The organism is Clostridium sp. HBUAS56010 (assembly GCF_007115105.1).
In the GTDB taxonomy this organism is placed as follows: Bacteria; Bacillota; Clostridia; order Lachnospirales; family Lachnospiraceae; genus Lacrimispora.
On sequence record NZ_SULJ01000001.1, the window covers coordinates 57,672 to 115,342 of the forward strand.

The 57,671-nt window shown below is 41.0% G+C and carries 53 protein-coding genes, 1 other RNA gene, 1 pseudogene and 2 other annotated features (2 of these 57 cut by a window edge); of the genes and pseudogenes, 36 read left to right on the plus strand and 19 right to left on the minus strand.

Annotation, left to right across the window (positions count from 1 at the left end; genetic code table 11):
• Positions 1–218: the 3' end of a ribonucleotide-diphosphate reductase subunit beta gene (locus tag FAY33_RS00275; RefSeq protein ID WP_143318771.1), read on the plus strand. Its footprint begins 826 nt before the window's first position; 218 of the gene's 1,044 nt are visible here — the last part of the coding sequence; the start codon falls outside the window, past its left edge; it ends in the stop codon at positions 216–218.
• A 75-nt stretch (positions 219–293) separates the two neighbouring features.
• Positions 294–635, plus strand: a transfer-messenger RNA (tmRNA) gene (gene ssrA / locus FAY33_RS00280).
• Between the two features lie 157 nt (positions 636–792).
• Here ssrA and FAY33_RS00285 read toward each other — a convergent pair.
• The 3 genes from FAY33_RS00285 to FAY33_RS00295 all read right to left on the minus strand — a co-directional run bounded on the left by FAY33_RS00285 (position 793) and on the right by FAY33_RS00295 (position 3,382).
• Positions 793–2,406, minus strand: a complete 1,614-nt coding sequence (locus FAY33_RS00285) for an IS66 family transposase (RefSeq protein WP_143318772.1) — start codon at positions 2,404–2,406, stop codon at positions 793–795.
• 270 nt (positions 2,407–2,676) lie between these two features.
• Positions 2,677–3,036, minus strand: a complete 360-nt coding sequence (tnpB, locus tag FAY33_RS00290) for an IS66 family insertion sequence element accessory protein TnpB (RefSeq protein WP_143318773.1) — start codon at positions 3,034–3,036, stop codon at positions 2,677–2,679.
• Positions 3,026–3,382, minus strand: a complete 357-nt coding sequence (locus FAY33_RS00295) for an IS66 family insertion sequence element accessory protein TnpB (protein ID WP_143318774.1) — start codon at positions 3,380–3,382, stop codon at positions 3,026–3,028. The genes tnpB and FAY33_RS00295 overlap by 11 nt, the downstream gene beginning before the upstream one ends.
• Before the next feature lie 1,513 nt (positions 3,383–4,895).
• Between FAY33_RS00295 and FAY33_RS00305 the strand changes: the two genes are divergently transcribed.
• Positions 4,896–5,480, plus strand: a complete 585-nt coding sequence (locus FAY33_RS00305; RefSeq protein WP_143318775.1) for an HD domain-containing protein — start codon at positions 4,896–4,898, stop codon at positions 5,478–5,480.
• Between the two features lie 88 nt (positions 5,481–5,568).
• On the opposite strand, the pseudogene FAY33_RS20110 reads toward FAY33_RS00305, so the two are convergent.
• Positions 5,569–5,760 (minus strand): annotated as a pseudogene (locus FAY33_RS20110) (DUF6783 domain-containing protein).
• Between the two features lie 130 nt (positions 5,761–5,890).
• Positions 5,891–6,391, minus strand: a complete 501-nt coding sequence (locus FAY33_RS00315) for a CarD family transcriptional regulator (RefSeq protein WP_243126506.1) — start codon at positions 6,389–6,391, stop codon at positions 5,891–5,893.
• A 468-nt stretch (positions 6,392–6,859) separates the two neighbouring features.
• Between FAY33_RS00315 and FAY33_RS00320 the strand changes: the two genes are divergently transcribed.
• The 13 genes from FAY33_RS00320 (at position 6,860) to FAY33_RS00380 (ending at position 18,350) form a co-directional block, all read left to right on the plus strand.
• Positions 6,860–7,063: a holin gene (locus FAY33_RS00320; protein ID WP_143318776.1), complete on the plus strand. Its 204-nt coding sequence runs from the start codon at positions 6,860–6,862 to the stop codon at positions 7,061–7,063.
• A gap of 200 nt (positions 7,064–7,263) precedes the next feature.
• Positions 7,264–7,860 (plus strand): thymidine kinase, encoded by a 597-nt coding sequence (locus tag FAY33_RS00325; protein ID WP_347562633.1) that lies wholly within the window; start codon positions 7,264–7,266, stop codon positions 7,858–7,860.
• Between the two features lie 101 nt (positions 7,861–7,961).
• Entirely contained in the window at positions 7,962–8,603 is a 642-nt protein-coding gene (locus tag FAY33_RS00330; RefSeq protein WP_185967442.1) for a hypothetical protein, read from the plus strand.
• A complete protein-coding gene (locus tag FAY33_RS00335; protein ID WP_143318778.1) occupies positions 8,596–8,805 on the plus strand; it encodes a hypothetical protein in 210 nt (69 codons plus the stop codon). The genes FAY33_RS00330 and FAY33_RS00335 overlap by 8 nt, the downstream gene beginning before the upstream one ends.
• Before the next feature lie 809 nt (positions 8,806–9,614).
• A complete protein-coding gene (locus tag FAY33_RS00340) occupies positions 9,615–10,118 on the plus strand; it encodes a MarR family transcriptional regulator (protein ID WP_347562634.1) in 504 nt (167 codons plus the stop codon).
• Positions 10,119–10,122: 4 nt separating this feature from the next.
• Positions 10,123–11,862 (plus strand): ABC transporter ATP-binding protein, encoded by a 1,740-nt coding sequence (locus FAY33_RS00345; RefSeq protein WP_143318779.1) that lies wholly within the window; start codon positions 10,123–10,125, stop codon positions 11,860–11,862.
• Entirely contained in the window at positions 11,862–13,721 is a 1,860-nt protein-coding gene (locus tag FAY33_RS00350) for an ABC transporter ATP-binding protein (RefSeq protein ID WP_143318780.1), read from the plus strand. Before FAY33_RS00345 ends, FAY33_RS00350 begins: the two co-directional genes overlap by 1 nt.
• Before the next feature lie 215 nt (positions 13,722–13,936).
• The gene (gene rsxC / locus FAY33_RS00355) at positions 13,937–15,262 is read left to right on the plus strand and encodes an electron transport complex subunit RsxC (RefSeq protein ID WP_143318781.1); all 1,326 of its coding nucleotides are present in this window, start codon (positions 13,937–13,939) and stop codon (positions 15,260–15,262) included.
• On the plus strand, positions 15,259–16,179 hold the full coding sequence (locus tag FAY33_RS00360) for an RnfABCDGE type electron transport complex subunit D (RefSeq protein WP_143318782.1): 921 nt from the start codon (positions 15,259–15,261) through the stop codon (positions 16,177–16,179). The genes rsxC and FAY33_RS00360 overlap by 4 nt, the downstream gene beginning before the upstream one ends.
• Before the next feature lies 1 nt (position 16,180).
• A complete protein-coding gene (locus tag FAY33_RS00365) occupies positions 16,181–16,810 on the plus strand; it encodes an RnfABCDGE type electron transport complex subunit G (protein ID WP_143318783.1) in 630 nt (209 codons plus the stop codon).
• Positions 16,807–17,454 carry an electron transport complex subunit E gene (locus tag FAY33_RS00370; protein ID WP_143318784.1) on the plus strand — a complete coding sequence of 216 codons (648 nt, stop codon included), beginning with the start codon at positions 16,807–16,809 and terminating at the stop codon, positions 17,452–17,454. Before FAY33_RS00365 ends, FAY33_RS00370 begins: the two co-directional genes overlap by 4 nt.
• A 13-nt stretch (positions 17,455–17,467) precedes the next feature.
• Positions 17,468–18,043, plus strand: a complete 576-nt coding sequence (locus FAY33_RS00375) for an RnfABCDGE type electron transport complex subunit A (RefSeq protein ID WP_143318785.1) — start codon at positions 17,468–17,470, stop codon at positions 18,041–18,043.
• A gap of 19 nt (positions 18,044–18,062) precedes the next feature.
• Positions 18,063–18,350, plus strand: coding sequence for a (Fe-S)-binding protein (locus FAY33_RS00380; RefSeq protein WP_143318786.1), 288 nt, complete (start codon positions 18,063–18,065; stop codon positions 18,348–18,350).
• A 62-nt stretch (positions 18,351–18,412) separates the two neighbouring features.
• On the opposite strand, the gene uxaC is transcribed toward FAY33_RS00380, so the two are convergent.
• A complete protein-coding gene (gene uxaC, locus FAY33_RS00385) occupies positions 18,413–19,810 on the minus strand; it encodes a glucuronate isomerase (RefSeq protein WP_143318787.1) in 1,398 nt (465 codons plus the stop codon).
• Between the two features lie 31 nt (positions 19,811–19,841).
• Entirely contained in the window at positions 19,842–20,843 is a 1,002-nt protein-coding gene (locus tag FAY33_RS00390) for a LacI family DNA-binding transcriptional regulator (RefSeq protein ID WP_143318788.1), read from the minus strand.
• A gap of 215 nt (positions 20,844–21,058) precedes the next feature.
• Between FAY33_RS00390 and FAY33_RS00395 the strand changes: the two genes are divergently transcribed.
• The 4 genes from FAY33_RS00395 (at position 21,059) to FAY33_RS00410 (ending at position 24,782) form a co-directional block, all read left to right on the plus strand.
• Positions 21,059–21,820 (plus strand): IclR family transcriptional regulator, encoded by a 762-nt coding sequence (locus tag FAY33_RS00395; RefSeq protein WP_143318789.1) that lies wholly within the window; start codon positions 21,059–21,061, stop codon positions 21,818–21,820.
• A 109-nt stretch (positions 21,821–21,929) separates the two neighbouring features.
• Positions 21,930–22,580 (plus strand): bifunctional 2-keto-4-hydroxyglutarate aldolase/2-keto-3-deoxy-6-phosphogluconate aldolase, encoded by a 651-nt coding sequence (locus tag FAY33_RS00400; protein WP_143318790.1) that lies wholly within the window; start codon positions 21,930–21,932, stop codon positions 22,578–22,580.
• Between the two features lie 32 nt (positions 22,581–22,612).
• Positions 22,613–23,644 (plus strand): sugar kinase, encoded by a 1,032-nt coding sequence (locus FAY33_RS00405; RefSeq protein WP_143318791.1) that lies wholly within the window; start codon positions 22,613–22,615, stop codon positions 23,642–23,644.
• 112 nt (positions 23,645–23,756) lie between these two features.
• Positions 23,757–24,782, plus strand: a complete 1,026-nt coding sequence (locus FAY33_RS00410; RefSeq protein WP_143318792.1) for a sugar kinase — start codon at positions 23,757–23,759, stop codon at positions 24,780–24,782.
• 78 nt (positions 24,783–24,860) lie between these two features.
• On the opposite strand, the gene FAY33_RS00415 is transcribed toward FAY33_RS00410, so the two are convergent.
• From FAY33_RS00415 to FAY33_RS00425, 3 genes are read right to left on the minus strand one after another with little or no spacing between them, the layout of a single operon-like run.
• Positions 24,861–25,634, minus strand: coding sequence for an ATP-binding cassette domain-containing protein (locus FAY33_RS00415; RefSeq protein ID WP_143318793.1), 774 nt, complete (start codon positions 25,632–25,634; stop codon positions 24,861–24,863).
• Positions 25,627–26,511, minus strand: a complete 885-nt coding sequence (locus tag FAY33_RS00420; protein ID WP_143318794.1) for an ABC transporter permease — start codon at positions 26,509–26,511, stop codon at positions 25,627–25,629. Before FAY33_RS00420 ends, FAY33_RS00415 begins: the two co-directional genes overlap by 8 nt.
• Positions 26,512–26,552: 41 nt before the next feature.
• Complete coding sequence (locus FAY33_RS00425; RefSeq protein WP_143318795.1) at positions 26,553–27,569, minus strand: ABC transporter substrate-binding protein; 1,017 nt, start codon at positions 27,567–27,569, stop codon at positions 26,553–26,555.
• 93 nt (positions 27,570–27,662) lie between these two features.
• Positions 27,663–27,907, minus strand: a binding site (T-box leader).
• Between the two features lie 175 nt (positions 27,908–28,082).
• On the opposite strand from FAY33_RS00425, the gene FAY33_RS00430 reads away from it, so the two are divergent.
• Entirely contained in the window at positions 28,083–28,595 is a 513-nt protein-coding gene (locus FAY33_RS00430; RefSeq protein ID WP_143318796.1) for a cysteine hydrolase, read from the plus strand.
• A 54-nt stretch (positions 28,596–28,649) separates the two neighbouring features.
• On the opposite strand, the gene aroA is transcribed toward FAY33_RS00430, so the two are convergent.
• The 3 genes from aroA to aroF are packed head-to-tail and all read right to left on the minus strand — an operon-like array spanning position 28,650 to position 32,051.
• The gene (gene aroA / locus FAY33_RS00435; RefSeq protein WP_143318797.1) at positions 28,650–29,927 is read right to left on the minus strand and encodes a 3-phosphoshikimate 1-carboxyvinyltransferase; all 1,278 of its coding nucleotides are present in this window, start codon (positions 29,925–29,927) and stop codon (positions 28,650–28,652) included.
• A gap of 13 nt (positions 29,928–29,940) precedes the next feature.
• Positions 29,941–31,038, minus strand: coding sequence for a prephenate dehydrogenase (locus tag FAY33_RS00440; RefSeq protein WP_143318798.1), 1,098 nt, complete (start codon positions 31,036–31,038; stop codon positions 29,941–29,943).
• Positions 31,035–32,051, minus strand: a complete 1,017-nt coding sequence (gene aroF / locus FAY33_RS00445) for a 3-deoxy-7-phosphoheptulonate synthase (RefSeq protein ID WP_143318799.1) — start codon at positions 32,049–32,051, stop codon at positions 31,035–31,037. The genes FAY33_RS00440 and aroF overlap by 4 nt, the downstream gene beginning before the upstream one ends.
• Before the next feature lie 297 nt (positions 32,052–32,348).
• Between aroF and FAY33_RS00450 the strand changes: the two genes are divergently transcribed.
• The 3 genes from FAY33_RS00450 (at position 32,349) to leuS (ending at position 38,210) form a co-directional block, all read left to right on the plus strand.
• On the plus strand, positions 32,349–34,451 hold the full coding sequence (locus tag FAY33_RS00450) for an elongation factor G (protein WP_143318800.1): 2,103 nt from the start codon (positions 32,349–32,351) through the stop codon (positions 34,449–34,451).
• 62 nt (positions 34,452–34,513) lie between these two features.
• Positions 34,514–35,431 carry a type II CAAX endopeptidase family protein gene (locus tag FAY33_RS00455; protein ID WP_143318801.1) on the plus strand — a complete coding sequence of 306 codons (918 nt, stop codon included), beginning with the start codon at positions 34,514–34,516 and terminating at the stop codon, positions 35,429–35,431.
• 46 nt (positions 35,432–35,477) lie between these two features.
• Positions 35,478–35,725 (plus strand) — a binding site (T-box leader).
• Between the two features lie 70 nt (positions 35,726–35,795).
• Complete coding sequence (leuS, locus tag FAY33_RS00460) at positions 35,796–38,210, plus strand: leucine--tRNA ligase (RefSeq protein WP_143318802.1); 2,415 nt, start codon at positions 35,796–35,798, stop codon at positions 38,208–38,210.
• Between the two features lie 72 nt (positions 38,211–38,282).
• Here leuS and FAY33_RS00465 read toward each other — a convergent pair whose 3' ends face one another.
• Both FAY33_RS00465 and FAY33_RS00470 read right to left on the minus strand, forming a co-directional pair.
• The gene (locus FAY33_RS00465; RefSeq protein ID WP_143318803.1) at positions 38,283–38,570 is read right to left on the minus strand and encodes a hypothetical protein; all 288 of its coding nucleotides are present in this window, start codon (positions 38,568–38,570) and stop codon (positions 38,283–38,285) included.
• A 51-nt stretch (positions 38,571–38,621) separates the two neighbouring features.
• Positions 38,622–39,164 (minus strand): hypothetical protein, encoded by a 543-nt coding sequence (locus tag FAY33_RS00470; RefSeq protein WP_143318804.1) that lies wholly within the window; start codon positions 39,162–39,164, stop codon positions 38,622–38,624.
• Positions 39,165–39,240: 76 nt separating this feature from the next.
• Here FAY33_RS00470 and FAY33_RS19205 point away from each other — a divergent pair, with 76 nt between their 5' ends.
• Positions 39,241–39,390, plus strand: a complete 150-nt coding sequence (locus tag FAY33_RS19205) for a hypothetical protein (RefSeq protein ID WP_185967443.1) — start codon at positions 39,241–39,243, stop codon at positions 39,388–39,390.
• A 54-nt stretch (positions 39,391–39,444) separates the two neighbouring features.
• Here FAY33_RS19205 and FAY33_RS00475 read toward each other — a convergent pair whose 3' ends face one another.
• Positions 39,445–39,675, minus strand: coding sequence for a chorion class high-cysteine HCB protein 13 (locus FAY33_RS00475; protein ID WP_143318805.1), 231 nt, complete (start codon positions 39,673–39,675; stop codon positions 39,445–39,447).
• 154 nt (positions 39,676–39,829) lie between these two features.
• Here FAY33_RS00475 and FAY33_RS00480 point away from each other — a divergent pair, with 154 nt between their 5' ends.
• The gene (locus FAY33_RS00480; protein WP_143318806.1) at positions 39,830–41,008 is read left to right on the plus strand and encodes an alanyl-tRNA editing protein; all 1,179 of its coding nucleotides are present in this window, start codon (positions 39,830–39,832) and stop codon (positions 41,006–41,008) included.
• The gene (locus FAY33_RS00485; RefSeq protein ID WP_143318807.1) at positions 40,995–42,143 is read left to right on the plus strand and encodes an AI-2E family transporter; all 1,149 of its coding nucleotides are present in this window, start codon (positions 40,995–40,997) and stop codon (positions 42,141–42,143) included. Before FAY33_RS00480 ends, FAY33_RS00485 begins: the two co-directional genes overlap by 14 nt.
• A 131-nt stretch (positions 42,144–42,274) precedes the next feature.
• Here FAY33_RS00485 and FAY33_RS00490 read toward each other — a convergent pair whose 3' ends face one another.
• Complete coding sequence (locus FAY33_RS00490; RefSeq protein ID WP_143318808.1) at positions 42,275–42,529, minus strand: hypothetical protein; 255 nt, start codon at positions 42,527–42,529, stop codon at positions 42,275–42,277.
• A 133-nt stretch (positions 42,530–42,662) separates the two neighbouring features.
• Here FAY33_RS00490 and hemB point away from each other — a divergent pair, with 133 nt between their 5' ends.
• Positions 42,663–43,646 (plus strand): porphobilinogen synthase, encoded by a 984-nt coding sequence (gene hemB, locus FAY33_RS00495; RefSeq protein WP_143318809.1) that lies wholly within the window; start codon positions 42,663–42,665, stop codon positions 43,644–43,646.
• 5 nt (positions 43,647–43,651) lie between these two features.
• On the opposite strand, the gene FAY33_RS00500 is transcribed toward hemB, so the two are convergent.
• Positions 43,652–44,503: a PHP domain-containing protein gene (locus FAY33_RS00500; protein WP_143318810.1), complete on the minus strand. Its 852-nt coding sequence runs from the start codon at positions 44,501–44,503 to the stop codon at positions 43,652–43,654.
• 182 nt (positions 44,504–44,685) lie between these two features.
• On the opposite strand from FAY33_RS00500, the gene FAY33_RS00505 reads away from it, so the two are divergent.
• Both FAY33_RS00505 and nifJ read left to right on the plus strand, forming a co-directional pair.
• Complete coding sequence (locus tag FAY33_RS00505; protein ID WP_143318811.1) at positions 44,686–46,389, plus strand: VanW family protein; 1,704 nt, start codon at positions 44,686–44,688, stop codon at positions 46,387–46,389.
• A 193-nt stretch (positions 46,390–46,582) separates the two neighbouring features.
• Complete coding sequence (gene nifJ / locus FAY33_RS00510; RefSeq protein WP_143318812.1) at positions 46,583–50,122, plus strand: pyruvate:ferredoxin (flavodoxin) oxidoreductase; 3,540 nt, start codon at positions 46,583–46,585, stop codon at positions 50,120–50,122.
• A 113-nt stretch (positions 50,123–50,235) separates the two neighbouring features.
• Here the strand turns inward: nifJ and FAY33_RS00515 are convergent, their stop codons facing one another.
• Positions 50,236–50,577: a DUF805 domain-containing protein gene (locus FAY33_RS00515; RefSeq protein WP_143318813.1), complete on the minus strand. Its 342-nt coding sequence runs from the start codon at positions 50,575–50,577 to the stop codon at positions 50,236–50,238.
• 333 nt (positions 50,578–50,910) lie between these two features.
• Here FAY33_RS00515 and FAY33_RS00520 point away from each other — a divergent pair, with 333 nt between their 5' ends.
• The 6 genes from FAY33_RS00520 to FAY33_RS00545 form a co-directional block, all read left to right on the plus strand.
• On the plus strand, positions 50,911–51,708 hold the full coding sequence (locus tag FAY33_RS00520) for a DUF4397 domain-containing protein (RefSeq protein WP_143318814.1): 798 nt from the start codon (positions 50,911–50,913) through the stop codon (positions 51,706–51,708).
• A gap of 90 nt (positions 51,709–51,798) precedes the next feature.
• Positions 51,799–52,200 carry a GntR family transcriptional regulator gene (locus FAY33_RS00525; protein WP_143318815.1) on the plus strand — a complete coding sequence of 134 codons (402 nt, stop codon included), beginning with the start codon at positions 51,799–51,801 and terminating at the stop codon, positions 52,198–52,200.
• On the plus strand, positions 52,193–53,092 hold the full coding sequence (locus FAY33_RS00530; RefSeq protein WP_143318816.1) for an ABC transporter ATP-binding protein: 900 nt from the start codon (positions 52,193–52,195) through the stop codon (positions 53,090–53,092). The genes FAY33_RS00525 and FAY33_RS00530 overlap by 8 nt, the downstream gene beginning before the upstream one ends.
• Entirely contained in the window at positions 53,067–55,247 is a 2,181-nt protein-coding gene (locus tag FAY33_RS00535) for a DUF6449 domain-containing protein (protein WP_143318817.1), read from the plus strand. Before FAY33_RS00530 ends, FAY33_RS00535 begins: the two co-directional genes overlap by 26 nt.
• Before the next feature lie 72 nt (positions 55,248–55,319).
• Positions 55,320–55,802, plus strand: a complete 483-nt coding sequence (locus FAY33_RS00540; RefSeq protein WP_143318818.1) for a zinc ribbon domain-containing protein — start codon at positions 55,320–55,322, stop codon at positions 55,800–55,802.
• A 139-nt stretch (positions 55,803–55,941) separates the two neighbouring features.
• A protein-coding gene (locus FAY33_RS00545) for an LTA synthase family protein (RefSeq protein WP_143318819.1) crosses the window boundary here: on the plus strand, positions 55,942–57,671 show its 5' portion. The gene runs 187 nt beyond the window's last position; the window shows 1,730 of its 1,917 coding nt (coding positions 1–1,730); its start codon is at positions 55,942–55,944; the stop codon falls past the right edge of the window.

The following is a 57,671-nucleotide window of genomic DNA, read 5'->3' on the forward strand; positions in this document are numbered from 1 at the left end:
GTCTGACAACACAAATGATCACGGACTATATTAAATACTTAGGAAATCTGCGTTGTACCAGCCTTGGCTGGGAACCCCTTTATGAAGGCCATGATAAAGAACCGGAAAGCATGTCCTGGGTCAGCCAGTACAGCAATGCCAATTCGATTAAAACAGATTTTTTTGAAGCGAAAAGTACTGCTTATGCAAAGAGCAGCGCTCTGGTTGATGACCTGTAATTGGAAACTCACTGACCTTGACAAATTTTTTTTTGTGTGTTAGTATAAAAACACTCTAAAAAAGAGCACCAGTCGGGGGCAGTACTGGTTTCGACAGGGATCATGAAGCTGGTGAAGCTATCCGCATGCGATGCGTTAAATGGCAAACTTAAATTTAAACGCTAACAATAATAAATTAGCTTTAGCAGCGTAAGCTGCTTGTCGGCCTTAGAGCACTCACACTTTAAGATCCCGGCATCGACTATGTGAGAAACGACGTATACAAAGCTTTGAGTATGCGGACGTATGATGAAGCTACTAAAGCTGTCAGGGTGTCAGTTCCCGGGCAGTGGAGGGAATGTTAATTAACTGACTATGATAGTAGAAGAACAGGGAATTGGTTTTTGGACACGGGTTCAACTCCCGTCTGCTCCACTCTAAAAGTCTAGTAAATACTAGGCTTTTTCTTTTTGTGTTGCATATCGTGTTGCATAGCTTCGAAACGATCGTTAATTTTAAGGTTGATTTTCTTAGATTCGTATACGGTAAACCATGAGTACGGCCTTAAATAATGACCGCCGATTGGCGGTCTGGTTTACACTTCTGTTTTTATTTTACAGATTTCAGGGATCTGATTCGACCAGGGAAGTAGATCCTTTAGAAAATCCTGACTGGTATCTTCTTGATGTTCCATTAACTCGGTCAGTAGAAACTCAAGATAACGGAACGGGTTTAGATTGTTTGCCTTTGCTGTTTCAGTAAGGCTATATACGATGGCACTGGCTTTAGCTCCATCAATCGTATCGATCAGGCGCCATGTATGTTTGTGAACGCAGAATGTGCGAAGTGCTGCTTCTGTTGCATTGTTATCCAGTGGTAAGTCGCCATCATTTAAGAACTCTTTTAGGTTTTTCTCATGATTGATGCAATAGTTGATGCCTTCGAGAGTTTTACCCTTTGAAAGACTGTTTTTTTGCTGGACGTCTTTCGCCCACACAAAGAAGGCCTCTACCAGCGGCTTTACGGTGAGTTGCCTTCCCTGTTTTCTCTGGTCAGGCGATAACTTTGATAATTCATGATCCAGATGATATATAGCTGCGATCTGCTTTAATGCCTGATATGCAATCGTATCTTTTAAACTTTCCCGCTTATCCTTGGGAATTGCTTTGACCGCTTCGGTAAACCGACGCCTGCCATGGGCCCAGCATCCAGCGAATGTGATATCCGGATTTTCCCGGTCCAGGGAATCATACACTGCGTATGCATCCGTCACCAGGGTTCCATGAAAGTTCTTTAAGAACTCTCTTGGATGTTCCGTCTTTCGAGTCTTTTGGTACTCGTAAAGAATGATTGGTGTCTCTTTATAGCATTTGCCGGTGCGATACACCCACATGAAACTCTTGCTGTTTGCAGGACGCCCATCCTTTGTCACAAACACGGGAGTCTCATCGGCCTGAAGGATACGAAATGTAAGTAGTTCCTTGTGCAGATAATCAAATATGATTCCCAGGTACCGCTCCGCACACTGGATGACCCAGTTTGCAAGAACCTGTTTGGATATATGAATATCGTTGCGTAAATACTCTTTATTGATACGGTCTAATGGCATTCCGTTGACGTATTTTGCATTATAAATGCTTGCAACAAGGGATGGGGTTGCAATGCTGTTGCGCAGAAGACTCTTTGGACGGTCAGCTTTTACAATGGTCTGATTGTCCTTGCCTGCATAAACTGCCACATGATGTTCCTCAACCGTATAAACAGCTGGCTCAACCCTGACTCTTTTGTATACTTCGTCAGGTAATCGTTTCCAGCCATTGGCACCAAAGATTTCTGTCAGTTTTTCTTCCGATAGTACATGTGGGATTTCTACAACAGGAAGACCTTCTAAATCTTTTTCCCGTTTGCCAACCTGTTTTTTCTTCTTTGGAGGAAGTACATCTTCCCCCGCCGGCTCAACAACATAAAGTGTTTCAGTAACGGCCTCAGCTTCATTGAAAATAAAATCCAGATTCAGCTGTCCGTCAATGACCTCTAGTTTTTCAGAGGAGCGGCCAAAACGCTGGTTGTTTGCAGCTGCGATCTGCTCAATGAGGCGCTCCATGTTCTGGTTCAATTGTTCCAATTGATCCTGCATGGATAAAATGATGATCTTCATAGAGTCTGCACTTAAGTGATTTAATTCATCAACCGTATATTTTTTCGCCATTTTGCTGCTCCTTTTCTGTCATCTATTATACAATAAATGCAGATAAAAAGCGAACACAAACACCGGTTGCAATGGGCATTTTGACGGTGCATAACTCCTTTTAAAATGGCTGGTTTTCTTAGTTTTTCAAACCTTTATCCACTTGAATTAGTTTTTCTGGTTTTTTGGATACGACGAATTCACTTTACTATCCGGCACTGGTGGATAACTGGTTTCCTCATAGGATTCATGCAGAATTTCATTTTTTTATTTTCTGCGAAATGCACAAAACTAAAGCAGTTCTGTGCGATGTACTTCTTTGATGGGCTTCTTTGCAATGACTTCGATCCCTTCCATTAACCGCTGGTATTGCTCCTGAGAAATTAAAAGTGCTTCTTCTGAAGTTCTGGGCCAATGGAAACCACCAATTTCAAGCCGCTTATAAAGTAAGAGGAAACCATCACCTTCCCATAGAAGTCCCTTTACCCGGTCTGTTCTTTTTCCACAAAAGAGAAATAAGATATTCTTCTGAAACGGATCAAGATTAAAATTATATTTCACAATGGATGCTAACCCATCAATTCCACGGCGTAAGTCCGTATAGCCTGTGGCAAGATATATTTTTTGAAATCCGGATGCATCATTGAGCATAGGATAATGCTCCAAGCAACCGACGAAGAAATTCAGGCGATGCAGAGTCTGCAATTTCAATCATACATCCGTTTACATGGATTTGAGCAGAAACATTTGTAGACTTGGGTTGTTTCACTTTTGACAATGAAGGTACTTCGACGAAACTCGTTGAAAGTTCCACCGGCGCAGCACTGACTTGTTCTGCATATATTTCTTCACGCACCCTGCGTTGCCAATAATAAAACTGCTTTTCATCAATCTGGTTTTGTGAGCACCATTGTTTCTTGGATAAACCGCTTGATAAGCATTCCTTTATGAGCTTGGTCCAATTGGTCAGCCTGATCTCGTGTGTGATCTTGTCCATTCGGTAAACCTCCTTTGACTTTTAGAGGTATTATCGCATGGATGCAGCTAATTTGCACGGTACTAGCTATTTACCGTATACTTAGATTCTTCGCTTATGGTGTTTCAGTATATGGTTTTCATGACATTTTCGGTTGACCAGTCTCCACGCTCAATTATGTACTGATCTGGTATACCTATGGTGTGGAGTATTGAGACTCCATAGTGTCTTAAATCGTGAAATCTAAAGCGGGGAATATTAGTAATATCCAGAATTAGATAAACATGGAAATTCCCCGAATTCCTGATTTCCTTCGTTTTTGAAAACGTCTGCTGATTTTATGTTGATGGGTGTTTTCTTTTGACAGTACATGTTGTGATAATTGCCTTAATATGTTAAAATATGTAACCAGTAAGAAATGGGGAATTGTGATGAATGCCTTAGTAAGAAATAGCATAACTTTTATTTGTTTTGGGGCGATTTTCATAAGTATATTGATTGTGTTTTTAATTTTAACAGCGTATTTAATACAACACAGTGCTACAGGAGATGTTTATCGTTGGGTTTTAATGATACTCTTTTCTGTAGCATTGCTTATCATAGGGATATGTCTCTTGATATATTGCAGCAAGATCAAAAAAAGTAAAATACTGATGAGAGGCGCCCACCCGGTGTCTCTTTTCTTTTACGTTTTGAATATCATGAATGGGGCAGAACCTGACCTTACATATTCAGAATAAGGCATATCAGACATAGATAATTTAAATATGTCGAGGTACCAGGTCAGAAAATGCAGGATCGGCTTATATATACGCTATATTACAGATAAGGCGAGGGAAGATCTGATAGCATGAGCCTTATTCTTCATCGGAGCAGTCATTGATTATTTTTTAGGTATTTGATGCAGCACAAAAATACCATGATATACACAACATATTTAAATAATGCAAGTAACTGAAAAAGTAATGGAAGAAAAGCAATCATATGAACCTCCAGGTTTTTTCTCTAGTATACAACAGGTTATTTGAAAATGATAGCAGGTTAGACTTTAAGTTTATTTTACAAAAATTAGTAAATGCGCAAAAGAATCATTTGTTGTCATTGGAAAAGAGGGCACTACGATTGAGGGAAAAGGATTTATACAAAAGTTTTGGGATACTGCCAATTCACATTTTGATGAAGTAGTAGATTTGGCGAAAAAAGATTATACTTTTTAAGATATTATAAGGTATTTAGAAGAAAACAATATTTCTCTTGCAGGTGCGGCACATGATTTTAGCTGTTCTGAGACGGGGAGAAATTATATGTTTTTTCCTAATTCGTAGATTGTAGATAATAGACCTAATAATTCATTATAAAAAGCATATAAACTACGAACTATCAGTTTAGGCTATTGTTTTTTTGTACAGTAATTGTGATCCTGTAAATTAGAATTTAACGTATTACCGCACATTGAAAATTAATATTGATAGTTAGTGGAATATCCTGTATTATTATAATACAAGAATTTGTGAATGAATTAAGTGAGGTTAATATGCGAGAAGATATTTTAAATTACTTAATTGAAGAAGTCGAACATAGGTGTAAATTATCAACTAATCATTTTGGAATGGGATGTTTTTATCATATTCAGGCAGTAGTTAAAAATGCTGAAATATTAGCAGATAGCTATAATGCGGATAAGGAAGTTATATTAATTGCAGCATGGTTACATGACATTGCTTCTATAACAGATTATAGTTTATATCAGGATCATCATATTCATGGTGCTGTAATGGCTGAGAATATTCTACAAAAATTTAACTATTCTCCTGATAAAATCAAGCTTATTCAGAAATGTATTAGAAATCATAGGGGTAGTATATTAAATTCAAGAGTGACACCGGAGGAATTATGTGTTACTGATGCAGATGCTATTTCTCATTTTGATAATGTCCCAAGTTTATTATATTTAGCCTATGTAAATAAAAAACTGGATATTAATGAAGGAAGAGAATTTGTAAGAAATAAATTGATAAGGAGTTATGAAAAACTCTCTGATAAGAGCAAAATGCTATACAGAACCAAATTTGACCAAGTTATGAATGTTTTGAATTGGTCCTATAACCAAAATTACTAAACTATCAGTATTGAACTGGTAGTTTTTTATTTAGAAATTTAATCAGGAAAACTGATATTCGATGTAGTACAAAACAAAATGTGAGGGCTTATTTATTAAATTCGCCCATAAAGATAATATAGTGGTTAGGGCGTGTCTGAAAACTCATTGATCCAATCTTCACGTCCCACTTCGCAGTATACTTGCTCCAAATTCAGTTGGCGTAGCCCACTACGCCGCCTTCATCTGGAACAAATCTCCCACGAAGTGTAACGCACATCTTGAAACAGGCAGTTTTCATACACGCCCTAGGAAGGTTTTGCTTGTCTGTAGAAAAAAGCAATTATAATAATGGGTTAATTTTTATGGGGGTTTGAAGTGACATTGACATGTTTATAGGAATGAAAACGAATTGAATAAATGTAAAATTATTAGAAGCTTTGTTCGTAGATAAATGGTATAACCTCTTCACGATTAATTTTTAACACGTAAGCAAATTCTTCGCAAAGTGTTTTTTCGGCGTCTTTAAGAAAATCTTCATCAGAAATCTGTAGTTTATTATTTTTGTTAATATTTTTTAACTCTTGTTTGTGACTGTGTAAAGTTTTTATCATTTTTATAAGTTCGGAATGGTTACCATCAGCAAGAATCTGACTGTATAATTCTTTGCGCTTACGATTGTCCTTATTCCAAATGAAATTTTTACCAGACATTTTCTTAACTAGAGAAAAAATTTCATCGGTAGATAGAAGGCTGCGTATTTCAGTTTTTCTACTGTCTTTTAACGCTGAAACGTATACGGTAGCACCCGTATGATAAACAGGTTTGAGTACATAATATGGACGCATTACTTCATCCATGCACATATCCTGTAATCCGGTAACCTTACAAATACCATGTTTCCCGTATATAATGACATCACCAATGTTCATAATATTCACCTCTTTCTAATAAAAAAAGCAGTTCACTAAAACTGGACCTACGTCACTGTAAAGCAAACCACATGGTTGACATTTATATTATACCATAAAAAAGCCGATGCGCCTACGGCAATTTTCTCCAAACTTGCAACCATATCACAGAATAATCTGTTTATTTTTTATCTAAATGTTAATAGAAAGAAAAAATAAATTATGTTGCAAATAAAATTAAGAGCATAAGTAATTAACTCTTTTGTGTAGCAACAAAAAATCTGGTGGATTAGAGACAGAAAAGAAAGTGTATCGTTCTGCTATATAAAGCTGCGATCTAATGGATAAACATTAAAACTTGCTCCTGTAGAAACATATAGTAATATAGAGAGGACTTTTATAAATGCTTTTATTGCAGCAATTGCTGGAACATTTGCTACTGAGGTAAGTATTATGTCATCTCAAACTGTTAAATAGGAGGACAAAATTGTGGATAAAGAATATTTGGTAAAATGGGGGAAAGCAGCAGGTGTAAGGGCAATTAAGACCATGGCACAGACAGCGATTGCGACCATAGGAACAACGGCAGTAATGTCTGGGGTAGAATGGATTATGGTTGGATCAGCGACAGCACTTGCCGGAATCCTTTCCCTGCTTACCTCCATTGCTGGACTTCCTGAATTGAAGGAATAACTGGAAACGGATTTTTTCATTTCGTTACAGCATCATAATTTAGGCCTGGGATTATCCTGGGCCTTCCTTCATTGACGAAAGAGATCATGGTACAGTATAATATAGCTACAGATTATGTGTTTCCGCACTATAACAATATGTTGCTTCCCGGCTTGCTGCAGGTTCTTGTATAGGATACAGTGTGGAGGCTGACAACAATAATGATTGAAGCAGAGGAGAAAACATTGGCGAGATTATATTTTAAATACGGAGCAATGGGAAGTTCAAAGACTGCAAATGCGCTGATGACCAGATATAATTTTATAGAAAGAGGCAAAAAAGTCCTTCTTATAAAACCGGATATTGAAACCCGGGATGACAAAAGAAAAATTAAATCAAGAGTTGGACTAGAAGCGGAGTGTGTGCTTTGGTCTGAATTGCAGACATATAGCCATGAGAAACTAAAAGAATTTGATGTGTTGATTGTGGATGAAGCCCAGTTCCTTTTGGAACAGGACATTGATTTTCTTGCCAGACTGGTGGATTGTGATGACATCCCTGTTTTATGCTATGGATTACGAACAGATTTTACTTCTCATTTATTCCCTGGATCAAAACGTCTGTTAGAACTGGCAGATGAGATAGAAGAATTAAAAACAGTTTGCTGGTGCGGAGCAAAAGCAACGATGAATGCCAGAATTGATGAAAAAGGCAACGTTTTAAGAGATGGAAAACAGATTATGCTGGGAGCAAACGATCAATACGTTTCCCTGTGCCGAAAACATTATAATCAGGGAAAGATTAAAGGTGGTTTTTAAATAAATCAAGTTTCTATCACATTTTAAGCTTATTGCGCATATCATATATGATATGATGAAAATGTCGAAGGAATTACAAGACGATGCGTAGGGAGAAAAAGTTGCAGAAATGTTCAGTGGATGGAACGAAATATGATTATTACAAAGAAAAATTAAAAGAAAAAGAGTTTGTAATCCGGCGGATCAGGGGGATTCTTTATTATAACCAGGCATTGAAAAAAGAACCTGAAATTACGCAGCATGTAATAAAAACGGCGAGGCAGGCAGGGATGGCAATGGCAGGGGAAGAATGCCGTATTAAAACAAAGAAGTCCTATTTTAAGAAAATACGCAGGAAATCAGGGATAAGAGAAAATAGTTATGTGGTAAAGGACATACTGAGATATACTTATACAGCTTCCAGTGAAGAACTTGTCGAAAAATTTTTAAAAGTGATTGAGCTGAATTCGAATTCGGGGTATAATACGGTTGAGATTAAGAATTACTGGCTGGATGGGCAGAATCCTTATAACGGGATTAACACCATCGTGCGTTCTCCTGATGGTCTTGTGTTTGAACTTCAATATCATACACCAGAAAGTTTTGAGATTAAAAATGGAAAAATGCACGAGCTATACGAAAAACAAAGGCCTGTCAAAGATGTAAGCAGTAATGAGTACATAGAACTGGGTGATCAGATGTTTGAATTGTCTGATTCTATGGAGATTCCGAAGGGCATAGAAAAGGTGAGAACTCATGAATGAAACCAGATTTCTGAAACTGACCGATTATGAAAATCAGGGTACTGTGATTAAACAGGAAGGAAGACAGTTCTTTGGATATGAACAGGGAAACTGGGTGAGACGAGGATTGTCGTTGGGGTACTTTTATCCCGAAGCTCCCGAATTTGATTGTTATGAAGTGATTACAGAAAAAGAAGCAAAGAAACTGTTGAATACAGAATAACACCAAAAGTCCATAGACAATGGTGTTATCCTGTATTTATTTTATTTCAACAATTTTTTTGCAAATCGTCGGGTATTTTCCAGATTTCTTGGGGGGATGATTTGGAAACAATCCCCCCAATTACTTTAAAAACACTGGATTGTGTCGGAAATAATAGATGCCGGAACCAAAACCAATGAAGTCATAATTGTCTATAACTTCATTTTGTAGTTCTTTGGCATTGACTACTTTCGCATTGAGAACTTCGCCAAATCAATCTGCAAGTTTTTGTGTGCTTTTATTGCTTTTTCATTTTCCCCTTTCCTTTCTCTGAAATTATTAAAATTAGTCATTGATTAGTCCTCCTTTTTTATTCATTACCGGTATAACAATAATAAAACTGGCTCAATTAAAATCAGCCATGCACCTGACTTGGGTGCAAAAATTGATGCAAAACTGCCTAAAATCACAAAACCAATGCAAAAAGTGACAGGTAACTGTAATTGCATGATTCTGACAAACCAGTCGACTAAAATTCCCCACAAGTAATAATGCAATACGCGATATTTCAAACCAAAGAAAGAATTTGGTTTCTCCATAGATTTGTTTTATTTTCTAACATCAAGTGCTCTTAACCCTATAATTGCTTTACTTCCCATAGCGGTATAAATGAGTTATAAGAAAATGGGTATAATTGAATAGAGAACTGGAATTTTTTAAAAAAATTTTGAGAAAAATTATTGATTGCAAAAGAAAATAAATTATGCTATACTTCCATAAAGTTAATTAGCTAACTGTTAGCTGGTTAACGAAAAAAGGAGAGATTATAAATGGAACCAATAGAAGGAATGAGCTCTTGCAGACCTGATGATCCTGTGTCCCTGCGAAGAAGCGTGATGATGAAATATATGAGAATAATAAAACTGCATCGTAATGTTTTGGAAACCGGTGTGAAGCAGACCGGTGTATACAGAAGCCAGCATCAGATTCTAATGCTTTTATCCGAACATAAAGATGTATCCCAGAAGGAACTGGCACAGCGGATGTTTGTTTCCACTGCCACCATTGCCGTTTCTGTGAAGAAGCTGGAGAAAGCAGGTTATATAACCCGAATTGCAGATCAGGAAGATAACCGGATGAATAAATTATGCCTTACGGAAAAAGGAAGGCATATGGTAAAAAACGGGAAGGAATATTTTTATCGTGTAGAAAAACAGATGTTTAAAAATTTTTCAAAAGAAGAATTATCCGTTATGGAACAGCAGTTAAATCGGATTTTTCAAAATTTATCTGAGATTACCATGAGCGGGGATACAACAGAAAGCGAGGATTAATTACTTGAAACGATATTGGAATTATATAAAACCTTATCTTGGTTCGTTTATTCTGGCACCGCTGCTAATGCTGACAGAAGTGCTTGGAGAAGTCACACTTCCGAAATTAACGTCCATGATCATCAATCATGGAGTTGCTGAACGCAATACAGCATACATTATGAGCATTGGCGGCATTATGCTGTTGCTTGCAGTTATTATGATTATCGGTGGAATTGGAGGAGCATATTTCTCCTCAAAGGCTTCTATTTGCTTTAGTACAGATTTAAGAAGAGATGTTTTCCATAAAATTCAGCAGTTTTCCTTTAAGAATATTGATGAGTTCAGTACAGGATCACTGGTCACAAGGCTTACTAATGATATCCAACAGATTCAGAATGTAATCATGCTGAGTCTGCGCATGCTTTTTCGGGCACCTGGAATGTTGATCGGCGGACTTGTTATGGCTTATTTGATGAATCCCCAGTTGATGCTTATTCTGGTGGTAGTAATCCCGTTGCTGCTTATTACTGTCTTCGTAATTTTGAGAATAGCCTTTCCCCGTTTTGAAGTAATGCAAAAAAAGATTGACCGCTTAAATTCGGGAGTGCAGGAAGCGCTTACCAATGTGCGTGTCATTAAATCATTTGTAAGAGAGAATCATGAAGCAGATAAATTCAAAGCGACGAACAGCGATTTAAAAGAAGGAAGCCTTGCTGCCATGCGGATTGTAATTGCAACCATGCCTGTTATGATGCTGACCATGAACATTACCACCATTGCTGTGGTTTGGTATGGCGGGAATTTAATTATTGCCGGAAAGATGCCAGTAGGAGATTTAACCGCATTTACGATTTACATTGTACAGATTCTGATATCTCTTATGATGCTTTCCATGGTATTTTTGCAGGCTTCCAGAGCTATGGCATCCTTAAAGCGTGTCAATGAAGTTTTAGATGCAGAGATTGATCTGACGGATGACAATGCCGTTTATAAAGCCGCAACCGTGAAAACCGGAAAAGTGGAATTTCGCAATGTCAGCTTCCAATACAATAAGGGGAGCCAGGATATGGTATTAAAGGGAATCAGTTTCACCGCAGAGCCTGGGGAAACGGTTGGAATCATCGGCTCTACGGGAAGCGGGAAGACGTCATTGGTACAGTTGATTCCACGTCTTTATGACGCGGACCAGGGGCGTGTGCTTGTAGATGGATTGGATGTAAGAGATTACTCCATCAGAAATCTGCGGGAAAGTGTTGCAATGGTTTTACAGCAGAATGTGTTGTTTTCAGGAACCATTTTAGAGAATCTGCGTTGGGGAGATGAACAAGCTTCTATGGAAGATGTGGCTGCAATGGCAGAAGCTGCCCAGGCGGCTGGTTTTATCTCCGGTTTTACAGAAGGATATCAGACAGATTTAGGGCAGGGCGGTTCCAATGTATCTGGCGGTCAGAAACAGAGACTTTGTATTGCCAGGGCATTGTTAAAGAAACCTAAGATTCTGATTTTGGATGACAGCACCTCAGCCGTTGATACCGCAACAGAGGCTAAGATCAGGGAGTGTTTTCAGACCGCCTTAAAAGATACAACCAAATTCATTATTGCACAGAGAATCGGATCGGTGGAACAGGCTGATAAGATTATCGTTCTTGATGAAGGTGAGATTGTGGGAATCGGATCTCATGAAGAATTAATGAATTCCTGCGAACCTTACCAGGAAATCTATTACTCCCAAAAAGATCGGAAAAAGGAGGTGGGTGCATAATGGAAAAGCAAAAGCAAATCGAAAGTTTGAAAAAGCGTTATGCAAGATCAGCCCCTCCCTTAAAGTCAGGCAGGTCCATGAGACGCAAAGAAATCAAAACTGGAAAACCAAAGAATACCAGAGCCACCATCAGACGCCTTTTTTCGTATTTGAATGAATACAGGTTTTCCATGGCGATCGCTCTTGTATGTGTGGTTGGAGGAACTCTGGCACAGTTGGCAGGTTCTTATATGCTCAGACCTTTAATCAATCAATACATTGCCCCGTTGGATGGAAGCAGAGGAAGTACTGCTGGTCTTTTAAGAGGTATTGCAGTAATGGGATTTGTCCTGGCACTTGGTGTGATAGCAAACTATGTGCAGACCAGAATAATGCTAAGTGTAGCCCAGAATGCGCTTCAAAGAATCAGGGATGACTTATTTAGCAAAATGCAGAAGCTTCCTGTACGATTTTATGATACCAATAATAATGGAGATCTGATGAGCCGTTTCAGTAATGATGTGGATTCCATTGGTCAGATGTTAAGCAGTACCTTAATCCAGCTTTTTTCCGGAGCATTGAGCATTGTGGGAACATTGGGATTGATGATTTATACCAATGTCTGGCTCACCCTTGTGACCGTGATTATGGTTCCTGTTATGATTCTGGCAGGTAAGGCAATTGCATCAAGAAGTCAGAAATACTTTGCGGCTCAACAAAGTTCTCTGGGAGCAGTCAATGGCTATATTGAAGAAACCATCAGCGGTCAGAAGGTTGTAAAAGTATTCTGTCATGAGGATATTGCGGAAGAAGAGTTCGGGATTCTGAATGAAGATTTAAAGAGCAACATGGTTCACGCCCAGTTTTTCAGTGGGGTTATTATGCCGGTAATGGGCAATTTAAGTCAGTTAAACTATATTTTAACCGCATGTGCAGGAGGATTTTTGTGCGTGCTCCGGGGATTTGACGTAGGAGGTCTGACTGTATTTTTATCTTTCTCCAGACAGTTTAACCGCCCCATTAACGAGATATCCATGCAGATCGGCAATGTGTTTTCTGCTCTTGCAGGTGCAGAACGGGTATTTTCCATTATGGACGAGGAACCGGAACAGGCGGATGAAGAAGATGCTGTTGTGCTGGAACCGATGAAGGGATATGTGGAATTAAAAAATGTGACCTTTGGATATAATCCAGATAAAATAATTTTAAAAGATATTAGTCTTTACGCAAAACCAGGTCAGAAAATTGCATTTGTAGGATCTACAGGTGCAGGAAAAACCACAATAACCAACCTTCTTAACCGTTTCTATGATATTCAGGGTGGAGAAATCATCATCGACGGCTATAACATCCGCCGTTTAAAGAAAGAGAATCTCCGCAGGAATATTGCAATGGTACTCCAGGATACTCATTTATTTACTGGAACTGTCATGGAGAATATCCGGTACGGAAGGCTTGATGCCACCGATGAAGAAGTGGTGGAAGCGGCAAAGACCGCATCTGCGTATTCCTTTATCATGCGGCTTCCGGAAGGGTTTGATACGGTTTTAGAAGGAGATGGAGCCAATTTAAGCCAGGGGCAGAGGCAGTTGTTAAATATCGCCAGAGCCGCAGTTTCAAAGGCGCCCATTCTGATTCTTGACGAGGCAACCAGTTCTGTTGATACCAGAACAGAAAAACATATTGAACAGGGTATGGACCGCCTGATGGCAAACCGTACTACTTTTATGATTGCACACCGTTTATCCACCGTGCGCAATGCCAACGCCATTATGGTACTGGAGAATGGAGAAATCATTGAACGGGGAGATCATGAGGATCTTTTGAAACAAAATGGGCGGTATTATCAGCTTTACACAGGAGTTGCGGAGCTGGATTAATAATAAAGAAGAAGCCAGGAGCATGGAAGAACCATATCATGCTTCTGCTTTTTTTAGCAATTCTTTAAACAGGAATACAGACCTCAAAAGAAAATAGATTCTGAAATAAAAAAATCTGGGATAGTCTTGTATACGGAATAGATTCTGCATTGTCTCAGTTGGCAGATTATGGTATACTGTAAACCATAAATCGTTTAAGTGAAAGGAGTAATTAGATGGGTTTGCCTACATTTAAAGGCGGCATACACCCCTATGAGGGGAAAGAATTATCAGAAGATAAGCCGGTAACAGTGCTGGAATCAAAGGGGGAGATGGTTTTTCCCATGTCCCAGCATATTGGGACCCCCGCAATACCTTTGGTGGCACCGGGAGACAGGGTTTTGACAGGACAGAAGATCGGTGAGATGGATGGAATTATTTCTTCTTGTGTGATCAGTTCAGTATCAGGAACTGTAAAAAGTGTGGAACCAAGAGTTATAGCAGGCGGTTCTCCCATAATGTCTGTTGTCATTGAAAACGACCAGAAGTATGAGACAACGGAGAATTTTGGGACGGAACGTGATCCTGGCACGTTATCAAAGGAAGAGATACGCAATCTCATAAAAGAAGCGGGAGTTGTAGGATTAGGGGGAGCAGGCTTTCCTACTTATGTAAAATTATCTCCAAAAGATGATGCAGCAATTGATACTGTTATTGTAAATGGCGCTGAATGCGAACCTTATCTGACCTCTGATTACCGAATGATGATAGAAAACACACAAGAGATTGTGAAGGGACTTCATATTGTGTTGCAGCTTTTTGAAAATGCCAGAGGAATTATTGGTATTGAGCAGAACAAACCAGAGGCAATCCGGAGATTGCAGGAGCTGGTAGTGGATGAACCAAGAATTACAATTGTTCCTGTAAAAACAAAATATCCACAGGGATGGGAAAAGACTTTAATATACAGTGTGACCGGGCGAAAAGTAAAAGCGGATATGATTCCTGCTGAAGCAGGCTGTGTTGTGGATAATGTGGGTACCATGGTTTCCATTTATCAGGCTGTTGCAAAAGGTATTCCTCTGATCTGGCGTACCATAACTGTTTCCGGCGATGCTATTTTAAATCCTGGGAATTATTATGTAAGAACCGGAACGAATTATCAGGAATTAGCAGACGCTGCAGGCGGGTTTAAGGAAAAGCCTCAGAAGCTGATTAGCGGAGGTCCTATGATGGGACAGGCGTTATCAGACCTCAATATCCCGGTAACTAAGGTTTCTTCGGCTTTACTTGGATTTGTAGAGGATGAAAAGGCCATTCAGGAGACAACCGCCTGTATCCGCTGTGGGAGATGTGTACATGTGTGTCCCGGTAAACTGGTTCCCCAGCAGATGGTTATTGCAGGAAGAAATGGGGATAAGGATCGATTTTTTAAGCTAAATGGCATGGATTGCTGTGAATGCGGCTGCTGCTCTTATGTATGTCCGGCAAAGATTCCGCTTACAGAGACATTCATTCAAGTCCATCGGAATGTTTCAATGGCTGGAAAGGAGAAAGTATGACAGATACACAAACAATCTCATCCCCCCATATCAGAGACCGCATTACCACGAGGAATATTATGTTTGATGTAGCGATCGCCATGATTCCCGCTTCTGTGTATGGAGTGTACCAATTTGGAATAAAAGCCGCTCTCATTCTGCTGGTCAGTATCATTTCCTGCTTGCTCAGTGAGTATGTGTTTGAGGCTCTTATGGGAAAACCCATAACTATAAGCGATGGAAGTGCAGTGGTAACCGGGATGATTTTAGGGCTTAATATGCCGCCGGCAATTCCTCTTTGGATTGTATTTTTAGGAGGAGTGTTTGCAATTATTGTGGTTAAACAGCTATATGGCGGAATTGGGCAGAATTTTATGAATCCTGCGCTGGCGGCCAGATGTTTTCTTCTTATTTCTTTTGCAGGTGAGATGACTTCATTTTCTTATCATGATGCAGTTGTAAGTGCAACTCCCCTTGCTTCTTTAAAATCAGGTCAGGCAGTAGATCTTGCAGCCATGTTCATTGGAAAAATTCCAGGGTCAATGGGAGAAGTATCTGTCATTGCCCTTTTAATTGGAGCCGTTTATCTACTGGTACGAAGAGTGATATCCATACGGATTCCAGGCGTTTATATCATAACCTTTGCCTTCTTTGTCTTTATATTTGGACGACAGGATGTCTGGTACGTGCTGGCACAGTTATGCGGAGGCGGAATTATCTTCGGAGCATTTTTTATGGCTACGGATTATTCAACCAGCCCTATTACAAAAAAAGGTCAGATTCTCTTTGCCATTCTTCTTGGAATCCTTACGGGACTGTTCCGGCTGTTTGGTGGCTCGGCAGAAGGTGTTTCCTATGCCATTATTATTGGCAACATACTGGTGCCGTTAATTGAAGGGATTTCTCTCCCGAAACCATTTGGAAAGGAGAGGGAGTAAGATGGATAAAAGAAAGATTGTAAAAGATGCCCTGACTTTGTTTGTGATTACCGTCATATCTGGTTTGATTCTTGGCGGAGTCCATGAGTTTACGAAAGGAGTCGTCAAGCGGTCTGAGGAGTCCGCTCAATTGGAAGCATACCGGCTGGTTTTCCCAGAAGCGGCTGATTTTCTGGAAGAAGACACTCTTTTGAAGGCGATAGCAGTCAGCAATGAAGAACTTCCGAAAGCGGATTATGGAAATGCAGGTGTGGAGCAGGCATTATGTGCAGTTGATGGAGACAATCAGGTATCTGGCTATGTGATCACCGCTTTTTCTAATGACAGTTACAATGGTCTTGTAAAAGTTCTGGTAGGAATTGATACGGAAAACCGTTTAAAAGGAATTGAAGTTATAGAGATTAATGACACGCCCGGACTTGGACAATTAGCAAGAGAGCCGGAATTTAAAGACCAGTTTACAGGGAAAAAGGCGAAAAAACTTACCCTAAGTGCACCTGGAGGGGATGAGGAAGAACAGATTCAGGCTATCAGCGGAGCTACAATCACTTCAAGCGCTGTGACAAATGCGGTGAATGCCGCCTTATATCTGGTATCCAATCATGTACAACCCCAGGAGGTGAAACAATGAAACATCAGAACATGGAGCGTTTAAGGAATGGTATTATAAAAGAGAACCCCACATTTGTATTAATGCTTGGAATGTGTCCCACACTTGCGGTGACAACCTCCCTGCTTAATGGATTGGGAATGGGAATTTCTACGGCTGTAGTTTTGGTTTGTTCCAATGTTATAATTTCAGCCTTGCGAAGGATCATTTCGGATACCATACGGATTCCCGCATATATTGTCATTATTACAACCATGGTAACTGCGGTTCAACTGCTGTTGCAGGCTTATTTTCCATTGATTAATGAAGCCCTGGGAATCTATATTCCTCTGATTGCGGTCAATTGTATTATTCTTGGACGGGCAGAAGCTTTTGCTTCAAAGAATGGTGTTGTGGCATCCGCTTTTGACGGATTGGGAATGGGGATAGGGTTTGCTCTTGCCTTAACCTGCATCGGTGCAGTCAGAGAACTTCTGGGAGCTGGCTCCATATTGGGGTATACGCTGATTCCCGATGGTTATCACATTTCTATCTTTGTTCTTGCACCGGGAGCATTTTTTGTTCTGGCTGTTCTGACTGCATTACAGAATAAATTAAAAGCTCCGTCTGCAACCAACGGGGAATCCGGCAGGTGTGACGGCTGCAGCTCTTGCAAAGAAGTATAGAAGGGAGGAAGAGATGAAAGAATTGTTCTTAATTGCTGTGGGAGCAGCATTTGTTAATAATGTTATACTCAGCCAGTTCCTTGGCCTTTGTCCTTTTCTTGGGGTTTCAAAAACAGTAAAGACCTCGGCGGGAATGGGAGGATCAGTAATTTTTGTAATTACCATTTCCTCTTTTATCACCAGTTTGATTTATAAAGGAATTCTGGTGACTTTTCATGTGGAATATCTGCAGACACTGGTTTTTATTCTGGTGATTGCTGCCCTGGTCCAGTTTGTGGAACTGGTTTTAAAGAAGACCATGAAACATCTTTACAAAGCACTGGGAGTTTATCTTCCTTTGATTACCACCAACTGTGCGGTACTGGGAGCGGCACTGACCAATGTGTCAAAAGAGTATGGTGTGGTGAAAAGTGTTGTAAATGGAATTGGAATCTCCATAGGTTTTACCATTGCCATTGTCATGCTGGCAGGAATAAGGGAGAAGATCAAATATAACGATATACCGCCTTCCTTTCAGGGATCTCCGATTGTTTTGATCACAGCCGGGCTGATGGCAATGGCATTTTTCGGATTTTCCGGGCTGATTTAAAAGAAAGGAAAAATAAGACATGATAACAGAAATAATATATGCAGCCGCAGTATTAGGCGGAATTGGTCTGTTGACAGGTCTGTTCCTGGGGATTGCCAGTGAAACGTTAAAACCTGAGACGGATCATCTGGAAGGGCTGGTTTTGGAAGCACTTCCTGGAATTAACTGCGGGCGCTGCGGTTATGCAGGCTGTAATGCGCTGGCACAGGCCATTGTATCAGGGAATGCCGGTATGAATGGCTGTCCGGTAGGAGGAAAGAAGTCAGCAGAAAAAATCCGTGAGATTATGGGAGCAGCAGAATCATAACCGCTCTTCAAGATAAAATAAGGCCCCCCGAAACATATTGATTTCGGAGGACCTTGTTTTTATTAGAAGTTGAAATATTTTACTGCGTTATTATAAGAAATACCTTCAATGATTTCTTTTAATGCTTTCTGGTCATCTGGATATTCTCCATTCTCTACCCAGCCGCCAATTAATTCACAAAGAATTCTGCGGAAATATTCATGTCTTGTGTAAGACAAGAAGCTTCTGGAGTCAGTAAGCATTCCGATGAAGTTACCAAGACAGCCTAAGTTTGCCAGAGAAGTCATCTGCTCTGTCATTCCAACCTTGTGATCGTTAAACCACCATGCAGAACCCTGCTGGATCTTTCCTGGGTAATCACTCTGGAAACAGCCAAGGATTGTTCCGATGGAAGCGTTGTCATTAGGATTTAAGGAATAGATAATGGTCTTTGGAATCTCATTCGTCTTGCTTAAATCATTTAAGAAGTCAGCCATCTGTGCAGAAGGTGCGTAGTTATTGATGCAGTCATAACCAGTATCAGGACCCAGTTTTTCAAACATCATTGCGTTGTTGTCACGCTTACAGCCATAATGTAGCTGCATAACCCAACCCATGCGGTTGTATTCTTTTGCAACGAATAGCATAAATGCAGTCTTATATTTAAGTTCTTCTTCTTTGGAAATAGCTTTTCCAGAAAGACCTTTCGCAAAGATTCCTTCCAGTTCTGCTTCGTCAGCAGGAACATACATAACGTATTCCAGTGCGTGGTCAGATACAGAACCGCCAAGGCTTTTGAAGAATTCCATACGATTTTTTAAAGCAGCTTTTAAAGAAGCAAAATCTTTGATCTCAATTCCGCTGGCAGCAGACAATTTAGCCATGTATGCAGCGAAATCAGGTTTTTCCACATTCATAGCCTTGTCCGGTCTCCATGCAGGAAGTACCTTTACGTCAAATGAAGAATCAGCAGCAAGTTTCTGATGCCATTCAAGAGAATCTGCAGGATCATCTGTGGTACAGATAACAGTAACGTTGGACTGTTTGATAATATTGCGGACGCTCATGGAAGCATCATGAAGTTTTGCGTTGCATAAATTCCAGACTTCTTCTGCAGTATCTCCGTTTAAATAGCCTGTATAACCAAAATATCTCTGAAGTTCTAAGTGGCTCCAGTGATAAAGTGGATTGCCAATCAGTTTAGACAGAGTTTCTGCCCACTTCTGGAATTTCTCGCGGTCACTTGCATCACCGGTAATGTATTTTTCATCAACGCCATTGGAACGCATCTGGCGCCATTTGTAATGGTCACCGCCCAGCCATACCTGAGTAATATTATCAAATTTACGATCCTCATAGATTTCCTGGGGATTGATGTGGCAGTGGTAGTCTACAACTGGCATTTTTGCCGCATAGGCGTGGTAAAGATTCTTTGCTGCTTCAGTGGATAATAAAAAATCCTGATCCATAAACTGTTTCATGTTAAAGAGTCCTCCTTATATATGAAAATAATTAAAAATTAGTAGTACCTCGTTTGATTAATTCCGGTGTAATCATGGTTTTCGCCGGCACATTCCCGCTGCTCAGCACTTTCATTAAAGTATTCACCGTGGTGGTACACAGTGCTTCGACTTTGTTGTCCACGGAAGTGATCTCAGGAGTTGTGCACCTTGAAAGAATGGAATTGTTATATCCAATAATATTTAATTCCTCTGGTATGTGAATTCCAGCCTGATCTGCATATTTTACCGCACCAACTGCTAAAATATCCTCTGCAGCCAAAACCGCGTCAAAATGAATTCCTTCAGAAGAAAGAAGAGTAAGACGCTCCATTGCCGCATCAAGATCCTTACGGCACAGCACCATGAGTTCCTCTCTTATAGGAAAACCGGCATCACTGATTGCCTTACGGTAACCGGAAAGCTTACAGAGATTGCTGTAGGAATTTCCTGAGTACATATAAAGAATAGATGTACGGCCGGATTCAATTAATTTTGTCACTGCCTGATAAACAGCCGTGTGATCGTCGCAGACCGTGCTGTAAATCTGTTTCCCTTCCAGGCTTCCATTGACCAGCATTAGAGGAATCTCGCTGGCTGCCTCCAGCAGATAAGCATTGTCCTTTGGTTTCGCTTCTATATAATGGGAACCAGTGAGAATAATTGCATCCACCCGTTTGGAGCAAAGCAGTTCCAGATACTTTTTCTTTGTTTCGGGAAGGTAACCGCTGCAGCAAAGAATGGAATCATAACCGTTACTTCTGAGTTCCTTTTCCAGGTAAGAGATGGCTTCTGCCAGCCAGGGATCAGAAGAGTCGGAACACATGATCCCGATGGTCTTCATGGTATTGAGTCCAAGACTTCTGGCAAATACATTAGGGGTGTATCCTAATTCCTCCATGACAGCAAGAACCCGCTTTCTGGTTTGTTCACTGACATTGGGATTCCCGTTGATCACTCTGGAAACGGTAGCAATTGAAACATGGGCATGTTGGGAAACATCGTAGATATTCAAAAGCAGCACCTCCGTAATTGTAAGCATTTACATACCTTACTTATTATAACTAATTATGATGGATAATACAATCCCTGATTTATGCTTTTCCCGAAATAATGGAATAAAAATATGTTTTTTTGTAAGTGTTTACAAAAATTTCGTATATACGAAAATGCTCTTGCATTTTTTTTGTTTTCAGGAGTATACTATTGACGTAGAAACGGAGGCAAGCAATGAAACTTAACAGAACCGCGCAAAGAACCGTGGAAATCTTAAAATTGATCTCCCGTACACCAGAAGGTGCTACCTTAGACGATCTTTGTGAAAAACTCAATCTGCCAAAAACCAGTGCTTACGATATTGTTACCACTCTTGCGGAGATGGGCATGGTGAATGTAACAAGGGGCCAAAAGCAGATTTATACCATTGGTTTGATGTCTTACCGGATTGGAATCAGTTATACGAATAATATGGATTTTATCGGAACAATAGAGCCTGTACTGAGAGCATTTTCCAAAGAAGTGGGGAAAACAGTTTTCTTTGGAATTCCCACCGATCATCATGTTGTATACATATGTAAGTTTGAACCGGAGAACCCCATCATTACAACGGCTACCGTCGGATCCAAAAATCCCATGTACTGTACTTCTCTTGGAAAAGTAATTCTTGCATATAGTGAGAAAGAGAAAAAAGAACAGATGATCAGCCGGATTAAATTCACCCAGTATACCGGACGCACCATAAAAGACAGAAAACATCTGATGGAAGAATTAAAGCTGGTTCGTGAAAGGGGCTATGCCTTTGACGCAAGAGAGATGGAGGAGCACATGCAGTGTGTGGGAGCACCTGTTTTTGACCGGGACGGCAATGTGTTAGGCGCCATTAGCGTATCCACTCTTTATAAGCCGGCGGAAGATTACGAAGCACTGGGAAGACTGGTTTTAAAAAAGGCAATGGAGGTTTCCCGATTATTAGGCTTTCTTGGAAAAATATAAGGATTACCTGTTGACAAAATAGGGAGAAACGATTAATATTCAAGTATAAGAATCGTAAATATGAAATCACTTCGTATATACGAATTTATAGAAGGAGAGAAGAACAATCATGAAAAAAGAACAGGTTTTATCAAAGATGAAAAAAGACTGTCTGGTTGCTGTTGTTCGTGCAAAGAACTTAGAGCATGGCGAGAAAGTTGTTGATGCAATTATTGCCGGTGGAATTAACTTCATTGAAATTACAATGACTATGGATGAAGGAAACCCAATTGAATTCATCGCTAAAATGTCTGAAAAATATAGCAAGAATGATGAGGTTGTTATCGGAGCAGGTACAGTACTTGATCCGGAGACAGCAAGAGCAGCAATTCTTGCAGGTGCTAATTATGTAGTAAGCCCAGGTTTAAATGTTGAAACCATTAAGCTTTGCAACCGTTACAGAGTACCAATGCTTCCAGGCGTTATGACACCAACCGAAGCAATTACTGCATTAGAAGCAGGCTGTGACATCATTAAGATCTTCCCAGGCAATATCATGGGACCATCAGCAATCAGTTCTTTCAAAGGACCTCTTCCACAGGGTGATTTCATGCCATCCGGCGGTGTTGACGTTGATAATGTTGACAAATGGATTAAAGCTGGTGCATATGCAGTTGGAACCGGAAGCAGCCTGACAAAGGGTGCGAATACAGGTGATTTTGCAGCAGTTACAGCAAAAGCAAAAGAATTTGTTGAAGCAGTAGCAGCAGCACGCAAATAATAAATTAACATCAGAATTAAGGAGAATACAAAATGGCAAAGATCGTAACCATGGGCGAGATCATGTTAAGATTATCTACCCCGAACAATGAAAAGTTTATTCAGGCAGATGAATTCGATGTAAACTACGGCGGCGGCGAAGCAAACGTAGCAGTTTCTCTGGCAAACTATGGCCATGACGCTGAGTTTGTAACAGCAGTACCGAAGAATCCAATCGGTGAGTGTGCAGTTGCAGCTTTAAGAAAATATAATGTAGGAACAAAGCACATTGCAAGAGGCGGCGAAAGACTTGGTATTTATTTCTTAGAGACTGGTTCTGCTATGAGAGCATCTTCTGTTGTATATGACAGAGCACATTCTTCTATTTCCACAGCAAAAGCTTCTGATTTCAACTTTGATGAAATTTTTGAAGGTGCTGACTGGTTCCATTTTACAGGAATCACACCAGCAGTAAGTGACGGCGCAGCAGAACTGACGGAAGCAGCTTTAAAAGCAGCAAAAGCTCACGGTGTTACCGTATCTGTTGACTTAAACTTCCGTAAGAAATTATGGTCTTCCGAGAAAGCTCAGAAGGTTATGACTAATTTAATGCAGTATGTTGATGTTTGTATCGGTAATGAAGAGGACGCAGAGAAGGTTCTTGGATTTAAACCAGGTAATACAGACGTAACAAGCGGAGAACTGGAATTACAGGGCTATGTAGACATCTTTAATCAGATGATTGATAAGTTTGGATTTAAGTATGTAATCAGTTCTTTACGTGAGAGCCATTCTGCATCTGACAATGGCTGGTCTGCATGTATCATGGACGGTGCTACCCGTGAATTCTATCATTCCAGAAAATATCGCGTAACTCCGATCGTAGATCGTGTAGGCGGCGGCGATTCTTTTGCAGCTGGTGTTGTTTGTGGAATGGTTGATGGAAAAGAATTCAAGGATGCCTTAGAGTTTGCAGTAGCAGCTTCTGCTTTAAAGCATACAATTCCTGGAGACTTTAACCTGGTAACAAGAGAAGATGTTGATACTCTTGCTGGCGGTGACGGATCAGGACGTGTTCAGAGATAATTGCTGACCGACTGTTTGCAGACAGGAGAAGATTCCTGCCATTTTATATAGATAAGACATGGGGGTCATTGTGAATGACCCCCTTTTTAAAAGTTATGGAGGAAATATCAGAATGAGCGACAGACCATTTGATTTATTAAGCCTGGGCGAACTCCTTTTGCGCTTGTCTCCGGCAGGTGCGGAACGATTGGTTCGAGGTGATTCCTTTCAGAAACAGGTTGGGGGTGCGGAGTTAAACGTTGCAGTTGGTGCAGCCCTTTTAGGACTTCATACTGGTTTGGTTACCCAGCTTCCTGCACATGATATGGGAATGTTTGCAAAGAATAAAGTCCGTTCTTATGGAATCAGTGATGACTATTTTGTCTATGATGAGAGTTCGAATGCAAGACTGGGACTTTATTATTATGAGTATGGAGCATATCCAAGAAAACCCAAGGTGGTTTACGACAGAAAGAACAGTTCCTTTGTGAATATCAGCGAGAATTCTTTTCCTGATGAGATGTACAAAGCAACAACCTGTTTCCATACTACCGGAATTACATTGGCTCTTTGCGAGAACACCAGAAAGACAGCCATTGATATGATAAAGAAATTTAAAGAATCCGGTACGATTATTTCTTTTGATGTGAATTTCCGTGGTAATCTGTGGACAGGAGAGGAAGCAAGAGTCTGTATTGAACAGATTCTTCCCTATGTAGATATTTTCTTCTGCTCTGAAGATACTGCAAGACTGACCTTCAAAAAAGAAGGAACAGTCAAAGAGATGATGAAGAGCTTTACCAGGGATTATCCGATTTCTATTGTAGCATCCACTCAGAGAATCGTACATAGCCCCAAGAGTCATACTTTTGGATCGGTTATTTACGACGCAGCAAGAGATGAATACTATGAGGAGGAACCATATCGTAACATTGATGTGGTAGACCGTATCGGAAGCGGAGATGCTTATATTGCAGGAGCTCTTTACGGTCTTTTAAGCAGCGGCGGAGATTGTATGAAAGCAGTACAGTACGGTAACGCGACTGCATCATTGAAGAATACCATTCCAGGTGATTTGCCGACTTCAGATCTAAATGAGGTAAATACAGTTATTCGTGAACACAATGATAAAGGCCCTCAGAGCGAAATGAGCAGATAATAGGTTTCTTACTAAGAAAGACCCGGTCAGATGTTTTCTGATCGGGTCTTTTGTGCTTGGTGTGCATGATTTTTTGAATTAATTTCCGCATTCAATGCTGATTTCGTTAAATTTCTCTAAGATAAATTCAGTGTCCAGTCTGGATTTTTCTTCCCCGGATTTGTCTACCACGGCCTTTCCCTGGTGCATCATTAGAAGGCGGTTTCCATATTCTACAGCATAACGAAGATTATGAGTTACCATAATGGTAGTCAGTTTTTTCTCTTTGACAATCTTATCGGTTAATTCCATAATAACTTCCGCTGTTTTCGGATCCAGTGCAGCCGTATGTTCATCTAAGATCAGAAACTCAATGGGAGTCATGGTGGACATGAGCAGAGCCATTGCCTGCCTTTGACCTCCGGATAGAACGCCTACCTTTACATGGAGTTTATCTTCCAGTCCCAGTCCCAGAGAATGCAGCTGTTCCTGATAGTAAGTGATTCGCTGCTTGTTAGTACCTGGCAGAAGATTGAAAGGTTTTCCTTTTGTATCTGCAATTGCCATATTCTCCAATATGGTCATATTGGGGCAGGTTCCCATGGAGGGATTCTGATAAACTCTTCCGATGCGGCGCTGACGCTTAAATTCCGGCATATTGGTAATGTCAACGTCGTTCATGCGAATGGAGCCGCTGTGTAAGGGAATACTGCCGCAGATCATATTTAACAGAGATGTCTTACCGGAACCATTGCTTCCTACTACAGAGACAAACTGCTGATCCTCGATGGTCAGACAAAAATCACGGAACAGGCACATTTCGTTGACCGTTCCCTGATTGTAATATTTATTAATGTTATGAAGTTCAAGCATGATTTTTCACCTTCTTCTCTTTGCCGTTGCTTAGTACAAGAATACCCAGGAACAGGGCGGATGTAATAAGTTTTAAATCCGATGCCTCCATGCCAAGATAAATTGCAATGGAAACACAGGCTTTATAGATGATTGATCCAATCACAACTGCAGAGGTAGCTTTAACTGCCCCGAACCGTTTAAATAGTTTTGTTCCGATGATAACATTTGCAAGACCGATCACAATGGTTCCTGTTCCCATAGAGATTTCAAAAAACCCTTTCTGCTGACAATATACAGAACCAGCAAGGGCAGCCAGACCATTTGCAATGGCAAGACCCAGGATCTTAACAGAGCCTTTGTCTTTGGCTAAAGAGGTGACAAGGGTTTCATTGTCTCCGACAGCCCTCAGCAAATAACCAGATCTGGTTTTTAAATAAAGATCAAGAAGAAGTTTGACCGCAAGCACAATAACAGCGAGAATGATGATGACACGGATATCGGAAAATCCCGAAGGAATTAAGCGGTTCATCAAATTGTTTTCGAAAATGGAATCCGTGTTAAAAAAGGAAACATTCGCTTTTCCTGCCAGCCGCAAGTTCACGGAGTAAAGCGCAGTCATGACAATGATACCCGACAGGAGATCCCTTACCTTTAATTTTACATGAATAATTCCAGTTACGCATCCGGCGAGACAGCCAAGGGCAAAGGATAGAATCAAAGCGACGAACGGATTCATTCCTGCCAGAAGCAGTGTGGCGGTGAGTGCACCGCCAAGGGGAAACGTTCCATCTACAGATAAGTCTGGAAAATCCAGAATTTTATAGGTAATATACACGCCCAGTGCCATGATGGCATAAACCAGGCCTTCTTCCAAAACGCCAAATATAATTGACATGATATGACTTCCTCCAATATGTTCCGATGGTATAAATGTTATTATTTGATATCTTTAAAGATTTCAGCTGCAGAATCTGTAAGTTGTGCAGGAAGGGTAATTCCCAGATTCTCAGCAACTTTTGTATTTCCGTAAAAAGCCGCGTCTTTGATTACTTCAAACTTGATTTCACTGGCTTTTGCTTCTCCTTTTAACACCTTTGCAGCCATTTTACCGGTCTGTTTGCCAAGATCAACATAATCCAGTCCCATTGCAGCAAGACAGCCAATCTTGACCTGTTCAATTTCGCTTCCAAATACTGGAATGTTTTTCTTTGAAGCTTTGTCTAAAATAAGAGGGAGAGAGCTTACAACTGTATTATCTGTTAAATTATTCAGACAATCCACTTTTGTTAAAAGATTATCCGCTGCCAGAGGAATATCAGCAGAAGCAGTGACCGGACCTTCTACGATTTCAAACCCATAGCTGGAAGCAGCAGCCTTATATTCTGCAATTGCAGCTTCTGAATTGATCTCACTGGTACTGTATAGAATTCCGATGGTTTTAGCATCAGGAAGGATGGTGCGGATCATCTCTAACTGTTTTTCAACTGGAAGCTTGTCGCTGGTTCCGGTTATTTCACCCACGGAAGATCCGTCTTCTGTTGCAAGAGCAGCGGCAACAGGATCAGTAACTGCCGTATAAATGACCGGAGTTTCTGATTTTTTGGTTCCGCTGAATGCAGTTTGTGCCATTGGTGTTGCAATGGCGCAGATTAAATCTGTTTTTTTTGAAAGGAAGTTATTCACGATCTGGCTTGCTGTTCCGCCGTCTGCCTGTGCGTTTTCATAGAGAATCGTTAAGTTTTTATCTTCCTCAATTCCTTCTTCCTTTAATCCCTGGATAAAGCCTTCCCTGCAGTTGTCAAGGGAACCATGTTCTGCGAACTGTCCGATGCCGATGGTGTAAGAATCCCCATTCTCTGACCCTTGTGAAGTCTTTTGGGGAGCCTTTGAACAAGCGGAGAGTGCAGCAGCAGCAATTGCTGTCATTAATATCAGTCTCATAGATTTTTTCATTGATAAATCCTCCTATTAGATGGTTTTATAAATTTGGAAAGAAGGGGGCAGGTCTGTTGAAAATAAAAAAAGCCCCAAGTATGTTCCAAACATACTTGAGACGAATTATACAATCCGCGGTGCCACTCAACTTGACTTTTAAAGTCCACTTTCCATATACTAACATATATGCCACGATCTATAACGGTTGTGGTATCCGTCGGTCCCTACTGTATATAAATTCTTCAGGACCGCCCTCGAAAGTCCATTCGGCTATCCGCTTTATACCGCACTCGCACCAACGGCGGCTCTCTGAAATAATGCAGGGAAAGCTTACTCTTCTTTCTCAACGGTTTATTCTATATATTGTCATTATCATAATCGGAAAGAGTTCATTTGTCAATCCATATTTGAGAAAAAATTTATAAGACCCCATCCAATCATGGAAAGTCTATGAAAAAAAGTCTGCCTGTCTTTTTATTTTAGGTGCAATGTGTTAAACTACTGGTATTATGGGATACGGAGGTTTTAAGTATGAAGAAACTACTGGTTGTTGTGGACATGCAGAAAGATTTTATTGATGGTTCTTTAGGAACAAAGGAAGCGGTGGATATTGTTCCTCTGGTAAAGAGAAAAATTGAGGAATACCAAAAGGAATCCTTTGATGTGATTTTTACTTTGGATACGCACAAGGAGGATTATTTAAGCACGCAGGAAGGGAAGAATCTCCCTGTTGTACATTGTATACGGGAAAGCAGCGGCTGGCAGCTTCATGATTCATTGAAAGATGTGAAAGGGCAGCGGTTTGAAAAAGAGACGTTTGGAAGTGCTGCCATGGCAGAATATTTAAAAGGAAAATCTTATGATGTTATTGAACTGGTTGGGGTATGTACGGATATCTGTGTGATTTCCAATGCGCTCTTAATCAAGGCTTTTTTACCGGAAACACTGATTCAGGTAGATTCTTCCTGTTGTGCAGGAGTAACGCCTGAGAGTCATGAGACGGCATTAAAAGCCATGAAAGTATGTCAGATTCAGGTGCTTTAATTGCAAGAATAAAAAATGCCGGAAGGATGCTTAATCCTACGGCATTTTTCTTATCTATCTGTTTAAGGATTTTATGTGTTCATAAAAGTCAGGATAGGAGACGTTCACGCATTCTGCACCTAAGATTTCTGTTTCTCCTTCTGCACATAAGCCAGTTACAGCAAAAGTCATGGCGATGCGGTGATCCAGCTTGCTGTCAATGACGGCTCCGTGAAGAGGTTTTCCGCCGTGTATGATCATGCCATCCTCTGTTTCTGTAATGTCCGCGCCCATGGCAGAAAGATTGCGTACCATGATCTCGATACGGTTGGATTCTTTCACTTTCATTTCCGCTGCATCTTTGATGATGGTGGTTCCTTCTGCAAAACATGCCATGGCAGCAATCATGGGAAGTTCATCAATCAGTCTTGGAATAATGGCTCCTTCAATGGTTATGCCGTGAAGGGAACTGGATTTTACCAGAAGGTCTGCAGTAGGCTCTCCTTCATCTGTATTCTGGTTTAGAAGAGTAATGTCGGCACCCATATCTTTGCATACAGATAAAATTCCGTCACGGGTAGGATTAATGCCTACATGCTTAATCAGAACCTCAGAGCCAGGTACCATAAGAGCCGCCGCAAGAAAGAAAGCGGCAGAGGAAATATCTCCCGGAACAGCAATCTTGCTGCCGTAGAGTTCCTGGACAGGAGAGATACAGGCGGTGGTTTCTTCTGTTTTTACATTGGCACCAAAGGAACTTAGCATAATCTCTGTATGGTTTCTGGAAACGTAAGGCTCTGTTACTTTTGTCTCTCCCTGGGCATATAAGCCAGCCAGTAAAATAGAAGATTTGATCTGAGCGGAAGCGACCTTGCTGGTGTAATGGATTCCATGAAGGGGTTTTCCTGTGATAGCAAGGGGAGCACAGCCATTGCCCGGAATGCTTCTGATATCAGCACCCATCAGGGACAGGGGTTCCATAATCCGCTTCATGGGTCTTTTTTTAATGGAGTCGTCTCCAGTTAAAGTCACATCAAAATTCTGGGCAGCTAAAATGCCGGAGATGAGGCGGGTGGTGGTTCCGCTGTTTCCGCAATCAAGAATTGACTCTGGTTTTTTCAGCCCGCGAAGGCCTTTTCCCTTTACAATTACAGTTTCTCCGTTTACTTCAATGGGAATTCCCATCTTTTGAAAACAGGAGATGGTGGAAAGACAGTCTGCACCAGGCAGAAAATGGGTGATTTCAGTGGTTCCTTTTGCAATGGAACCAAACATCACGCTGCGGTGTGAGATGGACTTGTCACCTGGTATGGTTATTTCCCCTTTTAACGGGGAGGCTTTTGTGAATTTCATAAAATACCTCTCTTTAATTGGATATTAGATCATAATGATATCGCTCCAACTGTTTCCATGCGTTGTCCATGGTTTCTTTATCATAGAAAGCGATTCGCAATGTACCTTCTCCGTGCTCTCTGTTGTGGTTAATGCCGATGTTTTGTATGCTGATGCCTTTTGAAGCCAAGATGACAGATAAAGTGGAGATTGCACCTACTTCATCAGCCATATTTACAGTGAAAGAATAATCAGGTGCAATGGAACCTCCCGCTTTTTCAGAAAATGTTTTCCGGTAATCTCTGGAGGTTTCAAACAGTTCATATAGATACTGGCTGTTCTTTTCCTCTAATTTTTCCAGGATCTGATTAAGAGAGCCGATATAACGCCTGAGCATGAAAGCCAGATTGCGGCTGTTGGTCATGCAGATCTGTTCCCACATCTCCGGGGAAGAAGATGCGATTCGGGTAATATCTTTGAATCCACCGGCTGAAAGCCGCTTCATCAGTTCCTGTCTGTTATCGGAGTCCTTCACCAGGTTTACCAGGCTGGAGGCTACGATATGAGGCAGGTGGCTGATGGCGGCGGCAATCAGATCATGTTCTTTATAATCCAGAACCAATGGCATGGAACCAATGGCTTTTGCAATAGCAGTGATCCTCTTTATCTGTTCTTCTGAGGAAAAAGCAGTAGGAGTAATTAAATAATAAGCATTCTCAAGGAGAAGATCCGTAGAGTTCTCGTATCCGGTTTTTTCTGAGCCAGCCATGGGGTGACCTCCGATAAAGCAGGCTTCCATACCAAGACGGATAACCGCTTCATGGATATCCGTCTTGGTACTGCCAACATCGGTAACAATGGCGCCGGGCTTTAAGTAAGGTTTTATCTTTTCCAGATAATCCGCGTTGTATTCTACTGGAGTGCAGAGAAAGATAAGATCACACTGGGTAAGTTCTTCTCCGATTCCATTTAAAATGACATCCACAATGCCGTCTTCTCTGGCTTTTTCCAGTCTGGCTGTGGAACGCATGTATGCCATGATTTTGGTATCTCTGTGTTCACGCTTGATCCCCCGGGCAATGGAGCCTCCAATCAGACCAAGCCCGATAAAGGCAATGGCAGCTTCTTTCATGAAGAAACCCTCCCGGAAAGTTTTGCGTATGGTTCCAGTTCGCTCATCATATGGTCAAACTGTTCAAAAGTAAGAGACTGGGGACCATCGGACAGAGCACAGGAAGGACAGGGGTGGACTTCCACAATCAGACCGTCTGCGCCAACTGCCAGAGCAGCCTTGGAGATTGGTTCAATGTAAGAGCGTACTCCGGTAGCATGACTTGGGTCTATAATAATAGGAAGATGGCTTCTGGAACGGATAACTGGAACTGCACTGATATCCAGGGTGTTTCTGGTGGCGGTTTCATAAGTACGGATTCCCCGTTCGCACAGAACAATGTTTGGATTGCCTTCAGAGGCGATATATTCTGCTGCATTCAGCCATTCATCAATGGTTGCACACAGACCTCTCTTTAACAGAACCGGAACACCCGCTTTTCCAGCTTCCTTTAACAGTTCAAAGTTCTGCATGTTACGGGCGCCAATCTGAATCATGTCCACGTATTTCGCAGCAGTTTCAAGGGCACGCAGGCTGGTGGCTTCACAGATAATGTTAAGACCGGTGGCATCTCTGGCTTCTTTCATGTATTTTAAGCCTTCCTCTTCCAATCCCTGGAATGCGTAAGGGGAAGTTCTTGGTTTGTAAGCACCGCCTCTTAAAAATTGTGCACCAGCTTTTTTTACAGCAATGGCTGTCTCTAAAAGCATATCTCTGTTTTCAATGGCACAGGGACCTGCCATCATGGTAAAGTGTCCTGGTCCGATTTTTGTATTACCAACTGTGATGACAGAATCATCAGGATGAAACTTTTTATTAACCAGTTTGTAGCTTTCAGTCACAGCCACAATTTTATCCACTCCCTCAATTAACTCAATGTTGGCAGTCTGCAGCTTTGATTTGTCTCCGACAACACCGACAATGGTAACTTCAGTGCCCTTGGATAAATGAGCCTGAAGACCGTTTGATTCAATAATTTCTTTCACTTTAGATACAGCTTCCTCAGAAGCATTGGGCTTCATAATGATTATCATAATACATTTCCTCTCTTTTTACAAACGTTTAATGCAATTGTAAAGGATGCAATTTGAGTTGTCAACGCTTTTATGCTTTAAAGTTTTACGCTTTAAAGTGAAATTGTATTTCGGACTATAATACTTAGTAAAGATGGTGAAAAGTTTCTTTGCAATAGAGAATAAAATAGAGGGAATTTTTGTAAATAATAAAGATATGGAAAAATATTTGTGCAGTTTGTACTGTATACTTGTAATCTTACGACATTTTTAGTAAAATATAGTCATAGAATAAAATACGGAACAGGAGGAATGCTTATGAACGTGTATGGAACCAAACAGATCCGAAACGTCGCATTACTGGGGCATGGGGGGGCTGGAAAGACCACCCTGTCAGAAGCCATGGCACTGGTAACCGGAGCCATTGGCAGAATGGGAAAAGTGACAGACGGCAATACCATCAGCGATTATGACAAAGAAGAGACGAAGAGAAAATTTTCCATCTCAACATCTCTGATTCCTTTGGAGTATGAAGGAGAAGAAGGCCCCATTAAGGTCAATTTACTGGACACTCCCGGATATTTTGATTTTGTAGGAGAGGTGGAAGAGGCTGTTAGTGCAGCAGATGCAGCGGTGATTGTGGTGAACTGCAAGGCAGGAATCGAGGTGGGAACTTATAAAGCATGGGAATTGTGCGAAAAGTACAAGCTTCCAAGAGTTTTCTTTGTCACCAACATGGATGATGACCAGGCAAGTTTTCGTGAACTCCTTTTAAAGCTTGAAAAAGAATTTGGCAGAAAGATCGCACCTTTTCACCTTCCTATTCGGGAAAAAGAAAAATTTGTAGGTTTTGTCAATGTGGTAAAGATGGCGGGGCGGCGTTTTACGGTCAACAGTGATTATACCGAGTGTGAGATTCCGGATTATAGCCGGAAAAATCTTGGAATTGCAAGGGAAGCGTTGATGGAAGCGGTGGCAGAAACCAGTGAAGAATATATGGAACGTTATTTTTCCGGAGAAGAATTTACACTAAAAGAAATCTCCTCAGCCCTTCGGGAGCATGTAATAGAAGGAAATATTGTTCCTGTTATGCTGGGATCAGGAATCAATGCCCAGGGAGCCAGGATGTTACTACAGGCAATTGATAAGTATTTCCCTGCGCCTGATCATTATGAATGTATTGGTGTGGATATTTCTACGGGAGAGAGGTTTACAGCCAGGTATGATGCTGGTGTATCCTTGTCTGCAAAGGTATTTAAGACCATTGCAGATCCCTTTATCGGGAAATACTCCCTTCTTAAAATCTGCACCGGAACGTTGAGGCCGGATTCCGTCATTTATAATGTGAATAAGGATGCGGAGGAAAAGACAGGAAAGCTTTATGTGCTTAAGGGCAGAGAAACCATAGAAGTAAAGGAATTAAGAGCAGGAGATATCGGAGCAGTATCAAAGCTTGCAGTTACCCAGACCGGGGATACCATTGCCCTGCGTTCGGCACCTATTGTTTATCACAAACCTGAGATATCCATTCCTTATACCTATATGCGCTATAAAACAAAATCCAAAGGAGATGATGATAAGGTATCAAGTGCCCTTGGAAAACTCATGGAGGAAGATCTGACTCTAAAAGCAGTCAATGATACGGAAAACAGGCAGTCACTTCTATATGGAATTGGAGATCAGCATTTAGAGGTAGTGGTAAGTAAGCTGTTAAACCGATATAAAGTGGAAATTGAGCTGAGCAAACCCAAGTTTGCATTTCGGGAAACCATACGTAAAAAAGTGGAAGTCCAGGGCAAGTATAAAAAACAGTCCGGCGGGCACGGACAGTACGGGGATGTGAAAATGATTTTTGAACCCTCAGGAGATCTGGAGAAGGCTTATGTGTTTGAAGAATGCGTGTTCGGAGGAGCAGTACCGAAAAATTATTTTCCAGCAGTGGAAAAAGGAATTGCGGAATGTGTGCTTAAAGGACCTCTTGCAGCATATCCCGTAGTTGGATTAAAGGCGACCTTAACCGATGGGTCTTATCATCCCGTTGATTCTTCAGAACTGGCATTTAAGATGGCAGCCACACTGGCATTTAAAAAAGGATTTATGGAGGCGGGACCTGTTCTTTTAGAGCCAATTGCTTCCCTTAAAGTAAAAGTCCCGGATAAGTTCACAGGAGATGTTATGGGGGATTTAAACAGAAGAAGAGGCAGAGTCCTTGGAATGAACTCCGATCACAATGGGAAACAGATTGTTGAGGCAGATATACCCGTATCAGAGCTGTTTGGATATAATACGGATCTGCGCTCCATGACAGGCGGAATGGGCACCTACGAGTATGAATTCAGCCGTTATGAGCTGGCGCCTGGTGATGTTCAGAAAAAAGAGGTGGAAGAAAGAGCATATAAAATTGATAATATAACTGGTTAGCCGGAAAATTGCGCTTTTGCCATATCTGTGTTAAACTACTTTCAAATGGCAGGAGGTAAGTGATGACAGAAGACAAAAGAAGTGTCCGGAAAGCATTTTCCAGATTAGGAGTGGGATATGCTGTGTTTTTAATAATATCCCTGGTTTTACAGTTGGTATTTGGAACAGTAGTTGGTATATTCTCTCATTATGGCATTAAGATCCCTCTGGGTGGCTGGTATCTGATGTTAATTTCCCTGGCGAATTACATTGTTGGCGGGCTGGCAGCTTATTTTATAATCCAGAGTATGCCTGTTGTATCCGGAATAAGGGCAGAAAAAAACAATAAAAAACTTCTGATCAATGGATTTTTTGTCTGCATCAGCGGACTGTATCTTGGAAATATGATTGGTCAGCTCCTGATGCGGGGGGTATCCGCACTTCAGGGAAAACCTATGTTGAATCCGGTAGAGCAGGCGATCAGCGGACTTAGTACCTGGTGGATCTTTATTATTATGGTGGTGGTGGCTCCTGTCTTTGAAGAGATTCTGTTTCGGAAAATTCTGGTTGACAGAGTCAGAGTCTATGGTGACAGAGCCGCCATCATTGTTTCCGCTTTTATTTTTGGTTTGAGTCACGGGAATTTTTATCAGTTCTTTTATGCTTTTTTTCTTGGGATTGTATTTGCATATGTTTATATACAAACGGGCAGACTTAGATATACCATTGCATACCACATGATTATTAATTTTATTGGATCAATTGTAGGTCTGAAAGTGCAGCAGATGCCGTGGCTGATTGCTGTTTACGGGCTGTTAATGCTTAGTGCCGTGATAGCAGGGGTGATTATATTTACAAAAAATAAAAAAAAGACTGCTATCTATGATGGTATCTATAAAGCGTGGGGAAACAGTACGTTAAAAGTAATTTTTTTAAATTTCGGAATGATTTTCTTTTTTCTCATATCTGCGTTTACCTTTGTTATTTCAGGGATTTTGTAAAATGCAGTTGACACAATTGACCAATTATGTTAGATTTACATTTAGCGAAAATACAGTGATTAGGAATAGTAAGCAGTCAGAAGCATAAAGAGAGCCGGCGGTTGGTGTGAGCGGGTTGCAGACGGCGGCTGAACTGGCCTATGAGTAGCATACCGAAGAAAGTCTGTGATTTTTGTGTAGGGATTGCCGGAACCCGTCCGTTACAGCGGGAGGATCATAATATAGATCCGTTGAGAGCATACGAGTTTTGTATGAAATAGAGTGGTACCACGCGGTAGATTCTGCGTCTCTATAGTTGCCTTTGGGCAGCTTGAGACGCTTTTTTTGTGTTTTTACCGGTACTCAATAAAAGGAGGAAAGATTTATGGCAGCAGCTTATAACCACAGTGCCATTGAGAAAAAGTGGCGTGAAAACTGGGCGAAAAACCCCATTAATGTAAACGATGGCAAAAAATCAAAATACTATTGTCTGGATATGTTCCCATATCCTTCCGGCAGTGGTCTTCATGTAGGACATTGGAGAGGATATGTAATCTCTGATGTATGGAGCCGTTATCAGATTTTAAAAGGGCATTATGTGATTCATCCCATGGGCTGGGATGCGTTCGGTCTTCCTGCCGAAAATTATGCCATCAAGATGGGAGTCCACCCGGCAAAATCCACAGCAGAGAATGTATCCAACATCAAACGTCAGATCAATGAGATCACAGCGGTGTATGACTGGGATATGGAAGTGAATACGACGGATCCAGAATTTTATAAATGGACCCAGTGGATTTTTGTGCAGATGTTTAAAAAAGGTCTGGCTTATGAAAAGGAATTCCCCATTAACTGGTGTCCTTCCTGTAAGACTGGACTTGCGAATGAAGAAGTGGTAAATGGCTGCTGTGAACGGTGCGGTACCGCAGTTACAAAGAAGAATTTAAGACAGTGGATGCTTAAAATCACAGCATATGCGGATCGGCTTCTTAATGATTTAAATAAGCTGGACTGGCCGGAGAAAGTAAAGAAGATGCAGAGCGACTGGATTGGAAAATCCTATGGCGCTGAAATTGATTTTAAGGTAGAAGGTAGAGAAGAGGCAATCACAGTCTATACAACAAGACCGGATACTCTGTATGGTGCTACGTTTATGGTTCTTGCACCGGAGCATAAGCTGGCAGCAGCTCTTGCAACACAGGAGAACAAAGAAGCCGTTGACGCATATATCTATGATTCTTCTATAAAGTCCAATGTAGATCGTCTTCAGGACAAGGAAAAGACGGGTGTATTTACCGGAAGCTATGCCATCAATCCGTTAAATGGGGCAAAAGTGCCGATCTGGCTTTCTGATTACGTTTTGGCTGATTATGGTACCGGTGCCATTATGTGTGTACCGGCTCATGATGACAGGGATTTTGAATTTGCCAAGAAGTTTGAGATTCCCATCATTCAGGTCATTGCAAAAGATGGAAAAGAGATTGAGAATCTGACAGAAGCTTATACCGAAGCCAGCGGAATCATGATCAATTCCGGAGAATGGAATGGAATGGAATCCTCTGTTCTTAAAAAAGAAGCTCCAGCCATGATTGAAAAGAGAGGCTTAGGCAAAAAGACCGTTAACTTCAAACTCCGTGACTGGGTATTTTCCAGACAGCGCTACTGGGGAGAACCGATTCCCATTGTTCACTGCCCTCATTGCGGCAATGTGCCTGTGCCGGAAGATCAGCTTCCTTTGCGTCTGCCGGAAGTGGAAAGCTATCAGCCAACCGGAACAGGGGAATCTCCTCTTGCAGACATTGAAGAATGGGTTAATACCACCTGCCCTCAGTGCGGTGCTCCGGCAAAGAGAGAGACCAATACCATGCCTCAGTGGGCTGGTTCCTCCTGGTATTTCCTGCGCTATGTAGACAGCCATAATCAGAAAGAACTGGTGTCAAGAGAAAAAGCAGATCAATACCTGCCTGTTGATATGTACATCGGCGGCGTGGAGCATGCAGTGCTTCATCTGCTTTACTCCCGTTTCTATACCAAATTCTTAAATGATATTGGCGTAGTTGGCTTTGATGAGCCATTTGTAAAGCTGTTTAACCAGGGAATGATTACTGGAAAGAACGGTATTAAGATGAGTAAGTCCAAAGGAAATGTAGTATCTCCTGATGAACTGGTGCGGGATTATGGATGCGATGCTCTTCGTATGTATGAACTTTTTGTAGGTCCGCCTGAACTTGATGCAGAGTGGGATGACAGAGGGATTGAGGGCGTCAGCCGCTTCTTAAACCGATTCTGGAATCTGGTATCAGAAAGCAGCAAAAAGGAAACAGAGGCAACGAAAGAGATGATTCGTCTGCGTCATAAGCTGATTTTTGATATTGACCAGAGATTTAACCAGTTTAACTTAAATACCGTAATATCTGGTTTTATGGAATATAACAACAAGTTCATTGAACTTGCAAAGAAAACCGGCGGAATTGACAAAGAGACTCTGAAAACCTTTGTGATTCTTCTCGCCCCATTTGCTCCACATGTGGGCGAAGAATTGTGGAGCCAGTTGGGGCAGCAAGGTTCTGTATTCCATGGTCAATGGCCGGAAAGTGATCCGGAAGCCATGAAGGATGACGAAGTTGAGATTGCAGTACAGGTAAACGGAAAGACCAGGGCAGTTGTCACACTCCCTGCTGACGTAACCAAAGAGGATGCAATCAAAGCAGGAAAAGAGCTGATTCCGGATAAAATTACAGGAACCATTGTAAAAGAGATTTATGTTCCGGGACGCATTGTAAATATCGTTTGTAAGTAAGAAAAATTCTATTATGGAATATCCAACAAGGACATTATGCGTGATTGTAACATCGCCATAATGTCCTTTTGGCTATTTTTTATTCCGCCTCATCAGATTTTGGGAAAGCATCCGCAGAGTGTCCATACGGTTTCGTTCGGCTGGTGTCATATTGGTGCTCATAATGGATATGAGAAGATCTGTTTCTTCGTCGTTAAAATGAATGCCTTTCTGGCTCGCCTCTGCGTTGAGGGATAAAAGAGTGGTCATAAGCTGATCTTTTGGTGTGTTTTCTACTCTTGAGGCAAATTCATTTAAAAGAGAGATTTTTTGCGGGTTCATTTTTCTGAGTCTGGGGTCTTGTTTCCAATTGTTATTCATAGGCTGCTGTTTCCTTTCTGGGCGGGTTATGTACATGAAACTGGTAACCGGTTAATTCATCTGCTGCATTGCAGACATCATAAGCTGCATGGTTTCAAAGCGGGACTGTTGTTCCGGAGGCATAAAGTTTTTAAGCTGTTCAAAGGGGATTCTTCCCAGAGGATTGTTTTGCCTGTGGTTATTGTGGGTGTTCTGGGATTTGTCCTGTCCGTCTGATTGAGCCTGAACCGGAACTGTGGAACCTGGCATAGGGTCCTGATAGGAGTTAGCCAGTTTAAATCCCTGAAAAAAGTTCAGGATAAGGTCAATAAAATCCTGTTCAGCCGGATTGGCAAAAGGTTTGATGGTGTTGAGCATGTCAATGGGAGACTCAGTGGTATTTTTCTCCCCGGCAGAGCAGATTCCCATTGCAGCGACTTCCCCGTCCTGAAACAGGTTTATAGTGCGCTGCAGTTCGTTGAATTTTACAAAGTAGGAGATAAAACGCTGCTGGGTAACGCTCATATAAGGCAGGGCAGCCTTCATCATTTGGATGTGATTATCGTTGATGAGGGAGTCCAGATCATTTGCGCGGATATTTTCTTCATTATTCATGGTTTAAGATCCTTACTTTTCTTGTTGACAATATATGCAGCTGCATATATTAGTATTACAGGAGAGTGATATAGATATGAGAAGCCGATTAATTATAGATGGAAATGCAGTATATGAAGTTGATGATGAATGTATGAAACGGAAACAAAGCCGGAACACAGGCAGGGGTAATGGAGGCCAGGGTGGATTTACAAGACCGGGCCAGGACAATAATAAGACCCGTTAAACAAAATAAGACCCGATCCTGAAAGGATCGGGCCTCATTTTATGTTTTCTTTGTTTAGCAGCAGAAGTTATTTCCGCCACCAAAACCATTGCCACCGCAGCAGCAAAGGAGAAGGATGATCCAAATAAAACTACCGCATCCATCATTGCCACCACAGCTGTTGCCACAACCGCTATTGCCGCCACCGCAGCAGCAGAGGATCAGGATAAGCCAGATTATATTAAATCCACTCCCGCCTCCGTTGTCGCATCCGCATCCACAATTAGTTGCTGCCAGATCACTCATATTGGTTCCTCCAAATAATTTGTTTACACTGTAATTGTATGAACGGCAGCTTGCCACTGTTTCCACATTTTTTGTAAAAATTTTAGATTTGATGTGATTGAACTTATCCAATTGTTGTGTATAATTAGTAACAACGGGAAAAGAGGAGCAAATCATGGAAAAATTATTTTATAAAAAACCATATGTAAAAACGTTTGAAGCACAGGTTTTGGATTGCAGACCAGAGAAGACAGGCTTTTATGAAGTGATTCTGGACAGGACTGCTTTCTATCCGGAGGGCGGAGGACAGCCGGCTGATATGGGAGCATTAGGAGATGTGGCAGTATTTGATGTAAAAGAAAGGGCTGGGGAGATTTTTCATATAACAGACAGCCCCATACCTGCTGGCAGCACAATAGTGGGGAGAATTGATTGGGAGAGAAGGTTTCAACATATGCAGAATCATTCTGGGGAGCACATTTTTTCTGGGGTGGTACATAAGCATTATGGATTTGACAATGTTGGGTTCCATATGGGAAAAGATGAGATAACCGTTGATTTTAATGGAGTTCTTACATGGGAACAGATTGAATCCATAGAAGACGAGGTGAATGAACTGATATGGGAGAATGTGCCTGTACTGGAGTATTATCCTTCCAGGGAAGAACTGGCTTCTCTGGATTACCGAAGCAAAAAGGAGATAGAGGGGCAGATCCGTATTATTGAAGTCCCTGGAGGAGATGTTTGTGCTTGCTGCGGAACCCATGTAACTGCCGCAGGAGAGATTGGACTGCTTAAGGTGACAGGAATGATAAACTATAAGGGAGGCGTAAGAATCAGCCTTTTATGCGGGAAGATGGCTCTTTCTGATTACAGAAAGAAGCAGAAGACAGTGAGTGCACTCTCTGTTTTATTCTCTTCAAAGCCGGATCGGGTTCTTTGTTCTGCGGCAAAATTAAAAGAAGAGAGTCTGAAAAAAGATGGAACAATCAATGAGATGTACCAGGAACTGCTGCAAAGAAAAACCATGGAATATTTAAATTCAGAAAACCCTCTTCTTGTTTTTGAACAGGGACTGGCTCCGGTGGAACTAAGAAAGTTTTGCACAATGCTTTATGAAGCTGGAAAAGGAAGTGTTGTGTTGGTCTGCTCAGGAGCAGGCGGCACCTATCAATATGCCATGGGAAGCAGCAGCCTGGACATGCGCATGCTTGGCAAGAGAATGAATCAGAAGCTTAATGGCAAAGGAGGCGGAAGCAGCAATATGGTACAGGGCACCTTTTTGGCAGATGCGGATGCAATCAGAAGTGTATTTGAGGAAGAAGCAGAAGGAGAAAAGAATGGATTTAAATGATACGACAATAAAGAAGATTCGCTGGCTCATTGTTTTTACGGTAGCAGTGGTGGTGGCTGGCTTTAATTACCGGAGTTTGTTTCTATTTATTATAAAATTATTTGGGTTTTTCACCCCACTTCTTTTAGGGGGAGTGATGGCTTTTGTTATTCACCTGCCCATGCAGAAGATTGAAAAGCTGCTTCCGTCCAAAGAGGGAAGCAAAATAACAAGACCCTTAAGTCTCTGTCTGTCCATTTTATTTGTTGTGGGAATTGTGGTTCTTGTTATCTTCGTTGTTATGCCTCAGGTTTTTGATACATTAATAAGTCTTCAAAACAGTATACCGGCGTTCCTTACAGGCATAAAAGAGGAGTTGGAACTGTTATTTGCCCAGTATCCGGAGATTGCAGATTATATTAACGGAGTTCGAATTGACTGGAAATCTTTCTTTGAACGGGTGATTGAATTTTTATCTACTGGTGCAGGAAATGTTCTTTCTTCCACCGTATCGGCGGCTGTATCCATAATAAGCGGAGTAACTACATTTTTTATTGGTTTTGTATTTGCAATCTACATTTTGCTTCAAAAAGAGACACTGTGCCGCCAGTTTAAAAAGCTGATGAAGGCTTATCTGCCCGATGCGGTAACGGAGAAGACACTTAAAATTGTGAACCTGATTTATGTGACCTTCTCCAGCTTTTTTGCAGGACAGTGTCTGGAAGCACTAATACTGGGAACCATGTTTTTTGTGGTACTGTCTATTTTTAAGCTTCCCTATGCGCTTTTAATCGGAGTTCTGATTGCATTTACGGCGCTGATTCCTATGTTTGGAGCGTTTATCGGCTGTGTTATCGGGGCATTTTTAATGCTGATGGTTGATCCTGTCAATGCTCTTATTTTTCTGATTATATTTTTTGTGCTTCAGCAGATCGAAGGCAATTTAATTTATCCTCATGTAGTAGGGAATTCTGTTGGGCTGCCTTCCATCTGGGTTCTGGTGGCAGTCACCATTGGCGGAAGCATGATGGGAGTGGTGGGGATGTTGATATTTATTCCCCTCTGTTCAGTTTTGTACACGCTTCTCCGGGAGACAGTAAACCACAGGTTAAATCAGTCGAATCAGTTAAAAAAGCAAAAGATAACGAAACCGTAAGGGGAGGCTGTAAAGGAATCTCTGTGGCAGTTTATATAAAAATCATATCAGTCACATGAAAACAAGCCCTGGTATGGGTTATAAAAGCCCATACCAAGGCTTGTTTTTGTGCATTCATGTGCTATAAAGCGTTAATCAAAATCTGCGTGATAAATCTGATCCGGAGTATGGATATCAATGGCGCTTAGATTAAACTGATCTTCGAAAATCTGGATTTTATATTCAAAAAAAGTATCATCCGTTTTTTTTGACATGAAAATATAAGCCCCAGGTTCTTTTCCCTCCATCTCATCGCAGATGTCGTTATAGATTTCTTCCCCGCTTACCGGGCTTTGATAGCCTGTCATGCGTATCTTTTCTTCGATCGCCTGGTAAAATTCCTCCATATAGCAGTACCTCATTTCGATTTGGTATAATACAAATACCATTATAAGCAATCTTTTGCGTCACTGCAAGAATTACTTGAATCTTCATAAAGACGGTGTATAATAGGACAGGAATAAAAGGGAGGAAAGTCACATGGATATATTATACAGACCCAGAAGACTGAGGACATCAGATGCTTTAAGAAAAATGGTGAGAGAGACCAGAGTTTCCAGACAGTCCCTTATCTATCCTCTGTTTGCAGTGGATGGGAACGGGATTAAGGAAGAGATTAAAACCATGGAAGGGCAGTACCGCTACAGCGTGGATCAGCTTTATCAGATTATGGACCGTCTTATTGCGGCTGGTGTGGAAAAGGTCCTGCTGTTTGGTATACCAGCTCATAAGGACTCCTGTGGAAGCCAGGCTTATGATGAGGAGGGAATTGTTCAGAGGGCGATCCGCTATATCAGAGAAAATTACCCCTCCATATATATCGTTACCGATGTGTGTATGTGTGAATATACTTCTCATGGACACTGCGGAATTTTAGACGGCGAGAGCGTGGATAATGATAAAACTCTTGAGTTTTTAAACCGCATTGCCATCTCACATGCCAAGGCAGGTGCCCATATGATTGCTCCTTCCGATATGATGGATGGGCGCATTGGAGCAATGCGGCAGGCTCTTGATGAAGCAGGGTTTGCAGAAGTTCCTATTATGGCATATTCTGCCAAATACGCATCTGCATTTTATGGTCCGTTCAGGGAAGCGGCGGATTCTGCTCCGGCATTTGGAGACCGTAAAAGTTACCAGATGGACTATCATAATCGGAAAGAAGCCTTAAAGGAAGCAGAATTAGATGTTTTGGAAGGTGCGGATATTATCATGGTGAAGCCGGCACTTTCCTATCTTGATATTATAAGAGAGGTTTCTAATCGTCATGATATACCGATTGCAGCTTACAGTGTCAGCGGAGAATATGCCATGATAAAAGCAGCGGCAAAAGCTGGATTTATAGATGAGGAAAATATTATCTGTGAGTCAGCAATCAGTATTTACCGTGCAGGAGCCAATATTTTAATTACATATTTTGCAATAGAACTGGCTGGCTTCATGGATGAAGGAAAGATCGGTTAATTGTATCAGGCATTTTCTTTTCTGAATTTTTTTATATCATCAAGAAGAAGGGAACTGATCCGCAGACCACCTCTTCCTGTGCCTAAATCAATATCTGGTTTATTACTTCCGTGAAAATCAGAGCCGCCGGTAGGAAAAAGACCATATTTTTTAGCCAGTTTCTTAAGTTTTCCGCTTTCGTACTGGTTGTTTGAAGAATGATAAACCTCCAGACCCAAAAGTCCAAGCCCTTTTAGATAGCAGACTAATTCTTCTGTCTTTTTATCTCCAAGATGGTAAAGATATGGATGGGCAAGAACCGGGAAAGCATTTATACTGGTAAGAAGCCCCATTGCATGTTCTGGTGTGATGTTTTCCTTGCGGGGACAGTAAGGGGTGCCATAGGTCAGATATTTTTTAAAAGCCTGATCCATGGTGGATACATATCCTTTTTCACAGAGTACACGGGCAAAATGGGCTCGCGTGATAACCGTTTTAAGATTACCGCCGCATATTTCTTCTAAGGTAATGGGGATACCGGCTTCGTTAAAACGGCGGATCATCTCTTCGTTGCGTTTATCACGGAGTTTTTTTAACTCGTTGATCTGAGCGGAAAAATGAAGATCAGAAGGATCAGCAAAAAGTCCCAGAATGTGAATCTCCCCCTTTTCGTAGGCACAGGAAAGTTCAATTCCGGGGATGATTTCCACATCAGTTTTTGAAGCGGTCTCTATTGCTTCGGCAAGACCGTCAATGGTGTCATGATCTGTCAAAGCAATGGCAGTCAGTTTTTTTTCCTGTGCAAGGGACACTACTTCAGAAGGAGAGAGGGTGCCATCCGAAGCATTGGAATGAACGTGTAGATCGACAAAATTCATAAAAAACCTCCAAAATGAAATAGTTTAGTAATACTATAGTAACATGTTTTTTTGGTTCTGTAAAATGTGGAAAAAACAGCAGAATTAAGTGGGAAAATTCATAAAATCGTAATAGCATTTCTCATAAATTGTGGTATACTACTCAATAAAATACTACATAATCATGTAAAAAGGTGAAGTAAATGAGTCAGGTGGATAACAGGCAAAGAAGCGGAGGAAGAACCCGTTCCTCCCAAAGTGGAACCAAAAGAAGTACATCAAAAACCGGGCGGAGGACAAGCCAGTCATACAGGTCCTCAGGTTCTTATCAGCAAAGACACGGAAAGAAGAGAAAGCGTAGTTCTCAATACAATATTACAAAGATTCTTTTTGGGATTATTCTGGCAGTTGCTGCGGTAATTTGTATTATGGCTGTTGTAAAGTATATTGGCGGTCATAAGGCAAAGGAGACCCAGGGGAATTCATCCACTGCGGCAGAGACAGAATTAAAAAAGGACGTAAAGGTAGATGGACTTACCATTACTGGAATGTCAAAAAACGAAGCCAGAGAGGCGATCAAGAACAAATATCCATGGGCAATGAAAATTACCTATCATAACGAGGAATATAAGGTAAAGAATCTTTTGGAGAGCAGGATTGATGCTCTTTTAGAAGAAATTTATACCAAAGATCCAAAAGAAAACTACACACTGGATACAGAAGGCATGGAAGAAGCCGTTAAGGCTGAGGCTGACGCTGCTGCAAAGAAGTGGAACGTTCCGGCACAGAATGGTTCCATCTCGGGGTTTGACAAAGCGGCTGGAACCTTCATTTATTCCGGGGAAAAGAATGGTATTGCAATTGATGCGGACCAGCTTGCGGCAGATATATCCGCTCAGATAAAAGCAAAGAATTTTTCTGCTTCCATTGCAGCATCGGGAAGGGAAGTGGCACCGAAGATTTCAGAAGCCCAGGCAAAAGAAATGTATAAGGTCATTGGAACTTATACCACAACCACCACTTCCAACAGTGCCAGAAATAAAAATATTGAATTGGCTTCCGGAGCATTGAACGGTCTGATTCTGAAACCGGGAGAAGAATTTTCCTTCAATAAGGCAACCGGAGAGCGTTCTCCTGCCAAGGGATACCGCCCTGCAGGAGCTTATCTCAACGGAGAGCTGGTTGAGGAACCTGGCGGAGGTGTGTGTCAGGTTTCCTCCACACTATATAATGCAGTTGTATTTGCAGGTCTTACAACCACAGAGCGTCATGCCCACAGTTATGAGCCTGCCTATGTTACGCCAGGAGAGGATGCTATGGTAAGTTTTGGCGGACCGGATATGAGATTTGTGAATAATTCTTCCAGTGCAATCGCAATCAGAACCAGTTTTGCAAGCCAGAAGCTAAAGATTTCAATCGTTGGAATCCCCATACTGGAACAGGGGGTTACCCTTTCCATGACGTCTAAAAAGACTGCCGAGTTGAATGCTCCGGCTCCGGTATATGAAGAGGATCAGAGTCTTCAGCCTGGAATCGAAAAAATTGTAAAAGCGGAGAAAAAAGGCAGTCGCTGGGTAACGAATCTGGTGACAAAAAAGGATGGCACTGTTGTAAGCGATGAATTCTTCCATAACAGCACTTATCGTGGAAAGCCTGCAACCATTAAAAGAAATACCTCAGGCGTTGTGGTTCCGGCTTCCAGTGAAGGGGAGAGTTCCCACGGAAGTGGAGAGAGTACGGTTCCGCATCCGAATGAATCTCCGGTAAGCAGCACAGCCGCCGAGCCACATTCTGAAAAGAGTGTGCCGGAGACAGAAGCATCAAAATCACAGCCTCAGACCAGTGCCGCAGAAGAAACGACAGCTCCTGCTGAGAACATTGTTCCTCCTAATCCACTGAACCAATAAAAGGCTATTTATAGACAAGACTGGACATATTATTCTGCCCAGTCTTGTTTTTTCCCGATTGTTTGAAAAATAATACTTTATTTTCCAGTTTTATTATTTGCTTTTTGTTGAATAATTGTTATAATAATGTCAGGTCACTTTCCCATTATGGGAACTATTTATCAATATTCACATTTGCAGGAGGAAATCTAAAATGGCAAGAAAAATGAAAACCATGGATGGTAACCATGCAGCAGCCCATGCGTCTTACGCATATACTGATGTAGCGGCTATTTATCCAATTACCCCATCTACACCTATGGCAGAAGCCACAGATGAATGGTCAACAGACGGGAGAACCAACATCTTCGGTCAGACAGTACAGATTACAGAGATGCAGTCTGAAGCAGGAGCAGCAGGTGCAGTTCATGGTTCCTTAGCAGCAGGTGCGCTGACCACCACCTATACAGCCTCTCAGGGCCTGTTACTTATGATTCCAAACCTTTATAAAATCGCAGGCGAGCAGCTTCCAGCAGTATTTAACGTTTCTGCACGTGCAATTGCAAGCCATGCTTTATCTATCTTTGGTGACCATTCAGACGTATACGCATGCCGCCAGACCGGTTGTGCAATGTTATGTGAATCCAGCGTACAGGAAGTTATGGACTTAACACCAGTTGCTCATATGGCAGCTCTGGACGGCAAAGTTCCTTTTATTAACTTCTTTGATGGTTTCCGTACATCACATGAGATTCAGAAGATCGAAACATGGGATTATGAAGATTTAAAAGACATGCTTAACATGGATGCAGTTGATGAATTCCGTCGCGGCGCTTTAAATCCAAATAAGCCAAACTTAAGAGGTTCTGCTCAGAACCCTGATATCTTCTTCCAGGCAAGAGAAGCGATCAATCCATATTATGATGCTCTTCCAGAGATCGTACAGAAGTATATGGACAAGGTAAATGCAAAGATCGGTACCGATTATAAACTGTTTAACTATTATGGAGCAGCAGATGCAGATCATGTAATTATTTCCATGGGTTCTGTTAATGAAACAATTGAAGAGACCATCGACTATCTGACAAAAGCCGGCCATAAAGTTGGTGTTGTTAAAGTTCGTCTTTTCAGACCTTTCCGTGCGGACGCTCTGATTGATGCTATTCCTGATTCTGTTAAGACAATCTCTGTTTTAGACAGAACAAAAGAGCCAGGTTCTTTAGGTGAACCATTATACTTAGATGTTGTTGCTGCTCTTAAAGGAAGCAAGTTCGACCAGGTTAAGATCTTAACCGGACGTTATGGCCTTGGTTCTAAAGATACTACTCCAGCACAGATCGTTTCTGTATATGCAAACAAGACAAAGACTCCGTTTACCATCGGTATTGTGGATGATGTAACACATCTTTCTCTTGAAACTGGTGCTCCTATCGTTACAACTCCAGAAGGAACTACAAACTGTAAGTTCTGGGGACTTGGTGCCGATGGTACTGTAGGTGCAAATAAGAACTCCATCAAGATCATTGGTGATAATACAGATATGTATGCTCAGGCATATTTTGATTATGATTCCAAAAAGTCCGGCGGTGTTACCATGTCTCACCTGCGTTTTGGACATAAGCCAATCAAATCCACATACCTGATTCGCCGTGCAAACTTTGTTGCATGCCACAATCCTTCCTATGTGCGTAAGTACAATATGGTTCAGGAACTGGTAGACGGCGGTATCTTCTTACTGAACTGTCCTTGGGACAAAGATGGTCTGGATAAGCATTTACCTGGCCAGGTTAAGAAATACATTGCTGATCACAACATCCAGTTATACACCATCGATGGTGTAAAGATCGGTATTGAAACCGGTATGGGACCAACCCGTATCAACACAATTCTTCAGTCTGCATTCTTTGAACTGACAGGAATCATTCCTGCTGAGAAAGCCAACGAACTGATGAAAGCTGCTGCTAAGGCAACTTACGGACGTAAGGGTGAAGAAATTGTTAAGAAGAACTGGGCTGCGATTGATGCAGGTGCAAAAGGCGTTGTTAAGGTAGAAGTACCTGAGAGCTGGAAGAACGGCGCAGACGAAGGTCTTGACTATAAGACAATCTCTGGCGGAAGACAGGATGCAGTTGATTTCGTAAACAACATTCAGATTAAAGTAAGCGCACAGGAAGGTGATTCTCTTCCAGTATCTGCATTTACCGATTATGTGAATGGATCTACACCATCTGGTACTTCAGCATTTGAGAAGCGTGGTATTGCAGTTAATATTCCTCAGTGGAATCCTGATAACTGTATTCAGTGTAACTTCTGTTCTTATGTCTGCCCACATGCAGTTATCCGTCCGGTTGCTTTAACAGAAGAAGAAGCAGCTAAGAGACCAGACGTTATGAAGACACTTCCTATGACAGGTATGGCTGGATATCAGTTTGCTATCACAGTATCCGCTTTTGACTGTACCGGCTGTGGTTCCTGTGCGAACGTATGTCCTGGTAAGAAGGGTGAAAAAGCTCTTACTATGGTTAATATGGAAGCAAACTGCGATGAATCCCAGAAAGTGTTTGATTACGGTCAGACTCTTCCGATCAAGCAGGAAGTTATTACAAAGTTCAAAGAAACATCAGTTAAGGGTAGCCAGTTTAAAAAACCACTTCTTGAGTACTCAGGAGCATGTGCTGGTTGTGGCGAGACACCTTATGCAAAATTAATTACTCAGTTATTTGGTGACAGAATGTATATCGCTAACGCAACAGGATGTACTTCTATCTGGGGTAACTCTTCACCATCTACACCATACACGGTAAACGAAAAAGGACAGGGTCCTGCATGGTCTAACTCCTTATTCGAGGACAATGCTGAATTTGGTTATGGTATGCTTCTTGCTCAGACTGCACTTAGAGGCGGTTTAAAGGCAAAGATTGAGGAGATCCTTAATTCTGAGAAAGCTACTGATGAAGTAAAAGCAGCATGTAAAGAATATCTTGACACATTTAGTGAAGGTGCAACCAACGGAACAGCTACCGACAAGTTAGTAAATGCTTTAGAGGGCTGTGACTGTGAATTAAGCAAGGCAGTTCTGAAAGACAAAGATTTCCTGGCTAAGAAATCCCAGTGGATCTTTGGTGGTGACGGTTGGGCTTATGATATCGGTTTCGGCGGTGTTGACCACGTTCTTGCAAGCGGCAAGGATATCAACATCATGGTATTTGATACAGAGATCTATTCCAATACAGGCGGTCAGTCTTCTAAGTCTACAAAAACTGGTGCAGTAGCACAGTTTGCTGCAGGTGGTAAAGAGACTAAGAAGAAAGATTTAGCAAGTATTGCAATGAGCTACGGTTATGTTTATGTAGCACAGATCGCAATGGGTGCTGACTATGCACAGACAGTGAAAGCAATTGCTGAAGCTGAGGCATATCCAGGTCCATCTTTAATCATTGCTTATGCTCCATGTATCAGCCATGGTATCAAGAAGGGAATGTCCAAAGCTCAGACAGAAGAAAAATTGGCTGTTGAGTGTGGTTACTGGAATAACTTCCGATTCAATCCTGCTGCTGAGAAGAGATTTACTTTAGACAGTAAAGCTCCAGCATTAGAAGGATATCAGGAATTCTTAAAGGGTGAGGTCCGTTACGCTTCCTTAGTAATGAAGAATCCTGAGAGAGCTGCTGAATTATTTGAGAAGAATGAAGCAGATGCAAAGGCAAGATATGAATATCTTCAGAGACTTGTTACTTTATACGGAAATGACTAATTGTTTTTAGTCTTAAAAAAAGCCCGGGCGATGTCGTCCGGGCTTTTTTACATAAAAGAACCTCATGGCTTTGTCAAAACTGCCATGAGGTTCTTTGTATAGAATACGGGATTTTACACCTGTGTGGTACCGAATTGATTATTGTTGTTTTCGCTTTCCTTACACAGTAAAACAATAAGATAAATACTGCCGATAAGAGGGATAAACTGGATAAAAAACCAGAATCCAGAACGATTAGAATCGTGTAAACGGCGTACTACTAAAGCCAAAGACGGAATAATTGCCGCAAGAGCATAAATGAGATAAACAAATGCTAAAACTTTAACCACATTCATTAAAACTGCCAGAATAATGAATGCAATAATATTGAATAAAACTGCCATCCAATAACCTCTAACACTGGTACGGTCTTTAAAATTAAAATAATTTTTCCACATTGCTACATACTCGTTCATAATATTTGTAACCTTCCTTTCTTTTGTATGATACTGGTATATTATACTTTAATTAACAGTGGATTTAAAGACTTATTTGTAAAATAAATGTAATATCAGTATAATACACAAAAAACAAAAATTATAGAAAAAATATTTGTGAAATTAGATATTATATTGAAAATAAAACCAATAAAATTAAATGATAATATTTTGTCTTTAAATTTAACCAAATATAGTAAAGTATTATAAAATTATTATTGCGATTGGTTTATCGTCAAAAAGGACCAGACAGGCACTGCCTGTGAGGAAAGGAATAAACTTATTATATAACAATCATAAAAAGAGGTTTTTATGGGAAATTTAATTTATATGCCGAAAAAAAAAGATAAAAATATAAAAGAACAGCCAGAACCAGTTCAGTTACAGGAAGAGAATGATACACCAGGTACGGAACCGGTTTATGAGACACCTTCTGAGGGAGGGGAGATAAATGAACCATGGGGATCAATTATTACAATGTTTCCCAAGCCAATTATTCCCTGCTATTTTTGTGATTCCGATCAGGTAGGGCTGGTGAGGTTTTTAAATGCAGCAGCCGGATATCCTCCTTTCCTGGTTTACATTAATGATCAGATGACCGTAAATGGATTATCAAATGGCGATATGACCCAGTATGGACGTGTATCGGCAAAAGTACAGATGATTACAATCACGGATGATGCCAATCAGGTTTATCTGAGAAAAGAGATTTCTATTTCGCTGAAAGGTTCTATTACAATGGCAATTATAAATACAGAGGATGGACTTGATGTTATGGAAATCAGTGATATGCTGTGTAATGGAGGAATCAATACCGGGTGCTTTCGAGTGTGTAATCTCTCTTTGACAAATCAGAGGATTAATGTGATGCTAAACGGAGGCAGCGTGGTGTTTCAGGAGGTTGATTATAAACAGGTTACCAATTTCCAATATGCAACAACCAGGTATTATGTGGTTTATGTATCCAGCAGTAATACCTCCGGTTCCAATATACTCCTGACCTCTAATCTGTATGTCAGAGGCAATGTGTCTTATACGCTGTATGTGTTTAATTGGACTCTCATCCAGAATGCCATCAGAGTTTTGATTGTAGAAGACAGAAGAAGTTAGAGAAAAATTTATGTCTCTGGTTGACAAATCAGAGACATTTTGCTATATTAAGTGTATTATATGTATTAATACAGATGTAGGAGGTGGAATATGATATTGCTTGATTATAAAGACCGCAGACCGATCTATGAGCAGATTGTTGAAAAGTTAAAAGATCTCATGATTTGCGGTGTACTGGAGCAGGATAGTCAACTTCCTTCCGTTCGGAGTCTTGCCACAGACTTATCCATCAATCCCAATACCATCCAAAGGGCGTATGCAGAACTGGAGCGTAGAGGATTTATTTATTCTGTTAAAGGAAAGGGAAGCTATGTTACGGATACCAGTTCTATTCTTGCTTTGAAAAATGGGGAATTAAGAAAAAAACTGGGTGAATGGATCGACGAGGCGAAGCGGTCGGGAATTACAGAAGATAAAGTTCATACCTGGCTTGCCAGGGGCTGGACTGAACCAGAATATTTGTCAGGGGAGGATAGAATATCAGATGATTAAAGCAGAAAATTTAACAAAGAGATTTGACGATATGATTGCGGTAGACCATGTAAGCGCTGAGATACGCCAGGGCAATGTATTCGGACTTATTGGAACCAATGGAGCGGGAAAAAGTACATTTCTCAGAATGCTCAGCGGTATCTTAAAACCTGATGAAGGAAGCGTTACCATTGAAGGGGAAGCTGTCTATGAAAATGAAACGGCAAAGAGACGGTTCTTTTATATTTCCGATGATCAATATTTTTTCAGCAATGCAACCCCGTTTGATATGATGGAGTTTTACAGCAAAGTCTATCCGGAATTTGACCGCGCCAGATTTCAAGTTTTAATGGGAAATTTTGGACTGGAGATGAGAAGGAAGATTCAGACTTTTTCCAAAGGAATGAAAAAGCAGCTATCGGTAATCTGTGGTATCTGCGCCAATACGGAGTATCTTTTTTGTGATGAAACTTTTGACGGACTGGACCCGGTTATGCGTCAGGCAGTAAAGAGTATTTTTGCCAATGATATGGCAGAAAGGAATTTAACGCCGATTATTGCATCTCACAACTTAAGGGAGCTTGAGGATATCTGTGACCATGTAGGTTTGCTTCACAAAGGCGGAATTCTGCTTTCTAAGGATCTTGATGATATGAAGCTTAACATACATAAGGTTCAGTGTGTGCTTAAGGAGGGAATGACAGCCGATGATCTGACGGCGTTAAACCGGATCAAGACTGAGGTCAGAGGAAAGCTTCACACAATAACTGTGCGGGGGAACAAAGAGGAGGTTGAGGGTGTTATGGAATCCTATGGACCGGTATTTTATGAAATGATACCATTATCCCTGGAAGAAATATTTATTAGTGAAACGGAGGTGGCTGGTTATGACATCAAAAAGCTTATTTTTTAATCTTATAAAAGAGGATTTAAAACAGCGCCTTTGGTCAGTGGCAGTAACTTTTCTGTTGTTTTTCTTCGTTCTTCCTGTAGGAGAAGCCCTCATGATTGATGGGAATATGAAGGAGGAGAGAATTCGTCAGTATATTGTTACAGAGGTTCAGTCCTGGCTGGGATTTCAGAATGGATATATGACTGCATTGGTTATATTACTTTCTCTCATTTTAGGGGTAACCGGTTTTACCTATCTCCATTCCAGACAGAAAGTTGATTTTTACCACAGCATTCCAGTAGGAAGAAATCAATTGTTTTGTGTCAACTATTTTAATGGACTTTTTATTGTAGCTGCCTCCTATGGAATCAATCTGATTCTGGCAATGGGTGTTGCTGCTGCCAATGGAATTACTCCAGGGGAAGTATCTGGAGCTGCGTTAACCGGATTTTTATTGTTTTTACTTCATTATTCCATGCTCTACACCGTAACGGTGCTTGCGATGATGCTTACAGGAAACATTCTGGTAGGAATTCTTGGAACTGCAGTATTTAATTTTTATGCAATTATTCTTCTTTTAGTTTTAGAAATGTGTTATCGGGAATTTTTTATTACCAGCTATAATGATGTGGGAGGGATTGCATTTGGGGATTATATAGATAGGTTTTCTCCGATTGGTCTCTTTATGAAAAATATAGATAAGATGGACGGTGAAATTATATCCGGGGGTATGCTTCTTCGTTTTGGCGCAGTTGGGGTTGGAACAGTTATTCTGGCACTTCTTTCACTGTGGCTTTATAAAAAAAGAGGGTCAGAGGCTGCAGGAAAAGCCATGGCATTTCCAGTCAGTATGCCCATTGTAAGGATCCCCATTGTAATTTTGTCTGCTCTTAGCGGAAGTATCTTCTTCTGGTTTATTCATTCCGGTTTGGGCTGGGCTGTATTTGGATTGCTTTGCGGATTGCTCTTGTCCCATTGTTCCATAGAAATCATTTATCATTTTGATTTCCGAAAACTGTTTTCTCATTGGAAACAGATGTTGGTTTCTGCTGTCATTGCAGGCGCTGTGTTTTGCGGTTTCCGATATGATGTCATTGGATATGATAATTATATTCCAGCAGAAGATGCAGTTGAATCGGTTGGTATTGACTTTGAGAATGCAAATAATTGGGTTTCATATGGAGAAGTAGTGAACGCGATGCACAATGGTTACCAATGGGAGCATCAGTCTTCCAGTGAATACATTTTAAACCATATGGAACTAAAGGATGTTACACCAGTTCTTTCTCTTGCCAGGGATTCAATTAAACGAAATCAGGAGATAAAGAAAGTGGATAAACAGTCTGATAATATAGGGGAATATGAGAGAACATATTCCTTTTCAATCAGATATAATTTGAAAAATGGAAAGAAAGTATACCGGTCTTATAAGCTGCCCGGAGAAATGGCACGACCTGAGATTGTGAGAATCTATGAAAATCCAGAGTTTTTAAAAGCCATTTATCCGATTTTTCTCCAGACTCCTGAGGAAACTGCGTGGGTAAGAGTGGACCGGGGCGATCAGAAAAGTATGGCAAGTCTTGATAGAAATGGGACTGAGAAGGCGATGACTGAAAAGATACTTGCCGTATATCAGGAAGATTTAAAAAATTTAAAAGCAGAAACCATGCAGAAGGAAAATCCCATTGCTTCTATCCAGTTTGTTACGAAAACACAGGCGTTTTTAGAGACCAAGAGAAAAGAAGACCAGAGTTTTAGAAAATATGGGGATATTACGGAACGTGGTTATTATCCGCTTTATTCTTCCTTTACCAATACGCTGGAGCTGCTCAAGGAATGCCAGGTTGATGTTGACCAGTGGGATGACCGGGAATTGGTTGAAGCGATTCGTATAGAGAAGGAGCAGCATAAAGATTACCGTTACACTTATGAGAATGAGGAAGACCCGTATATAATGATTACAGACCCTGCAGAAATAAAACAGATGATGAAGGAGGCTGTGCTGGAAGAATATTCAGACATGAATCCATTTAAAACCGGATCTGCAGAAAGAATTTATTTTTCTGCTGTTACTCTGAACAAAGGAAATAAAAAAGAATTTCAATACACCATTTCTCTCCAGGACCTTCCTGAAACTGTTAAAAAGGTTTTCAATACCACAAAAAGTGATGTGTAAGCAGTCTTTCGTTGACTTTTTCTTCCAACAAAGTTAAAATGGTAGAAGTATAAGTCAAAGGAGGAATCACGGATGGCATTTTTTGAAGAGCTGGGGAAGACCCTCAGTGATACCGGCAAAGAGGTTGCAACCAAGGCGAAAGCACTGACTGAGACAATACAGTTGAAGACACAGATTAGTACAGAGAGGACCAAACTGGAAGAGGCATATGCAGCTATAGGAAAACAGTTTTATGAATCCAATAGTATGCCAGAGGAAGTGTACGCAAAGGCATATGAGGCAGTAAGAGCCAGCCGGGAGAGAATTGCCGCTCTGGAGATTGAATTGACCCAAAGCGAAGGAACCCGTATCTGCGCAGAATGCGGAGCAAAGGTTCCCAAGAATTCTTTTTACTGTGGAAAGTGCGGCGCTCCTGTTAAAGAGACACAAAAGGCACAGGAAGCAGAGAATGAGGCTTTCACACAAGTGGAAGAATATGTTGTTGAGGAAGAATGTGATTCTGCTGCCGGGATTAATAAAGTAAGTGAAGAGGCATTTGAATCTACCAAAGAATAAGGATAACTGATTATGGGACCGGTCTTTCCGGTCCCTGTTTTTGCCATTTTATGCTTTTTAAAAAAAAGTGTGTAAATTTCCCGTAAAATGTGGTAGACTAGAGCCGACTCAAAAGAATTACAATACAAAGAGGTATATTATGAAGATATATGTCAGATGGCTCGGGAAGCTTTTGGTTCTGTCTGCTCTGGTAAATGTATTAGTGGAACTTGCCGCAAGAAAATCCCTGATAAGCCTTGGCTCTTATCTGTTGGAGGATTTTTTTGTTTTTCTTTTAAATACAGTGATTATTGCGCTTCCGTATACGATTGTATTCATAACAAAAAGAAAGGTGTTTACCTGTATTGCTGTTTCCATGGTATGGTTTTTTTTAGGAGTAGTGAACGGAATTCTTCTTATTTTCAGGACAACCCCGTTTACGGCGGCAGATTTCCGGCTTGTAAAATATGCCATGAACCTTGTGACAGTTTATTTTACATGGTTTCAGATTGTGATGATCGTTTTAGGAATTGCCGTTGCTGTTTTGTGCCTGGTATTTGTATGGAAGAAAGCTCCTGTATCCGGGGAGAGGGTAAGGCATGGATCTGGGGTGATTTTAATTGGAATCTGTGTGGCAGGTGTAATCGGAATGACCAGCCTGTCCATGAAAACAGGGCTGGTTGCAGTGCATTTTGGCAATATTGGTGATGCTTTTAAAAGTTTTGGATTTCCTTATTGTTTTTCTAATTCTGTTTTTAATACCGGAATATCCAAACCGGAAGATTATGATAATGAAACCATGGAAGAGATCCGGGAGGAAGAACTGGTTCCGGAAAATGTTTATTTACTGAAAGAGAATACAAAACCTAATATTATTATGGTTCAACTGGAATCATTTTTTGACCCTGAATTATGGATGAAAAACCCTGTAAAAGAAGATCCGATTCCCTTTTTTCATCAACTGCAAAAGGAGAACCCTGGAGGTTATCTGACTGTTCCTGTGGTGGGAGCAGGAACTGCGAATACAGAGTTTGAGTCCATTACCGGAATGAATCTGGACTTTTTCGGACCTGGTGAATATCCTTATAAAACCGTACTAAAGAAGACTACTTCAGAAAGCGTTGCTTATGATTTAAAGGATATTGGATATACAGCCCATGCGATACATAACAATGAAGCAACTTTTTATGACAGAAACCGTGTATTTTCACAGCTTGGTTTTGACAGCTTTACTCCCATTGAATATATGAATGATATTGAACGGAATCCCACAGGCTGGTGTAAAGATAAGATTCTGACCGGAGAGATTATAAAGACTTTAGATTCAACTCAGGGCCCCGATTATATCTATACGATTTCCGTACAAGGTCATGGAAAATATCCGAGTTTTGAATATTATTGTCAGCAGATTAGTGAAATGGATGAATTTGTCCGTTCTTTGGTGGATGCGTTAAAAGTGAGGAAAGAACCTACAGTCCTGGTTCTTTATGGAGATCATCTGCCCGGTTTTGAATGGTCCGAAGAGGAGATGAAAAATCAATCTTTGTTCCAGACGGAATATGTTGTATGGAACAATATGGATCTTCCGCAGGTGAAGCAGGATGTGGAGGCATATCAGCTTGCAGCACATGTACTGGATATGCTGAATATCCACGAAGGAACCATGATGAGGTTTCATCAGAAATACTTAAATGATCCTGGTGGCAAAGAGGAAAGCTATCTGGAGGATATGAAGACTCTGCAATATGATATATTGTATGGAAGCCATGAGGTTTACGGCAGAAAGAATCCTTATCTTCCTACAGACCTACAAATGGGAATTGACAAGATTACTATGGACCGTGTGGTTTATAATGATTCTGATATATCGGTTTACGGAACTAATTTTAC

Bases quoted from the DNA above. Each gene is read 5' to 3' on its own strand.
- FAY33_RS00285 (WP_143318772.1), bottom strand. From the start codon at position 2,406: ATGGCGAAAAAATATACGGTTGATGAATTAAATCACTTAAGTGCAGAC.
- tnpB (WP_143318773.1), bottom strand. From the start codon at position 3,036: ATGCTCAATGATGCATCCGGATTTCAAAAAATATATCTTGCCACAGGC.
- FAY33_RS00295 (WP_143318774.1), bottom strand. From the start codon at position 3,382: ATGGACAAGATCACACACGAGATCAGGCTGACCAATTGGACCAAGCTC.
- FAY33_RS00305 (WP_143318775.1), top strand. From the start codon at position 4,896: ATGCGAGAAGATATTTTAAATTACTTAATTGAAGAAGTCGAACATAGG.
- FAY33_RS00315 (WP_243126506.1), bottom strand. From the start codon at position 6,391: ATGAACATTGGTGATGTCATTATATACGGGAAACATGGTATTTGTAAG.
- FAY33_RS00325 (WP_347562633.1), top strand. From the start codon at position 7,264: ATGATTGAAGCAGAGGAGAAAACATTGGCGAGATTATATTTTAAATAC.
- FAY33_RS00335 (WP_143318778.1), top strand. From the start codon at position 8,596: ATGAATGAAACCAGATTTCTGAAACTGACCGATTATGAAAATCAGGGT.
- FAY33_RS00340 (WP_347562634.1), top strand. From the start codon at position 9,615: ATGGAACCAATAGAAGGAATGAGCTCTTGCAGACCTGATGATCCTGTG.
- FAY33_RS00350 (WP_143318780.1), top strand. From the start codon at position 11,862: ATGGAAAAGCAAAAGCAAATCGAAAGTTTGAAAAAGCGTTATGCAAGA.
- rsxC (WP_143318781.1), top strand. From the start codon at position 13,937: ATGGGTTTGCCTACATTTAAAGGCGGCATACACCCCTATGAGGGGAAA.
- FAY33_RS00360 (WP_143318782.1), top strand. From the start codon at position 15,259: ATGACAGATACACAAACAATCTCATCCCCCCATATCAGAGACCGCATT.
- FAY33_RS00365 (WP_143318783.1), top strand. From the start codon at position 16,181: ATGGATAAAAGAAAGATTGTAAAAGATGCCCTGACTTTGTTTGTGATT.
- FAY33_RS00370 (WP_143318784.1), top strand. From the start codon at position 16,807: ATGAAACATCAGAACATGGAGCGTTTAAGGAATGGTATTATAAAAGAG.
- FAY33_RS00375 (WP_143318785.1), top strand. From the start codon at position 17,468: ATGAAAGAATTGTTCTTAATTGCTGTGGGAGCAGCATTTGTTAATAAT.
- FAY33_RS00380 (WP_143318786.1), top strand. From the start codon at position 18,063: ATGATAACAGAAATAATATATGCAGCCGCAGTATTAGGCGGAATTGGT.
- uxaC (WP_143318787.1), bottom strand. From the start codon at position 19,810: ATGAAACAGTTTATGGATCAGGATTTTTTATTATCCACTGAAGCAGCA.
- FAY33_RS00395 (WP_143318789.1), top strand. From the start codon at position 21,059: ATGAAACTTAACAGAACCGCGCAAAGAACCGTGGAAATCTTAAAATTG.
- FAY33_RS00400 (WP_143318790.1), top strand. From the start codon at position 21,930: ATGAAAAAAGAACAGGTTTTATCAAAGATGAAAAAAGACTGTCTGGTT.
- FAY33_RS00405 (WP_143318791.1), top strand. From the start codon at position 22,613: ATGGCAAAGATCGTAACCATGGGCGAGATCATGTTAAGATTATCTACC.
- FAY33_RS00410 (WP_143318792.1), top strand. From the start codon at position 23,757: ATGAGCGACAGACCATTTGATTTATTAAGCCTGGGCGAACTCCTTTTG.
- FAY33_RS00415 (WP_143318793.1), bottom strand. From the start codon at position 25,634: ATGCTTGAACTTCATAACATTAATAAATATTACAATCAGGGAACGGTC.
- FAY33_RS00420 (WP_143318794.1), bottom strand. From the start codon at position 26,511: ATGTCAATTATATTTGGCGTTTTGGAAGAAGGCCTGGTTTATGCCATC.
- FAY33_RS00425 (WP_143318795.1), bottom strand. From the start codon at position 27,569: ATGAAAAAATCTATGAGACTGATATTAATGACAGCAATTGCTGCTGCT.
- FAY33_RS00430 (WP_143318796.1), top strand. From the start codon at position 28,083: ATGAAGAAACTACTGGTTGTTGTGGACATGCAGAAAGATTTTATTGAT.
- aroA (WP_143318797.1), bottom strand. From the start codon at position 29,927: ATGAAATTCACAAAAGCCTCCCCGTTAAAAGGGGAAATAACCATACCA.
- FAY33_RS00440 (WP_143318798.1), bottom strand. From the start codon at position 31,038: ATGAAAGAAGCTGCCATTGCCTTTATCGGGCTTGGTCTGATTGGAGGC.
- aroF (WP_143318799.1), bottom strand. From the start codon at position 32,051: ATGATAATCATTATGAAGCCCAATGCTTCTGAGGAAGCTGTATCTAAA.
- FAY33_RS00450 (WP_143318800.1), top strand. From the start codon at position 32,349: ATGAACGTGTATGGAACCAAACAGATCCGAAACGTCGCATTACTGGGG.
- FAY33_RS00455 (WP_143318801.1), top strand. From the start codon at position 34,514: ATGACAGAAGACAAAAGAAGTGTCCGGAAAGCATTTTCCAGATTAGGA.
- leuS (WP_143318802.1), top strand. From the start codon at position 35,796: ATGGCAGCAGCTTATAACCACAGTGCCATTGAGAAAAAGTGGCGTGAA.
- FAY33_RS00465 (WP_143318803.1), bottom strand. From the start codon at position 38,570: ATGAATAACAATTGGAAACAAGACCCCAGACTCAGAAAAATGAACCCG.
- FAY33_RS00470 (WP_143318804.1), bottom strand. From the start codon at position 39,164: ATGAATAATGAAGAAAATATCCGCGCAAATGATCTGGACTCCCTCATC.
- FAY33_RS19205 (WP_185967443.1), top strand. From the start codon at position 39,241: ATGAGAAGCCGATTAATTATAGATGGAAATGCAGTATATGAAGTTGAT.
- FAY33_RS00475 (WP_143318805.1), bottom strand. From the start codon at position 39,675: ATGAGTGATCTGGCAGCAACTAATTGTGGATGCGGATGCGACAACGGA.
- FAY33_RS00480 (WP_143318806.1), top strand. From the start codon at position 39,830: ATGGAAAAATTATTTTATAAAAAACCATATGTAAAAACGTTTGAAGCA.
- FAY33_RS00485 (WP_143318807.1), top strand. From the start codon at position 40,995: ATGGATTTAAATGATACGACAATAAAGAAGATTCGCTGGCTCATTGTT.
- FAY33_RS00490 (WP_143318808.1), bottom strand. From the start codon at position 42,529: ATGGAGGAATTTTACCAGGCGATCGAAGAAAAGATACGCATGACAGGC.
- hemB (WP_143318809.1), top strand. From the start codon at position 42,663: ATGGATATATTATACAGACCCAGAAGACTGAGGACATCAGATGCTTTA.
- FAY33_RS00500 (WP_143318810.1), bottom strand. From the start codon at position 44,503: ATGAATTTTGTCGATCTACACGTTCATTCCAATGCTTCGGATGGCACC.
- FAY33_RS00505 (WP_143318811.1), top strand. From the start codon at position 44,686: ATGAGTCAGGTGGATAACAGGCAAAGAAGCGGAGGAAGAACCCGTTCC.
- nifJ (WP_143318812.1), top strand. From the start codon at position 46,583: ATGGCAAGAAAAATGAAAACCATGGATGGTAACCATGCAGCAGCCCAT.
- FAY33_RS00515 (WP_143318813.1), bottom strand. From the start codon at position 50,577: ATGAACGAGTATGTAGCAATGTGGAAAAATTATTTTAATTTTAAAGAC.
- FAY33_RS00520 (WP_143318814.1), top strand. From the start codon at position 50,911: ATGGGAAATTTAATTTATATGCCGAAAAAAAAAGATAAAAATATAAAA.
- FAY33_RS00525 (WP_143318815.1), top strand. From the start codon at position 51,799: ATGATATTGCTTGATTATAAAGACCGCAGACCGATCTATGAGCAGATT.
- FAY33_RS00530 (WP_143318816.1), top strand. From the start codon at position 52,193: ATGATTAAAGCAGAAAATTTAACAAAGAGATTTGACGATATGATTGCG.
- FAY33_RS00535 (WP_143318817.1), top strand. From the start codon at position 53,067: ATGACATCAAAAAGCTTATTTTTTAATCTTATAAAAGAGGATTTAAAA.
- FAY33_RS00540 (WP_143318818.1), top strand. From the start codon at position 55,320: ATGGCATTTTTTGAAGAGCTGGGGAAGACCCTCAGTGATACCGGCAAA.